Source organism: Stenotrophomonas sp. YJH_SMC_80 (genome assembly GCF_059372495.1).
Genome location: NZ_JCAFVP010000017.1, coordinates 1 through 56709, shown reverse-complemented (window position 1 = coordinate 56709; position 56709 = coordinate 1). Strand labels below are relative to the sequence as shown.

Sequence of the window (56709 nt, the reverse complement as noted above, 5' to 3'; positions counted from 1 at the left end):
GGTCTCGATGCGCGTGCACGCACGGGTTGCTGCCGTGCTGGAAGATGCGGAACGATGGACACGGGACATGCGCGCCGGTGCATCGGACGCGGTACTGGCGACGGACCGCTCGAAAGTGGCCGCCGACCTGCTTGAGCTGCATGTGCTGTCGATCCACCTGCCCTTCGACAGCGCCCACGGCGTGGCCCAGGTGCAGATCCTGCGTGCCCTGCATGACCGGATGCTGGACGTACTGATGCTGTCCAGCGCGGTGGAAGATTCCATCGCACGGCTGCGCTCACCACAGGCCAGCGCGATGGATTCGCCTGGCTGGCGCGAGCTGATACAGACCGGCCTCGCCGCGCAACAGGCCGAGCTCGACCTCGCCCACGCCGACTGCCGCGTGCTGCAGGCGCAACTGCACACTGCCCGGCCCGACTGGCGCCGGCATGTACCTGCCCGCCTTGCGCGACGTGCGCACGGTGCGGTACTTCACCGGGACCATCGACTTGCCCTGCGTAGCGCGCTGGGCGCGTTCGTCGGTATCCTGCTGAGCTGCGTTCTGTGGATCGTTACCGGCTGGTCGGAGGGCGCCACGGCGGTGTCCATCATCGGCACGGCGTGCGTGCTGTTCGGCACGATCGAAGCGCCTGCGCCGCATGTCATGCGCTATCTGGTGGGGTCGTCGATCGGCGTTGCCGTCGGCCTGCTCTACGGCCTGCTGATCTTCCCCGCGTTGTCCGATATCACCGGCCTGATTGCCGCGCTCGCGCCGGTGCTGCTGCTGTGCGGATCGCTCCTGGCCCGGCCATCCTTCATCATGGCCGCCCTGGGCGTGGTGCTGACGTTTCCGCTCATCGCCGGCCTGGGCGCGACCAATACGGTCAACATCGTCGGCGCACTCAACAACAGCGTTGCGTTGTTCGTGGGTACGACGGTGGCACTGTGCAGCATGCAGCTGTTCCAGACCGCCGATGCGGGCCGCAACCGCGCTCGGCTGGAGCGTTCGATCCGTCGGGACATCGCACGACACGCCGCCGGTCAAGGTGATGTGACCCGGGCCTGGCTCAGCCGCATGCTGGATCGAATCGGGCTGCTCGCTCCCAGGTTGCAAGGCCGTTCCAGCGCCGCACACGACCTGCGGGCATTGTTTGCGGACGTGCGTGCGGCTCATGCATCCAACCAGCTCCGCGCACTGGACACGCGTCTGCTCGATCCGCGCACGCAAGCGCTTCAGGCGATGCTGATCGAACGCGTCGCGGCACATTTCAGGATCCGCGCCCACGCACCACGCAGTGTCGACGCCCATCTTCTGGAACTGCTCGACCGCATGCGAGAAGCAGCGGTGGCCAGCAGCGGGGCGGATCGGGAGCACCTGTCGCATCTGCTATGCAGGTTGCGCCGCGACCTGCTGGCACCCCCGCTCCCCCATCGGCACTGACCTCATGTTTTCTGATCTTTCCATTGATGGCGTGCTCATTCCCGGCCTGCTCGCCGTGGCCGCCGCCGCGCTGGTGCTGTCGATGCTGACCTCGCGCCTGCTCGCCAGTCTCGGCCTGTACCGGCTGTTCGCCGCGCGGCCCTTGGTGGGCCTGTCCCTGTTCGTGATCCTGGCGGAGCTGATGATCCGGCTCTCGCCCCTGCTCGAGAAATGAAATGAAACACCTGCTTGCCGTCATCGGGCGCTGGAGCGCAACACTGGCCGTGTGTGCGCTTGCCGCCATTGCCGCGCTCTCCCTCTGGAATCGTTACGAAATGCGCCCGTGGACGCGGGATGGGCGGGTGCGCGCCGATGTGGTGCGCGTTGCATCGGACATGGGGGGGCTGGTCACCCAGGTGCTGGTGCACGACAACCAGCGGGTCAGCGCCGGAGAGTTGCTGCTGGTGCTGGATCAACCGCGCTTCGCTGCCGCGCTTGAGAAGGCCGACGCAGCGGTCAGCAGCGCTCGCGCCACGCTGGCGCTGGCCCGCCGCGAATCGACACGGGACAACGCACTTGGCAACCTGGTCGCCTCGGAAACGCGCGAACGCAATGCCGCCAAGGTCGATACCGAGCTGGCTGCCCTGGCGCAGGCACGGGCCGAACAGCGCGTTGCCCAGCTCAATGTCCAACGCACCGAAGTGCGCGCAACCACCGATGGCATCGTCACCAACCTGGACCTGCATGCGGGCGACTACCTGCAACCCGGTGCGCAGGCGCTGGCGCTGATCGACACCCGCAGCCTGCGTATCGAGGGCTACTTCGAGGAAACCAAACTGGCCTGCATCACCGAGGGCGATGCCGCGGTGGCGCGGCTGATGGGCGACACCCACGATGTCCGCGGACACGTTGACAGCATCGCCGCCGGCATTGCCGACGATCAGCGCTCAAGCACGCACAACCTGCTGCCCGCCGTGGCGCCGACCTATACCTGGGTGAGGCTGGCACAGCGCATCCCGGTACGCATCCGTATCGATGATGCGCCGCCGGATACCCGGCTGATCGTAGGTCGCACTGCGAGTGTGACCATCACCCCCTCGGCGCAGGGAGCCTGCAAGTGAGCGTGCGGACAGTACGTGGCGGGCTGCTTGCCCTGCTGCTGCCGATGACGGCCTGCGTGCCCGGCCCCGACTATCACCTGCCGGCGAGCGCTGTCGCAGCCTCCCCACGGGCGGCGCGGGCGTTCGTCTCGGGCCAGGAGGCATCGTTCAGCCACGACGCGCCACCGGATCGATGGTGGCAACTGTATGGCGACCCCCAGCTTGACGCCTACGTACGCGATGCTCTGGCGGCCAATACCGACCTGCGCGCCGCCGATGCCAACCTCCGGCGCGCCAGCGCGACCGTGCTGGAGTACCGCGCGCGCGGTGCCGTGCAAGGGGACGTGGATGCATCGGGCACGCTCGTCCATGCCGGTGGCTACACCCAGGCGTCGGCCGCGCCGCAGTCGTACGCGCTGGGCCTCCACCTCTCCTATCCGCTGGATCTCGCAGGTGGCATCCGCCGCGGCATCGAAGCCGCCAACGCGGACACGGAGGCGATTGCTGCGGCACGCGACCAGGTTCGCGTGGTCGTCGCTGCGGCCGTCACCCGTGCCTATCTCCAGGTGTGCACAAGCAATCACACGCTCGCTGCAACCCGGCAGGTGCTGGCGATACAGCGCGCCACGCTGGAGGCAACCCGACGCCTTGCTGCCGGCGGGCGCGGAACGGACTTCGATGTCAGCCGTGCCGGTGCCGCCGTCAATCGCAGCGCGGCGGCGATACCGCACCTGCTGGCGGAACGGCAGGCCTCACTGTTCGAACTGGCCGCACTGATGGGCAAAGTCCCGGCAGACTATCCCAGGGAAGCAGAAGGGTGCCCACAGCCCCCTGAGCTGCAGCAAGCATTGCCGATCGGTGACGGCTGGCAGCTGCTCCAGCGGCGCCCTGACGTACGCGCAGCCGAACGCAGCCTGGCCGCCGCGACTGCAATGATCGGTCTCGAGACGGCGGCTCTCTATCCGCAGATCACCCTGGGCGCCTCTTCGGGCGTGGCCGGCACACCGGCGCATCTGCTGTCTGCCGACGGCTTCGGTGCGAGCATCGGCCCCATACTGTCATGGCACTGGCCCAACCGCCGCGTAGCCAAGGCCCGCATCGCGGCGGCCGGTGCCAATGCGGAGACCGCTCTCGCTTCCTTTGACGGCATCGTGCTGCAGGCACTGCGCCAGACCGAGACCGCGCTTTCTGCCTGCACGCAGGAGCTTGAACGCGAGCGCAGCCTGGCGCACGCGCGTCGGGACGCAGCCCGGGCCACCGAACAGGCACAGCAACTCTACCGCTTCGGCAGGATCGATTTTCTCGACGTGCTTTCGGCCCAGGCCGAGCTGGCAGATGCGGAGTCCGCGTTGGCCGCCTCGCGCGCGGAGCGCATTGACGGGCAGATGGATCTTTTCCTGTCGTTGGGCGGAGGCTGGGCCGCAACGGATTCGGCCCCGGGCGCGGTCCAATGACCCGCTGCCTGGCGACGACTTCAGGCCCCGCCGTCTGTTCAGAAAATTACCGCCTACACCCGCATTCATTCACATGGATTGCCCTATATTCCCGCCACAGCGCCGCATGCTGCGGCCATGTCGGAGGCATCCCCATGAAGACCACACGTTTGCTTGCCATCGCATTGAGCGCAGCCACCGCGTTGGCCGCGGCCCCCGCCTTCGCCGATCCGCCGCATCACGCCCGAGGCAACGGCCCGCCGCCGCACGCAGGCGGCCCGCACCACCGCGAAGCGCCGCCGCCGGGCTGGCAGAAGAAGGCCTGGCGTCGTGGCGATCGCCTACCTTGGGCTGAAGTGGACCGCCGCTACTGGGTGAACGATTACGCGCGCTATGACCTGCGCGAGCCGGGCCGCGACCGACGCTGGGTGCGCCAGTCCGATAACGAGTACCTGCTGGTGGAGATCGCCACCGGCTTGATTGTTGACGCGCTGCATCGTTGAATGCGGAGCGCGCCGGGGCCCTGTAGCCGTGGCCCTGGCGCGCTCCCACCACACTGCGGCCGACATGAATGATGCGAACCACCGGATTCCAGAGCGCGTTTCTCATTGTTGGCCTCATCGCAGGCCAGCCGGCCCACGCTAGCCAGCAACCATCAGCGGCGGATGTAAAAGCGATCGAACAGGTGGTCGAAGCGTTCCGCACCTCGCTGATCAACAAGGACAAGCCGACCTACATGGGCCTGTTCTTCTCGGACAAACCAGAAGACATCGGCTGGCAGTTCGTTTCCGAGGACGTGCGCCTGCAGGACATCCGCAAGGCCAAGCCCGATGCAATCAAGGCACGGCAGATTCCTGCAAACAACTTCATCGCGCTGATCGACGGGGCGGTGGCCTCGCCGAAGCCGAAGGAAGAGAAGTTCTCCAACACGAAGATCGAGACGGATGGTGATGTGGCTTCGGTCTCGTTTGACTACAGCTTCCACGACGATGGGGTGAAGACCAACTGGGGCAAGGAAATGTGGCAGCTGATCCGCACCGAACAGGGCTGGAAGATCTTCTCGGTGATCTACTCGGTCCGCGATTCACGCAGCCCGGCCGATTGAACGTCGCTTGACGGGGCCGAACCCAGGCCGCGATCCATTCAGCAAGGGCATTGGCATTCGGCCAGCGATCGGGCAGAGTTCGGCCACGCGCAAGGACGCATGCCATGACCCGCCTGCTGATCATCGAAGACAACCCCGAGCTGGTTGCCAACCTGTATGCCTTCTTTGAACCGCTGGGCTACGTCCTGGACGACGCCCGCGACGGCGCCAGCGGACTGCGCCGGGCCACGCAGCACGACTACGACGCCATCCTGCTGGACCTGATGCTGCCGCGGCTGGACGGCATGACGCTGTGCCAGAAGCTGCGCCAGGAGTTCCAGAACCCGGTGCCGATCCTGATGCTGACCGCGCGCGATCCAGTCGAAGACCGCGTGCAGGGCCTGGCCCTGGGCGCGGATGACTACCTGGTCAAACCGTTCTCGCTGACGGAACTGGATGCGCGGATCAAGGCCCTGGTACGACGGGCGCAGGGTCGCCAGGTCCAGAGCGTGCTGGCGTGGAAGGACCTGCAGGTGGACACGCGCTCGCCACAAGCCTGGCGGCAAGGCCGCTGCATTGCGCTGACGCCCACGTCGCACAAGTTGCTGATGTGCCTGGTGCGTGCGGCGCCGGCCGTGGTGCGCAAGCAGGAAATGGAGTACCTGGTCTGGGGCGACGAGCCACCGGACAGCGGCGCGCTGCGAACCCACATCCATGAGCTGCGCCTGCAGGTGGACCGCAGCTTCGACACCGCGCTGATCACCACGGTGCACAGCGTCGGCTGGCGCATGCAGGCGTGACTCGTGCCTCCCTCTACCGCCGCCTGAGCCTGCGCACCCGCATCACGATCTCGTTCGTGCTGTTGATGGCCGGTGCCATGGGCTTCATCGTACTGGCGGAACAGGTGGACTACGACCAGGTCCGGGCCGCTGTCGTCGCGCGGACCCAGGACAATGAAGTACGCCGCCTGCAGGACGAACTCGCCCGTGGTCGGCGTCCCGACCTGCCCTCCGGCAGCGCACTGTTCGATGCCCAGGACGTGCCTGTCGTGCTGCGCCAATATGGCCCGGGATATCACGGCGAAGCAGCACCCAACGAGTGGCACCTGCGCGTGTTCGACAGTGCCGGCCAACGTTACTACCTGCTGCAGGACGCAGCCCCCTATGGCTATCTGGAATACCTGATCAATGCCTTTGCGGCACTGGTCATTTCGATCTGCGTGCTTGGCGCCTTCCTGATCGGTCGCAAGGTCGCGACCCACGTCATCGCGCCCATCACACGATTGGCCGATGCGGTGCAGGACGGCCACAAGCCCTTTCCCTACCAGGACGCACGCGATGAGATCGGCGTGCTCGCGCGCGCCTTTGCCCGCCATAGTGACGAGCTCGAACGGTTCCTGCATCGCGAACAGTGCTTCAGCGGCGATGCCAGCCACGAGCTGCGCACGCCCTTGGCCATCATCGGTGGTGCTGCCGAGACGCTGGCCTGCCAGCTTCCGGCCGACAGCCACCTGGTTCCCAGTGCCGAGCGCATCCTGCGCACCACCCAGGAGATGCAGCGCCAGCTGACCTGCCTGCTGCTGCTCTCTCGCGCCCCCAGCACCGTGCCACGCAACGAGGTGGCCCTGCGTGCGCTGGTTGAATGCTGCATGGATCGCTGCCAGCCGTGGCTTTCCGGCAAGCCGGTGATCGTTGCGTTTGATGCCCGGCATGACACCGTGCTGCACACCAACGCGGATCTTGCGCACAGCGTGATCTGGAACCTTCTGCGCAACGCCTGCCAGTACACCGAAAGCGGCGAAGTCCGGATCACCCTCCACGACGCCGCACTCATCGTCGCCGACACGGGGCCCGGCCTGCCCTCCAGTATCGATCCACAGCTGTTCCAGCGCTTCGTGCCCGGTAGCGTGCACAGCGGCGAGGGGCTGGGGTTGTCGATCGTGCAGCGCATCGTCGAGCACCTGGGTTGGAGGATGACGGTGCATTCATCGCAGCAGGGATGCCGGTTCAGCCTGGAGTGGCCCCTCTGACGATTTCCTGACGCACGCGTGCACATGCTGGGGATTGCTCACTTCACGGCGGAAACCGCATGCAGCACCCCAAGGACAGCGGCAAGTACCCGCACGGGAAGACCGGCCTGAACCGCATCTTCCACACCCTCATCCATTCGCGCGATGGATTCGTCGCCACCTTCCGCGGCGAGGCAGCCTTTCGCCAGCTGCTGCTTCTGCACGCGCTGTTGATCATTGCAGCGTTCGTACTGGACATCAGCGCGGTCGAGCGCGCGATAGTGCTTGCGGTCTGCTTCATCAGCCTGCTGGTGGAACTGCTCAACTCGGCGATCGAAGCGGTGGTTGATCGCATCTCCCTGGAACAGCATCCACTGTCAAAGAACGCCAAGGATATGGGCAGCGCCGCGCAGACCACCGCACTGTTGATGGTGGGCGCGGTGTGGGGCGTCATCCTGCTGGGCTAGTCCGCCCAACCTGACAACTTCCTGATAAAGCGGTTTCGATACTGCGCGCACTCCCGCTCCACGGAACCTGCTCGTGCGTCAATGCCGCCGTTTTCCACGGCCCCATCCGATCGTTCTGGTCTGGGCCGTCGCACTGTTCTTCACCACGATTGGAAACATCGCCCTCTGGAAGACGCTGTGGGGGCTGGTCGACCTCAACAGCGTGCGCAGCGTGCTGTTCCTGGCCAGCCTGCCGGTGGTGCTGTTCTGCCTGTTCAACCTGTTGCTGACGCCACTGCTGGCACTGCCGTTCCTGCGCAGGCCGCTGCTGGTGCTGCTCGTTGTCGTCAGCGCCGCCTGCAGCTACTTCATGCTGCACTACAACGTGCTGATCGATCGCAGCATGGTGCAGAACGTGTTCGAGACCAACCAGGCCGAACTGAACGCCTATCTGTCGCTGCCACTACTGTTGACCCTGCTGGCGCTGGGCGTGCTGCCTGCTGCCGGGCTCGCCCTGGTGCGCACCACCAGCGGGGCCGGCTCGATACGTTCGCTGCTGGTGTGGCCGGCCAGCGCTCTGGCGTCATTGCTGGTACTGCTGGCAATCGGCTTCGCGTTCTACAAGGACTACTCCTCGCTGCTGCGCAACAACCGCTATCTCCGTGACCAGGTGCTGCCGTTGAATGTCGTGCGCCATACCCACGGTTATCTGAAAGGCCTCTACAGCGCCCGCCAGCAACCCTTGCGCCCGATCGGCATGGACGCACGGCGCGTACCGGGCCCGCGTCCGAAGCTGGTGGTCATGGTCGTCGGCGAGACCGCGCGATCACAGAACTTCCAGCTCAACGGCTACCCACGCGCGACCAATCCCCGGCTATCGCGCAAGGAAGGCGTCATCAGCTTCAGTGATGTTTCCTCATGCGGAACCGCAACGGCGATCTCGGTGCCGTGCATGTTCTCGCAGATGACCCGCCGCCAGTATGACGATGTACGCGCAGCGACCGAGGAGAACGTGCTCGACATCCTGCAGCGCACCGGCATCAGCGTGCTCTGGCGCAACAACAACAACGGGGGCTGCAAAGGCGTGTGCGAACGCGTGCCGACCGAGGACATGCCCGCGCTGAAGGTGGCCGGCCAATGTGTCAATGCCGACGGCACCTGCTATGACGAGGTGCTGCTGCATCAGCTCGGTACACGCATTGACGCCATGAACGGTGACGCCCTGGTCGTGCTGCACCAGCTTGGCAGCCACGGCCCGACCTACTTCGAACGCTACCCGGCACAGTCGCGGGCATTCAGTCCGACCTGCGACAGCAACCAGATCCAGCAGTGCAGCAACGAGGCGCTGGTCAACACCTATGACAACACCCTGGTCCACACCGACCGCATGCTTGGCAGGACCATCGACCTGCTGCAGGGCTATTCGGACCAGCGTGATGTCGCGCTGATCTATGTGTCCGACCATGGCGAGTCGCTCGGCGAACGTGGCATGTACCTTCACGGCACGCCTTACTTCATCGCGCCGCGCGAGCAGACCCAGGTGCCGATGGTGATGTGGTTCTCACCGGAGTTCAGCCGCAACGCGGGCGTGGACCTGGCCTGCCTGCGCGGGAATGCCCTGCACCGGGCGCACAGCCACGACAATGTCTTCCACTCACTGCTGGGCCTGTTCGGGGTCAACAGCACGGTGTACCGGCGCGATCTGGATGTCTTCGCCGGCTGCCGCGCGTCGGCTTCGCCGGCTGTGGCCACCTCGCCAGCCAAAGAACGGCGCCGGTTGATGCCGGTCGCTGCCCGCAACGTGGCGCGTTACTGCGCCGCCAGGGCGAAATCCAGGCCCGCACACACCGCCGCGACCTGGGCGTCGTTGCACTCCTGCGGGTTGGTGCGCGGGCTGTCCGGGTAGACCTCGGTGGTGGTGGCAAAGCGCGCGTCGGTGAAGCCGGCGCAGGCGCCGATCGAACGCGACTCACCCCACACCACGCCCGGCGACTGCAGCGGCAGGCCGACCAGGTTGCCCTCGGCGTCGGCCGGGGCGATATGGGTGACTGGCGCGACCGCGGCGATCAGGGCCTTCTGGAACTCGGCCTGCGGGTCTTCGCTGTTGCCGATCACGTAGAAGCCATCCGGAATGGTGTCGCGCTCGAACGGCTTGCCGTCGCGGGCGCAGCGCGCCGGATCGAACTCGTGCAGGTCGCTGTCGGTGGTCTCGTGCAGGTCCAGGTGCACCAGCAGGTTCGGTTTGCGCTCTGCCACCCAGGCCATCAGCGCGGCCGCTTCCTCGATCTGGCCGCCGTCACGGAAGCTGCGGTTGGGGTCGATGGCATCCGGGTTCCAGCGCTGGATGCGCTCGTAGCCCCACGGGCTGACGCACGGTGCCACGATCAGGTTCAGCCGGCCCAGGTAACGCTCAGCCTGCTGTTCCAGGAACTGCAGGGCGCCATGCACGCCGCTGGTCTCGTAGCCATGCACGCCACCCGTGATCAGTGCGGTCGGCAGCGCCGGGTTCCAGTCGTGGTTGACCACGGCGAACAGCGGGTAATGGTCCGGCGCATAGTCCAGCTGGCCGTACTGGATCACATCGAAGCTGTCGTCCAGGCGCTCGAGCGCTGCCACAACGTCATCGTGGTAGCTGCGCTGGCGCTGCTGGCGGGCCCGCCACTGTGCGCGTTCCGCGTCGCCCCAGGGCTGTCCGGGGGTGCCGATCGGGTAGAACTGCGCAACGGTCATTGGGGAACTCCAGGGGTCGAACGGATGGGTGCAGCCGGACATTCTAAGCCTTGTCGCGCCTGCGGGCGCCCCCGCCCGGCCCCGCCTTCATCCAGGCCGGGTCATCTGGTTGTAAAATCAACGGTTTTTGGCCCCTCACCCCTTGATGGCGAAAGCAGCGCAGCCGGTCCTGGGTGGACCGGAATTCCTCCGCCTGCTCGCCCGTCTCAGCGACGGCGCGATGCCGGCCAGCAGTCCCGCCCTGACCGATCGCCTCGGCCAGTGGGTGGACTGGAGCCGTGCCGTGGCCCTGTCCGGGGCGCTCGGCGGACGCCTGCCCGAGCCCGGTGAAGCCGCCGAGGCGGTCGAGGATGTGCTGGCCGACTGCGCGCAGGCGCACGCCAGCCTGCTGGCCTCGATCAGTGAGGACGCCGAGGCCGAGCGCCTGCTGGATCTGGCCGAAGCTGCCGCTGCACCCAACTTCGCCTCCCTGCGCCAGCGCTATCGGGTACTGCAGCAGGCCATCCAGACCGCCACCGGGCGCCTGCGCGGCCGCCTGCGCGACCAGCTGGTGCAGGTTTCGCCCGAGCTGGCGCGGCTGGCCGAGGTCGATGCGGTGATGGAACAGACCCTCACCCCGCGCGAGCACAGCCTGCTGGCCACTGCGCCGGCCGTGCTCGGTGCCCGTTTTGAACGCGTGCACGGCCAGCCCGGCTGGCGCGCGGCCTTCCGCCATGACATGCGCACCCTGCTGCTCGCCGAGCTGCAGCTGCGCTTCCACCCGATCGAAGGGCTGCAAGACGCCCTGCGCTCCCACTGACCGGAACACCATGTCCAGAACTGCTTTCCATGTCGTTGTTTTCCTTGTCGGCCTGCTGGCCGTGTGCTGGATCGGCATTGGCTATGTTTCGGTGCATCCGCTGGGTGCAGCGGTGGCGGCGATCATCGCGGCCTGCTACATCGCCGGTGGCGTGGAGCTGTACCGCTACCGCCAGGCCAGCAACGGCCTGCGCAGCGCACTGAACGACCTGTCCAGCGCGAAGGAGAGCCTCGCTCCCTGGCTGGAGCGCGTACCGGTAGGCCTGCGCAACGCCGTGCGCCTGCGCGTGGAAGGCGAGCGTACCGCCCTGCCCGCTCCGGTGCTGACCCCTTACCTGGTCGGCCTGCTGGTGCTGCTGGGCATGCTCGGCACCCTGCTGGGCATGATGGACACGCTGCGTGGCACCGGACTGGCCCTGCAGAGCGCGACCGACATGGCCGCGATCCGCGGCTCGCTGGCCTCGCCGGTGCAGGGTCTGGCGGTGGCATTCGGCACCTCGATCGCCGGTGTGGCCAGCTCGGCCATGCTCGGCCTGCTGGCGGCGCTGCTGCGTCGTGACCGCCTGCAGGCCGTGCAGCAGCTGGATCGCGCCATTTCCGGCGACCTGCATCCGTACTCGCAGGCCTGGCAGCGCGCCGAGTCGCTGCGCCTGCTGCAGGCACAGTCCGCGGCGCTGCCGGCGCTGGTCGACCGCCTGCAGGCGATGACCAGCACCTTTGAACAGCACAGTGCGGCCGCCAATGAGCGCCTGCTGGCCGGCCAGGCCGAGTTCCTGACCCAGAGCCAGGCACTGCAGGAACGCCTGGCGGTCTCGCTGCAGCAGTCGCTGCGCGAAGGAGCTGAAGCCAGCGCCGCCGCCATCGGTGGCGCGCTGCAGCCGATGGCCGAGACCACCCTGGCTGGCCTGGCCCATCACGGCGAAGCACTGCATGCCCGCGTCGAGCAGGCCGTGCAGCAGCAGCTGGCCGGCCTGAGCGACGGTTTCGAGCGCAGCCGCGTCGCAACCGAGGCCAGCTGGGCCAAGGTGGTGAGTGAACAGACCCAGGCACAGCAGGCACTGGTGAGCGACCTGCGCCAGCACCTGCAGGCCTTCAGCGATGGCCAGGCCACGCATGCCGAAGCGCTGGTCACACGTATCGGCGAGCGCCTGCAGGCCGATGCACAGGACAATGCGGAGGCCTTGCGTGCTGCCGCCGAACAGCAGCAGGCCCTGAATACTGCGCTGGTCGAACGTCAGCAGCAGGCGTTGATCGCCGCCAGCGAGCATCTGGACGCGCGTGCGCAGGCGCTGCTGCAGGCACTGGAGCAGCAGCACAGCGCCAGCCAGTCGCTGCTGCAGGATCATGAAGCGCAGCGCTCGCAGCAGTGGCAGGCCGCGCAGGCCAGCGCCGCGACCGCGCACGCCGAACTGCAGGCCAGCCTGGACAGCCGCGAGCAGCAACGCCAGGCGCGCTGGGACGCGGTCAGCGCCGAGTTGCAGCAGGCCCACGCCGCCCTGCAGGCGCAGCTGCAGGCCGGCGACGAACAGCGCCTGCAGCGCTGGAGCGATGCTCTGCAGCACGTTTCCACCGAGCTGGCCGAGCGCCTGCAGGCCAATGGCGAACGCCTGGCCGCGCAGCAGCAGCGCGTCTGCGACACGCTGGCGGAGACCGCACAGCAGATCGGCGAGAATGGTCGCGCACAGGCCAGCGCCACGCTGGCCGAAGTGTCCACCCTGCTGCAGACCGCCGCCGCCGCGCCCAAGGCCGCAGCCGACGTCATCAACGAGCTGCGCAGCACGCTGTCCGAGAGCCTGGTGCGTGACAACGCGATGCTGGAGGAGCGCGGACGCCTGCTGGCCACCGTGCAGACCCTGCTGGATGCGATCAACCATGCCTCGCACGAACAGCGCACCGCTGTGGACGCACTGGTCGGTGGCTCGGCCGAGCTGCTGGAACGCGTCGGCAACCGCTTCACCGACCATATCGCCGCCGAGACCGGCAAGCTGGATGGCATTGCCGCAGCGCTCCACGGCAGCGCGGGCGACGTCGGACAGCTGGCCAGCAGCTTCGGCGAAGCGGTCGCGCAGTTCGGCAGCGCCTCCACCGAGCTGTCCGGCCGCCTGGAACAGATCGGCGGCGCACTGGATGCCTCGCTGGCCCGCAGCGATGAGCAGCTGGCCTACTACGTGGCGCAGGCGCGCGAGGTGGTCGACCTCAGCCTGCTGTCGCAGAAGCAGGTGATGGAGGAACTGCAGCAGCTGGCCGCGCGCCGCGGCAAGGCCGGCAGCGCATGAGCGACGAGCTGGAGGTCGATGGCGGCTCGCATGCCCCGATCTGGGCCGCCTTCGGCGACCTGATGTCGGTGCTGCTGGGCGCGTTCGTGCTGATACTGGTCGGTGTGGTCGCGGTGCAGCTGGAGCTGTCGCAGCGGCTGGACCAGGAAGTGAAGCAGCGCCAGGCCGAAGCCAAGCGCCTGCAGACACTGGAGCAGGCACTGGCTGGCCCGCTGGCCGCCGGTCGCGTGACCCTGGTCGATGGACGCATCGGCATCAGCGGCAGCGTGCTGTTCGCGCTGAACTCCGACCAGCTGCAGCCGGAAGGCCAGGAGCTGCTGCGCAGCCTGGCCGCGCCGCTGGCCGCCTACCTGGGCAGCCGCGAAGAAATCCTGATGGTCAGCGGCTTCACCGATGACGCGCCGGTACGCGAAGGCAACCGGCGTTTCGCCGACAACTGGGAGCTGTCCGCGCAGCGCTCGCTGACCGTGACCCGCACCCTGATCGCCGATGGCGTACCGGCTGACGCCGTGTTCGCCGCCGCGTTCGGCAGCGAGCAGCCGGTCAGTTCCAATGCCAATGAGGAAGGCCGCGCACGCAACCGCCGCGTGGAAATCGCGCCGATTCCCAAGCCCAAGGCTCCGGATGCCAAGTAAGCCGCCAGCGCTCGAAGGCCTGCGCGCACTGGTGCGCGACCTCGATGCGGGGTCGCGCTCGCTGCCGCATTACCCGCAGGTGCCGATGCTGCAGCAGGTGCAGCGCGAGTGGTCGGAGCTGCGCAGTGAACTGCAGGTGCGCCGCTCACTGCGCACCGAGGCCCCGGCCGACGGCGGCCCGCTGAACTCGGCGGTGCTGGTGCAGCGCATGCTGGACACGATGCAGGCCACCAGCCCCGGCTACCTGCGGCACTTCATCGACTATGTGGATACGTTGTCGTGGCTGCAGGCGCTGCAGGACGGCGCCGCCAGCGGTGCAGATACCGCGAAGCCGAAGCGGACACGCAAGCCGCGCTGAACATTCACTGGTAGTGCCGGCCGCTGGCCGGCAGCTATGCATCTCCGCGCGGGTCATGGGGTTGCCGGCCAGCGGCCGGCACTACCACCGAGGGTGCTCTGTGCGCCGGAACGCAATCTGCGCTGCGCTTCGCCTTTGCTGTGGTAGTGCCGGCCGCTGGCCGGCATCAAACCGGACCGACCACGGCCGAAGCGCGCGCAAGCGGCGCTGAACAGCGAATGGCCGTGCTGAACATTCACTGGTAGTGCCGGCCGCTGGCCGGCAGCCATGCATCTCCGCGCAGGTCATGAGGTTGCCGGCCATCGGCCGGCACTACCACCGAGGGTGCTCAGTGCGCCGGAACGCAATCTGCGCTGCGCTTCGCCTTTGCTGTGGTAGTGCCGGCCGCTGGCCGGCATCACAACCAGGCCGACCATCGCCGACGCGCGCGCAAGCGGCGCTGAACAGCGAATGGCTGCGCTGAACATTCACTGGTAGTGCCGGCCGCTGGCCGGCATCACAACCAGACCGACCATGCATACGGATACTCGCCAATCTGCCCAGCAAGACCGGCGCGCACCGGATTCCCCAAGATGTACAGCGCTTGCTGCGCCAGCGACTCCTCGGCCCTCACGGCATGATCAAAGTAGCCAGACTGCCAGACCGTACATCGACGCCCCACCAGGCGATTCAGGGCGAGCGCGCTCGACGATTTCATCCGGCGCGCGATGTCGGGAAGGTGAGCTGCGCGCAGCTCGAACATCCAGTGGACGTGATCCGGCATGACGACCCATGCGTATGACTGTACGAGCCCGCGCTGTTCGATGTAGTGGAACTGGTCGATTACACATGCTGCTGCAGCTTCGCTTTCAAAGAGCCGGCGGCGCTGGTGTGTCGTGGTTGTCAGAACGTAGGACTGGCCGATGATCGAGTGACGGCCCAGGCGGAGGCGATGGCTGCTCATGCGCCATGGTGGGTCGATCATTGGGCGTTGGCTGTCGGGCCATGCCTCGATGGAGGTTGGGAGATGTCTGAAGTTGAATGAGGTTGCCGACCAGCGGCCGGCACTACCGGGGCTATGGATTGCCGGCCAGCGGCCGGCACTACCGGAGCTGTGGGTTGCCGGCCAGCGGCCGGCACTACCACTGCCGGCAGGCGGGCGTCGGGGTTCAGCCGCGCAGGGTGGCGCCGCCGTCGACGTACAGATCACTCATCGCCACGTGCCCGGCCTGGTCGGAGAGCAGGAACATCACCGAGTGCGCAATGTCCTCGGGGGTGGCCAGCTTGCGCAGTGGAATGCCGGCCTTGTAGGTCTCCAGGTTACCGGCGATTACCCGCTGGGCACCGCGCTCGTCCTGCCACATGCCGGTCTGCATCGGGGTCAACGTGGACCCCGGGGCGACGATGTTGCAGCGGATGCCCAGCGGCGCCAGCTCCAGCCCGAGGCAGCGGGTGAACATGGTGGCCGCGGCCTTGGACGCGGCGTAGGCGGCCATGCCGTGCCGCGGCACGCCGGCCGCATTCGAGCTGACGGTAACGATTGCGCCCAGCCGGCGCGGCGACATCACCCGCGCCAGAGCACGACCGACATGGAACACGCCATCGGCATTGACCGCGAACACCCGGCGCCAGTCATCGTCGCCGGTTTCGGTGACACTGCCCACATGCAGTACGCCGGCCACGCTGGCGGCCAGCATGATCGGCCCGATACTGGACTCGACCTGATCCACCAAGCCGTCCACCGCGGCGCTGTCGGTCACATCGAGTGCGAACGACCTGACCCGGGTATCGGCCATGCGCGGCGCCTCGCGATCGGTCGCCACCACCGTGCAGCCGGCCTCGGCCAACAGCCGTGCCAGCGCCTCTCCGATGCCACCGGAGGCACCGGTCACCAACGCTACGCGGCCTTCAAAACCGGTCAACTGCATGTTGCGATCTCCTGTTGCTCGTCCCATTGGCGCAACCGCGCCGACAACCACGGTGCCAGCTGCGCCACCGCATCGCGGCCAGTCAGTTCGGCGTGCAGGAACGGCAGTTCCAGTGCCTGCACCTTGCGCGCATGCGTCCGCCACAGCGCCGACTGCAGCTGTGGTCGCGCCTGGTGATCACGGCCCGCGCGGACGTGCACCAGCGTGCCATCGAACGGTTGGTGGATGTGTTCGCGGATCAATCGATTGGTGCCGGTCACCGCGCGCACCACGCCGTCGAGCACCACATCCGGCAGGCTGCCGAGTGCACTGCCACCACGCCGCAGGAACGCCAGAATGCGTTCACGGCTGTCCAGTTCCGGATGCGCATCCGGGTCATGACCGGCAATCGCCAGCAGTGCCCGCAATGCAGCGATGGCATCGGGTTCCGGCTCGGCCCGCCAGCACTCGCTGGGATAGGCGTCCAGAAGCACCAGCTCGCCAACCTCGCGCCCGATCTCGTGGAGGCGCACCGCCATCGCCTGGGCGAGGATGCCACCCACCGACCAGCCCAGCAGATGCACCGGCCCCTTCGGCTGCAATGCGACCACGCGCTGTACGTAGTCGTTGGCCATCGCCTCGATGCTGCTTGGCAGCGGCAGCCGCGCGTCCAGGGCCGGCGACTGCAGGCCATACACCGGGCGTGCCGGCTGCAGTGCCCGGGCCAGGGTGCGGTAGTTCCAGGCGATCCCCCCGGCCGGGTGCAGCACGAACAGCGGCGTGGGCCCGGCAGCGTCGGTCGCGGCCAGCGCGATCACTGGCCCCAGTGCGTGATCGGCCAGCGCGGGTGGTTCGGCAATGCGTACCGCCAGTGCGGCCACGGTGGGCTGCGCAAACAAGGCACCCAGACCCAGATCACAGCGCCAGCGCTGTTCGATCGCCAGCAGCAGGTGCACCGCCGACAGCGAGTCACCGCCGAGACTGAAGAAATCCGCATCCACCGCCACCGGCACCTCACGCCCAAGCGCCTGTGCGAACAGGAACGCCAGCTCCTGTTCCAACGGCGTGCGCGGTGCCAAGCCGGCAACTTCAAGTTGCGGTGGCTTCGGCAACGCGTTGCGATCGAGCTTGCCGTTGGCGGTCACCGGCCAGTGGTCCACACCAACGAAGGCCGAGGGCACCATGTAGTCCGGCACACGCGTGGCGAGGTGGCTGCGCAGCGTCACGGCGTCGGCATGCGCCGCTGGAACATAGGCCACCAGACGCGCATCGCCGGGAGCATCCTGGCGCAGCAGCACTTCCACCCGCTCCATGCCAGGCAGCTCGCGCAGTGCCGCCTCGATCTCGCCCAGCTCGATGCGCAGGCCGCGCAGTTTCACCTGGTGGTCGCTGCGGCCCAGGTACTCCACCGCACCATCGCGCCGCCAGCGTGCCACGTCTCCGGTGCGGTAGATACGCTCGCCCGGCAGGAAAGGATCGGCAAGGAAGCGCTCGGTAGTCAGGTCATCGCGACCGAGATAGCCACGTGCCAGTTGCACGCCACCCAGGTACAGGTCACCGGCCACGCCTATCGGCACCGGCTGCATCCGCGCGTCCAGCACGTACAGGCGGGTATTCCAGACCGGGAACCCGATCGGCACCGGCCGCGAGCGATCCTGCGCCGACGCCGGCCAGTAGCTGACATCCACTGCGGCCTCGGTCGGGCCATACAGGTTATGCAGCTCGGCCTGCACGCGCCCATGGAAACGATCGCGCAGCGATGCGTCCAGCGCCTCACCGCTGGTGAACACCCGGCGCAGCTGCAGCCCTGCCGAAGCCGGCGCAGCGAGGAAGGCATCGAGCATCGACGGCACGAAATGCGCCGTGGTGATCCCATGCCCACGGATCAAGCGCGCCAGTTCGGTGGGATCGCGATGCGCGTCAGGCCCGGCGACCATCAGGGTGGCCCCACACAGCAGCGGCAGGAAGAATTCCCAGACCGAGACATCGAAGGTGGCCGGGGTCTTCTGCAGCACGCGGTCGTCGGCACGGATGCTGTAGTGCTCGCGCATCCACAGCAGGCGGTTGACGATGGCACGATGTTCGATGACCACGCCCTTCGGCTCGCCGGTCGAACCGGAGGTATAGATCACATACGCCGCATCGCTGGGCGCCGGATCGGCCCATGGCGCGGCGAAGCTCAGCGCGGTCCACTGCTCCGGCGCGAGCACCGGTACGCCGGCCATGCGCGCCGAATCCTCGGCCGCAGCCAGTACGCACACAGGCTGTGCCGAGGCGAGAATACGCGCCAGTCGCTCATCGGGATGCGCAAGGTCCAGCGGAAGATAGGCCGCGCCTGCGCGCAGCACCGCGACCAGCGCGATCACCAGCTCCAGCGAGCGCGGCAATGCCACCGCCACCACGCTGCCCGGGCCGACATCCATCGCCCGCAGCTGCGCCGCCAGCGCGAAACTGCGCGCTTCCAGCGTTGCGTAATCCAAAGCAGCGTCGCCAAACACCAGCGCAGGCGCGTGTGGGTCCCGATCCATGCCCTGCTGCAGCAGCTCGACCAGGGTCGTCTCCGGCAGCGCGTGCGCGGTGGCATTGAATTCCTGCAGCACCTGCTGCGCCTCCTCGGGCGTCGCAAGGGGCACGGCTGCGATATCGTCAGCCTGCAGCGCCGCCGATACGAAATGCAGCAGCCGCGCCGCGTGCGCCTCGACATCCTCGCGACTGTACAGCGCGGGATTGGCCTCGATCTCCAGATCCAGCAGCGCCTGGCCATCGCCACGGAAGCCCAGCGTCAGGTCATCCACCGGCCCGGTGCACAGCACCTCCAGCGTCGCCTGCACGTCGGCCAGCGTCAGTGCCTTGTAGAACGGCTGCACATTCACCAGTGGACCGTGCAGGCGCTGCTGCGCGCCGACCAGGCCCAGGTCCCGGCGCAGCTGCTCACCGCGGTAACGGCCGTGCTTGCGACCCTGGCTGAGCTGCCGGCCCAGGCCGCGGGTGAAGGCCTCCACGCTGCCCTCGCCGGCCGCCACGCGCAGCGGCAACACATTCATCACCATCGCCGGCACCCGCGCCGACGCGTTGCCGAGCCGCCCCATGTAGGGCACGCCCAGCACCACTTCATCGGCCGCGCTCATCCGCCGCAGGTACTCGGCCGACAACGCGGCCAGCACATCCGGCCAGGGCTGCAGCCAACGCACCGAGGCCTGCAGCAGCTGCTCACGGAAGGCCGCATCGAGCGGCTGCACCCAGCGCAGCGCGTCGTCACTGGCCGCGAGCGTGCCGGCCAGGCCCACGCCTGCCGGTGCGCCCTGCATGTGCTCACGCCACCACTGCCCGGCCAGCGCGCGGCGCGGATCGGCACGATAAGCGGCATCATCGGCCAGCACGCCCGCCAGCCCCGGCAGTGGCTCACCCATGCGGCCGGCGTACAACGCGCACACGCGATCGGTGAACAGCGCCATGCCATAGCCATCGGCCGCCAGATGATGCACCCGCAGGTACCAGACCCAGCGCTGCCCGCCCAGCTCAATCAGCACCTGCTGGCTGATCCGGTCGCGGGCGGGGTCGACCGGGCTCAGCCGGTCGGCGTGCATCAGGCTGCGTGCCGCAGCGGCTGGATCAGCCTCGGCGGACACATCACGCACCGAAAGCAGCGGCACGTGTGCCGGGTCGTACCACTGCAGCGGCTGGCCATCGGCCCCTTCGGCAAAGCGCAGCGCAAAGGCCTGGGCTTCGAACGCAGCCTGGTCTGCCGCTGCAACGAACGCGGTCACGTCCAGCGGGCCATCGATCCACACCGCGTGCGCGGTATTGAATGACGGATTGTCCGGCGCCAGCCGCTGTGCAAACCACAGTCCGGCCTGGGCCTCGGTCAATGCCACCGGCGTGGCCAGCGCAGCGGCGTTCATGCGTTCTGCGCGGTCTGCGCGGTCTGCAGCGTCTGCACAGCGTTCCACCACTGGCGCAGCGTGGTGTGTTCGGCCAACTGCGAGAACTCCAGCGGCAGGCCGGTGTTGCCCCAGGCCAGGACCAGGCCGAGCATGCGCATCGAGTCCAGGTCCAGGTCGATCAGGTTGTCGTCGTCACCGATCTCTGCTGGCTCGCACTCCAGAACGCGCGCCACGTCGGCACGCATGCGCTCCAGATCCAGCACCTCACCCGTGGCAGCCATCACAGCACCTCCAGCAGCTGGTCGGTGGTCATCGGCACCCCGCTGGTGCGCGCGATCCAGTGCAGCGCCTGATCGTGATCGGCGCGCGAGAAGTCCGCCACGGCATCGGCGGCGATGAAGGCCTCGATATCACGCTGGAACGCTTCGACCACGGTCGCGGTGCAGCCGATATGCGCGTACACGCCGGTCACCAGCAGCTGGTCGCGGCCACGCACCCGCATCAGCGTCTCCAGGTTGCTGCGCTGGAACGCGCTGTAACGGTGCTTGACCAGCACGTGCTCGCCCGACTGCGGTGCCAGCGCGTCGATGATCGGTTCATGGTCGGCGCTGCGGCGCATGCCCGGTCCCCACAGGTCGGCCTGCAGGCCACGGTCACGGCGATCCTGGTCGCCATGCTGGGCGGTGTAGAACACCGGAATACCGTGCGCGCGGCAATGCGCCAGCAGGCGTGCGATGTTGTCCACGGCCGGCCGCAGCGGTGCATTGCCGGCATCGAATGCGGCCAGGAAGTAGCGCTGCATGTCGTGCACCAGCAAGGCGACACGATCGCGCTGCGGGCGCCACGGGCCGCGTGCCTGCGGCAGTTCGGCGGCGGTCGGCAAGGGGTAATGGGTGATACGGGGCAGCGCCATCAGCGCGTTCCTCCTGTCTGTTGCAGATGATGCGCACGCAACTGCGCGCGCAGTTCGCGGCGGCTGATCTTGCCGACCGCGGTGGTATCGAAACTGTCGACGAACACGACCTGGTCGGGCACCTTGAACGCCGCCAGGCCGCGCCCGCGCATCCAGGACTTCAGCGCCGGCGCCTTGAACGGCTCGCCCTGCGGAATCACGAAGGCGCAGCTGCGCTCGCCCAGGTACTCGTCGGGAATGGAGACCACGGCCGCATCGAACACACCAGGGTGGGCCAGCAGGTGATCTTCGATCTCTTCGGCGGAGATCTTCTCGCCGGCACGGTTGATGTGGTCACCGGCGCGGCCCTGCACCACCAGGTAGCCTCCGGGCAGCTGCTGCACACGGTCGCCGGTACGATAGAAGCCGTCGTCGGTGAACGAGCGCGCATTGGCCACCGCGTCGTTGTGGTAGCCGCGGATGGTGTACGGGCCACGGGTGAGCAGATGCCCTACCTCGCCTTCGGCCACCGGCTGGTCATGGTCATCGACCACGCGCACTTCATCATCCGGACTGATCGGCCGGCCCTGGCAGGCCACGATCAGCTCCTCCGGGTCATCCAGCCGCGTGTAGTTGACCAGGCCTTCGGCCATGCCGAACACCTGCTGCAGCGTGCAGCCAAGGCCATCGATCACCCGCCGTGCGGCTTCCGGCACCAGTTTGGCGCCGCCTACCTGCAGTACCTGCAGGCTGGACAGGTCATGCTTGCTGGTGGCGGCGGCCTGTGCCCACAGCAACGCCAGCGGCGGCACCAGCCCGCAGCAGGTCACCTGCTCGCGGGCGATCAGCGGGAAGGCCGCATCCGGACCGGGACCGGGACTGAGCACCACGCGGGCGCCGGCATACAGTGCGCCGAAGAAGCCCGGCGAACTCATCGGGAAATTGTGCGCGGCCGGCAGCGCGACCAGATAGACGCTGTCGCGGTCGATGCCGCAGAGGTCATTGCTGGCGCGGAACGAGTAGATGTAGTCGTCGTGGGTGCGCGGAATCAGCTTGGACAGCCCGGTGCTGCCTCCGGATATCTGCAGGAACGCCACCGACTGCGGGTCCGGATCGGACGGCAGCTGGCTGCGATCGCCCTGCAGTGCCTCCAGCGCGATGAACTCCGCGGCATCGCCGTCGATCACCACATGGCGAACCGCCGGCACTTCGGCCTGCAGCGCCCTTGCCAACCCGCGATGATCGAAGCCATCGTGCAGTGTGGTGGTGATGTAGGCACTGGCTTCCGCCTTGTTGGCGAAGTGGACCAGCTCGGTGATGCGGTGCGCCGGCAACGCATACACCGGCACCAGGCCGGCGCGGAACAGGCCGCAGACCGTGGTGATGAACCCGGCGGTATTGCCCAGCTGCACCAGCACCCGTTCGCCAGGCTGCAGGCCGAGCGCCAGCAGGCCCGCACCGATGCGGCCTGCCTCATGCCACAGCTGCGCATAGCTCAGGCGTACGTCGCCGGCGACTACCGCGATGTCATCGGCGTAGCGCTCTGCACGCTCGCGCAGGAAACCCGGGAAGGTCTCGCCACGCCAGTGACCGGCTTCGCGATAGCGCGCCACCAGCGTGTCGGGCCACACCTGCTGCAGCGGCAGGCGGGAAGAGTCAGTGGAGGTACTCATGCGGCAGGCTCGATGGCGGGCGCGGATTCATGGACACCCAGCGCGTTCAACAGGGCAGCGAACTTCGCTGCGGTTTCGGCCACCTCGGCCTCGGGGTGTGACTCGGCGACGATGCCGGCACCGGCATACAGGCGCAGCTGCGTGCCCTGCAGGCGCGCGCAGCGGATCGCCACGTACCAGTCGCCGTCACCCTGCGCGTCCAACCAGCCCACGGCACCGGCGTAGAAGCCGCGCGGCACCGGTTCCAGCTCGCGGATGCGCTGCAGCGCCGCCAACCGTGGCGTACCGCAGACTGCCGGCGTGGGGTGCAGCTGCGCCAGCAGTTCGGCGGCAGACGCCTGCGGATCCTTCAGGGTGGCGTGGATGCGGGTGCCCAGGTGCCACATGCTGGCGGTGGCATGCAGCACCGGGCGCGGCTGCGCATCGATGTGGCTGCAGTACGGTGCCAGGCCCTCGACGATGGCTTCGACCACGTGGCGGTGCTCGTCGTGGTCCTTGGCCGAGGCCAGCAGCGCCTGCGCCGCACGCTCGTCCTCGGCGGCATCGGCGCTGCGCCGCGCGGAACCGGCCAGCGGATGCGACAACAGCTCGGCGCCGCGCTTGCGCAGCAGCAGTTCCGGCGTCGCCCCCACCAGCCAGGCCGGTGCCTGGCCCAGCTCCACCGGCAACGGCACCGCGTAGGTCGCCACCGACGGATCCGCGCCCAGGCGTGCCAGCAGCACGTCCGGAGACAGCGCCTGGCGGGTGCGTGCCAGCAGGCTGCGCGCCAGCACCACCTTCTGCAGGCTCAGTTCGGGCGCGCGCAGTACCTGCACCGCCGCGGCAACCGCTGACGCATAGTCCTGCGGCGCAGGCTCGGCGCGCAGGGCACCGTCCAGCGGCGGTGCGGCCTGCGGCTGCAGTGCCAGCGCCGGCAGCAGGCGCTCGGGCTGGAACAGCGCATCGTCCGCACGCGGTTCGAACGGCACTGCGCCAACCAGCAGGCCCGGGCCGCCACGCTGCCGGGCAAAGAACGCCGAGACGCGTTCTGCCAATGTCGCCAGTGCACCGGCCGGCAGCGTGGCGCGGCAGCCGCGTGCATGCACGTGCTGGCCGGCATGCTGCAGCAGGAACAGCGACGCGTCGTCGGTGCTGTCCAGCGGCGCTGGCGCAGCCTCCGGCCACGCGCCCTGCATCAGGGAATCGTTCATGGGGTCTCCTTCATCCGATGCGCTGCAGCCAGCGCGCACAGCAACAGCAGCAGCGCACCGACCAGCAGGTAAGGCAGGCTTGGCCCGCCGCGATACAACAGCGTGCCGAGCATCGGCCCGGCCACCATGCCCAGCCCCTGCGCGGCAGCGACGGTGCCGGCGGCGGCGCCCTGCTCGTGCGCCTCCACCGCATCGGCGGCCAGCGCCTGGAACGAGGGGAATACGAAGCCCATGCCAAACGCGGCCAACGCGTACGCCGCCGGCAACTGCCAGCCCTGCTGCACGCCCGCCACCGAAGCAAAGCCAATGCCGGAAATCAGGGCGCCAAGGACGATCCAACGGCGTGGATGTACCTCCAGCTTCATCACCAGCGCCTGCGCCAGGATCAGGCCGACACCAACGGCGGTAAGTGCGATGCCGGCCATGCGTGCACCGGCCGCCGCATCCAGGCCCAGGCGATCAATCGCGAAGAAGCCGACCGTGACCTGCGCGATGGTCACCGAGACCATCGCGATGAACGCTGCCAGCTGCGGCAGGCGCAGGCGCGCGTCGAGACGGCTCATCGGCGTGCGGCGCTGTGCGGACGCGCCCACCACCGGTGGTGTAGCCGGCAGCCGCCAGGCCAGCAATGCCAGTGCCAGCAACGGCAGCAACGCGGCCACGTACAGCGCCAGCGAAAGATTGGTATAGGCCAGCCAGCCCGCGGCGGCCGGGCCGAGCACCATGCCCAGCGCGTTGGCGCTACCCAGGCGGGCGAGGAACTTCGCACGTTGGCCGGTCGGTGCCTTGTCGGCGATGAGCGCGGCTGCGGTAGGAGGCACCGCCGCGTAGAACAGGCCGATCAGGCCACGCGCGCCGACCAGCACCAGCACCGACACCAGTACCGGCGGCACCGCCTGCAGGGCGACGTCGATGAACACCGCCAGTGCGATGTAGACCGCCGTATAGGCACTCATCGCCAGGATCAGCACGCGCTTGCGCCCAATGCGGTCGCTGAGCTGGCCCCAGGGGCGCGCGGCCAGCATCCACAACACGCCTGCGGCGGTGACCGACAGGCCGGCATGCCACTCGGACAAGCCGAGCATGCGGACCACCGGGCCGATCACGGCGACGAAGGACATCATCGCCATGGTGCCGATCAGGGCAGCCAACACCAGCGCCGGCAAGCCGGGAACGACGGGACGTGCATGCATGGAACACCAGCCGTAACAGGAAAGGATGGCCAGGCGCACCTGCGCACCCCGCCCGGCACCGGCCCTGCTCAGGACCAGGCACCACCCTTAAATGATAACGGCTCGTATTTGCATTTGATACCCATTCTCTTGAATGGGCGTGCAACAGCGGGTTCAGCGCATTGCACGCAGGCCGAGCAGGCCACGGCGCTTGAACCACCACTCCAGCGGCAGCGTCACCAGCGGCGGGATCGCCGCCAACAGGGCCAGGGCACTGGCCCACCACGGCCAGCGCAGGCGCACCGCCGCAAACAGGGTGACTGCCACATAGACCAGGAAGGCCACGCCGTGCAGCGGCCCGAACACCTTCACCAGCGCCACGTTGGCCATCGGGCCGTACTTCATCCACATGCCGATGAGCAGGCCGGCCCAGGTCACGGCCTCGATGAAAGCGACCGCCGCGAACAGACGGCCGGTCGGGTGCATGGGGGAACGTTGGGTCACGCGAAGCTCCGGCATCGGGGTATCAAATGCGAATGATACGCAGATGCGAACCTCATGTAGAGTGGGGCCGTGCTCGACCGCTGGAGCCCACCGAGGTGGACACCTACCGGAGCATGTACGGCAGAACCTGCTCCCCGATCTCGCGCAGCACCGCGTCCATCGGTCGCCCGTTGTCGACCAGGTTGAACATCACGTGCGCCACGCCCTGCGCATGCACGCGCAGCAGATAGTCACGCAGGCCATCGCGGCCGACCTTCAGGCCCAGCGGCAGCGGCTCGGCTGGCGCCTGCGGATCGGCCTGCAGATCCAGCAGCATCGACTGCACGAACGGCTTGCCTGGTCCGCCGCGCTGCGCCAGCGCCTGCTGCCACAGGCCGATGCGTCCTTCCTGCGCGGCCTCCTCGCGGTGATAGGTGGCCCAGCCTTCGGCCTCGCGCGCGATCCACTGCAGGCTCTGCCGCGCGGTACCCACCACCAGCATCGGAATGCGCGCTGCCGGCGCCGGCAGCACGTCGAAGCCACCCGTGGCCTGCAGTACGACGCTCCGCTCATCGGCCTCCGGTGACAGCGCCGCGCGCAGCAACGTCCAGCGCTCGCGGAAGGTCGCCGCCCTGCCCTCCAGATCCTCGCCGAATGCGGCGAATTCTTCCGGGCGGTCCCCCGAACCCAGGCCCAGCACGAACCGTCCGCCGCTGATCCGGTCCAGACTCAAGGCCGACTTCGCCACCTGCAGCGGCTGCCGCAATGGCAGCACGATGGCCGCGCTGCCGACCACGATGCGTCCGGTCGCGGCAGCCAGCATGCCCAGCCACAGGAACGGGTCATCCAGCGCGCTTGCTGTCGCGTCCGGACCCTGCGGCACCATCAGTGGTACATCACGCGTCCACAATGCGGCAAAGCCCAGATCATCGGCCAGTCGCGCAATGCGCCGCGCCTCATGCGGATCGGCCAGTCCATGCGCGGCGACAGGCGTCATCAGGCCCAGGCTCAGGCCCTGTTGCGGAAACAAGGCAGCGTAAGCAGGATTGAAATCACTCATGCCGCCAGCTTAGCGTGCAGGCCTGCGGCAACGATGACGCGCCGCCCACTACCGGAAGAACACTGCATGCCGACGATCCGCCCTGCCCACGTCGATGACCTGCCCGCGATCAGTGCGGTGTGCCTGGCTGCGTTCACTGCGGCGGTCGCGCCTTCGCTCAGCGCGGCCGGCATCGCCACCTTCGGCAGTGTCGCCGCTGCCGAAGCGTTCGGCGCGCGCCTGCACGGTGACAACCACATCCTGGTGGCCGAGCAGGACGGCCGTGTCATCGGCGTGATCGAACTGAAGGAGGGTCGGCACCTTGCGATGCTGTTCGTCGATCCCGCCTGCCAGGGCCAGGGCATCGGCCATGCTTTGTTCGAGGCGGTGCTTCCACAGGTGCGCGAGCCGGTCCTGACCGTGCGCGCCTCGCTCAATGCAGTACCGACCTACCTGCGCTATGGCTTTGCGCTGGACGGTGACGTCGGCGAGTTCAATGGGTTGGTGTATCAGCAGATGGTGCGGGCAGCGGCCTGAAGGCATCCGCCCGGCGTTGCCCGGCAATGCCCGGTGGGCGTCATGCCCTGCAGCACGCCCGTCATGAGCAAACTGAATCAGCGGGCTCCCCGGCGGTTCCTACAATGGCCTGTCACCCTGCCTTACGAGATGCTGCCGATGCGCGTCGCGCTTTCCGTGTTGCTGCTGGCTTCGGCGCTGAGCGCCTGCACCCCGGCCCCGGTTTCCACCGCCAACTCCGCCGAGGCACCCGCGCCGGCGTCCGCCATCGCCTGGCGCCAGGGCGATGTGGACGATGCCTTCGCCGAAGCCGCCGACAGCGGCAAGCCGGTGCTGCTGTACTGGGGCGCGGTCTGGTGCCCACCGTGCAACCAGCTCAAGGCGGGCCTGTTCAAGGACCCGGCCTTCATCGCGCTGACCAGCAAATTCGTGCCCGTCTATCTGGATGGCGACGAAGAAGGTGCGCAGGCCTGGGGCGAACGCTTCGGCGTACGCGGCTATCCGACCCTGATCGTGCTGGACCCACAGCGCAACGAAATCACCCGCGTGGCCGGCGGCAACGACGCCGCCGAACTGACCCGGGCACTGACCGTTGCCGCAGGCCGCCGCAGTGCCGTCGCCGCCACCTTGGCCACCGCGCTGGCGACGCCGGACCGCCTGGCCGCCGAAGACTGGCAGGTACTGGGCGACTACGGCTGGGAAGTGGACGCCAACCGCCTGGCCGGCGAGCGCAAGAGCCAGGACGTGCTGCGCCAGTTGTCCAAGGCGGCACCGGATGCCGCCCTGCAGCGTCGCTTCGCTCTGCTTGCCTTGGCAACAGCCGAAAAGCCCGATGCCTCGCCCACCGAAGTACGCGAGCTGCTGCAGGCGGTGCTGGCGCAACCGGCGGAAGTGCGCCGCAACCGTGAGTTGCTGGGCTATGCAGGCGTGCAGCTGGTCAAGCAGGCCAGCGCCGGCCCGGCCACCAGCAACACGCTGGGACAGCAGCTGCTGGTCGCACTGGAGCGCGCAGATGCCGAGCGCGGTGATCGCGCCGACGACGCGTTGTCGCGTGCGCTGACCGAAGTATCGCTGGCCCGCCAGCAGCAGCCGAAGGGTGCACTGCCCGCGGCCCTGCTTGAGCGGGTCAAGCAGCGCGTGGCTGCTGCCGATGCCGCCGCCACCGATGCGCATGCGCGCCAGGCCACGATCAGCAGCGCGGTCCATGCGCTGCGCGAGGTTGGCGACGACGCCGGTGCCGAGGCGCTGTTGCTGGCCGAGCTGAAGCGCAGCGAGCAGCCGTACTACTACATGCCCGAACTGGCCGAGCTGGCCGAACAGCGCGGCGATACCGCCGGTGCACTGGAGTGGTTGAAGCGCGCCTACGACGGTGCACAGGGCCCGGCCACCCGCGTGCAGTGGGGCGTGCTGTACGTGGAGGGCCTGCTGAAGCTGGCGCCGGACGACGCGCCGCGCATCGAGCAGGCCACCGCGTCGCTGATCGCCGAACTGGAAGCACAGCCGTCGGGCTACCACCAGCGCACCCGCCAGCGCTTCGAGCGCCTGGCCGGGCAGTTGAAGACGTGGAGCGGCAAGCACCAGGGTGCGGAGACGCTGGCGCGGCTGCAGCAGCGGATGCAGCAGGCATGCGGTGACCAGGTGGATGGTGCGTGCAAGGACTGGTTGAGTTGATGATAACGCTGGCAGCGGGCACGTCAGCGCGCCGGTGAGGTTCGAAAAGCGGGTTCTGGTAGTGCCGGCCGCTGGCCGGCAACCCGACCTTCGCTGATTGCCGGCCAGCGGCCGGCACTACCATGCCGCTCTTGCTCCCTTTCACGCGTTCCCCCTCCCGCCCCTTGACCTCAACCAATGTTGAGGTGCGATAACAGTCTCCCCACGGCCAGCCCTCTGGCCTTCCCCACGGAGATTGCTTCGATGTCGTACTCGCTTCCCCCGCTCCCCTACGCCTACGACGCCCTTGAGCCGCATTTCGATGCGCGCACGATGGAGATCCACCACAGCAAGCACCACCAGACCTACGTCAACAACCTCAACGCCGCCATCGAGCAGGCTGGCATCGCCGAGCAGCCGGTCGAGGCGCTGATCGCCAACCTGGATGCCGTGCCCGAGGCCCAGCGTGGCGCGGTCCGCAACAACGGCGGTGGCCACGCCAACCACAGCCTGTTCTGGACCGTACTCAGCACCCACGGTGGTGCACCCGATGATGAGCTGGCCGCCGCCATCGACCGCGATCTTGGCGGCTTCGATGCCTTCAAGGACGCCTTCACCAAGGCGGCGCAGACCCGCTTCGGCAGCGGCTGGGCCTGGCTGACCAGCGATCGCGATGGCCGCCTGCAGGTGGAAAGCAGCGCCAACCAGGACAGCCCGTTGATGGGTGCAGCCGTGGGCCTGTCGGGCAACACCCCGATCCTCGCACTGGATGTCTGGGAACACGCCTACTACCTGCACTACCAGAACCGTCGCCCGGACTACATCGGTGCGTTCTTCAACATCATCAACTGGGCCGAGGTCGGCCGCCGCTACCGCCAGGCCAGGGCCTCATGAGCGGCGAGACACTGCCGTACGCCGGGCCGTGGGCGGGGGTATTCCCCGCCCCGGCCCCGGTGCCGTCGGTCGAGATGCCGCCGCGCGCACTGCGGCGGCTGCTCGGCCACTTTCCTACCGGCGTGGCCATCGTCTGCGCACGCGATGCGCAGGGCAAGCCCATCGGCCTGACCATCAATTCGTTCGTGCCGGTGTCATTGCAGCCGCCCCTGGTGCTGTGGAACCTGGCATTGCACGCGCAGAGCCTGTCCACCTTCCAGCGCGCCACCCGCTTTGCGATCAGCGTGCTGGCGGCCGACCAGGAAGCGCTGGCCCGGCGCTTTGCCGATCCGCAGGTGCGCAACCGCTTCGATGGCCTGGCATTGCTGGATGACGACGAGGACGCCCCACCGCGCATCGCCGGTGCGGTCGCCCATCTCACCTGTACCCGCCACGCACAGTGGCCGGTGGGCGATCACCTGCTGCTGGCCGGCCGCATCATCGACGTGCACGAGAACGGCGGCGCGCCGCTGCTGTTCCATCGCGGCCGCTTCCAGCCCGGCCCGGCCGAGCTGCTGGTGGAGGTGCGCTGATGAACATCGAAGCTCTGGAATGCATGCTCGCCGCCGGCAAGGACGGCGCGCTGCTGCGCTTCGGCCTGGGCAAGGGCTGGCTGGACGCCGGCAATCCGGTGCGCGCGGCCACCCATCTGGGCCGTTGCGTGGTGCTTGATCCGCAGTACTCGGCGGCGTGGAAGCTGCTGGGCAAGGCCTGGCTGGCCAGTGGCCAGCCGCAGGCGGCGCGCGAAGCATGGCAACGCGGCCTGAGCGTGGCCGGCAGCAAGGGCGACCAGCAGGCACGCAAGGAAATGCAGGTGTTCCTGCGACGCCTGGACCGCGAGCAGGCGGACCTGGCGAAAGCGGGCTGAGTCGATCAGCCCGCGTTGGCCGATGCCGGTGCGGACATGATGTCCGACATCGGCAGGCGGCGCGGCTTGCTCGGGAACGCGTGACGCAGGATGCGCCAGACCACCTGGCCGAACTGGCGCGGCAGCGAGCCGTTGTTGTAGTGCTGGCCGTAACGGCGGCAGATGTCCTTCACTTCCTTGGCAATGGCCGCATAGCGGTTGGCCGGCAGGTCCGGGTAGAAGTGGTGCTCGATCTGGTGGCTGAGGTTGCCCGACAGCACGTTGATCAGGAAGCCGCCGCTGATGTTGGACGAACCCCGCAGCTGGCGCAGGTACCAGTGACCGCGCGATTCATTGCGCAGGCATTCCTTCGGGAAGGTTTCCGATTCGGCGGTGAAGTGGCCGCAGAAGATGATCACGTAGGTCCAGATGTTGCGCAGGCCGTTGGCCACCATGTTGCCCAGCATCACGGTGAGGAAGAACGGGCCGGCCAGCAGCGGGAAGAACACGTAGTCCTTCAGCACCTGGCGGGCCATTTTCCGCGCCACCGGGCGGGTCTGCATCCACATCGCACGGCCGCTGATGCGGCCCTTCAGCCAACGGCCCAGGCGCAGGTCCTGCGCGGCCACGCCCCACTGGAACAGCAGCGCGAAGATCGGTGCGATGATCGGCTGCAGCAGGTAGAACGGCTTCCAGCGCTGTTCCGGGAAGATGCGCAGCAGGCCATAGCCGATGTCATCGTCCATGCCACGCACGTTGGTGTAGGTGTGGTGGCGGAAATTGTGGGTCTTGCGCCAGTTGTCGGCGGTGGCAACGATGTCCCACTCGTAGGTGTTGCCGTTGAGCTTGGGGTCGCCGGTCCAGTCGAACTGGCCATGCATGACGTTGTGGCCCAGCTCCATGTTCTCCAGGATCTTCGACAGTGCCAGCAGCAGCGTGCCGGTGATCGCAGCCGGCCACAGCAGCGGCATCCAGAACAGCGGCGAGAATGCCGCCAGGAACAGCAGGCCACGGCCGCCCACGCCGAACCAGCGCACGGCGGCAGCCACCCGGCGGATGTAGCGGGTATCGGAAGCGCCGAGGCTGCCGATCACACGGTCGCGGATCGCGTCGAGTTCCTCACCGAAGGCATGCATCTCGGCAGTACTCAGGGCACGGTCGGTAGCGCGGGTCATGGCAGGCGTCCTCAGAGATCCAAAGTCAGGTCGGTGGTCGGTGCGCTCACGCAGATCCGCACCGGCTGTGCCGATTCGGACTGCAGGTCGCCGGTGCGCAGATGGCGGGTGGCGCCACTGACGCGATCACAGGTGCAGGTATTGCAGATGCCCATGCGGCAACCATGCTTGGGCTTGATGCCATGGGCTTCGAGGCTTTCCAGCAGCGAGCGGCCACGCGGCACGCTCAGCTGGCGCCCACTGCGCGCAAGCGTCAGCGACACTTCGCCTTCGCTGCTGGCATCGCGCAGCGGCGCCGGCGGGGTGAAGGCTTCGGCCTGGAAACCAGCCACCTGGTGCGCCAGGCGCTCACGCGCGGCAGCAACGAAGCCGTCCGGGCCGCAGGCCAGCACATGGCGCTGCGCCAGCGGCGTGTCATCGCCGGCCACCTGCAGATCATGGGTATCGATTCGCGCGGCCGGCGCCTCACCCTCGCGGGTGGTCAGCAGGTGCACGCGCAGGTTCGCATGGGCCGCGGCCAGCGCCTGCAGTTCATCACGGAACTGCAGATGGGCGGCGGTGCGCTCCCAGTAGAACAGGTCCACCGGCGCTGCCAGCGGGCGCTGGCAGGCGTCGCGCAACAGGCTGCGCATCGGCGTGATGCCGCTGCCGGCCGCCAGCAGCAGCACCGGCGCCGCGGCCGGCATATGGAACTCGCCGAAGGCGGCATCGAGGCGGAACAGTTCGCCCGGCTGCGCGTGGTTGACCAGGTGCTGGCTGACCCGGCCGCCATCGACCGCCTTGACGGTGATCGCCAGCTCGCGCCGACCCAGTGCGGTGGGGCTGTAGCTGCGCTGCCACAGGCGTCCTTCAATCTCGACGCCGAGGGTGACGTGCTGGCCAGCGCGCATGCCGGCCCAGTGCCGGTTGGTGCGCAGGACCAGGGTCGCCGCGCCCTCGCCGGCCGGCTCACGCCGGACCAGGCGGGCCACCGGCTCGCGCAGGGTCCACAGGGGATTGAGCTGGCCCGCCCAGAAATCGAACAGCGACGGCGAGACCCAGCGGTACGGAGAGAACAGGGACGGACGGACGACAGCGCTCATGAGCGAACTATACGGGCGCACATACACCTGTGTATACACGTGTATATTGAACCGGATTGGGTATGATTCAGCCTCGCCCCACCGGAACCCCCATGGCCGCCGCCACCGCCTTGTCGACGCCCGAAGATGCCAACAGCCCGGCCCGCCGTACGGTGAGCCGCGAGGATCTGCTGGCCGCCGCCCTGAAACTGATCGGGCCGCACCGCAGCCTGTCCACGCTCAGCCTGCGCGAAGTGGCACGTGAGGCCGGCATCGCGCCGAACAGCTTCTACCGTCAGTTCCGCGACATGGATGAACTGGCCGTGGCGCTGATCGACGCCGCCGGCCGCTCGCTGCGCACCATCATCGGCGAGGCCCGCCAGCGCGCCACCTCTACCGCCACCAGCGTGGTGCGCGTTTCCGTGGAGACCTTCATGGAGCAGCTGCGCGCCGACGACAAGCTGCTGCACGTGCTGCTGCGCGAAGGCGCGGTCGGCTCGGACGACTTCAAGCACGCGGTCGAACGCGAGCTGCACTACTTCGAAGAAGAGCTGCAGCACGACCTGGTGCGCCTGGCCGCACTGGATGGCGCCGTACTGCATGCCCCGGAACTGGTGGCCAAGGCCATCACCCGGCTGGTGTTCGCGATGGGCGCCACCGCCATGGACCTGCCGCCGGAGAAAGATCCGGAACTGGTCGAGCAGATCTCCACGATGATCCGCATGATCATCGTCGGCGCCCGCACCCCCGCCGCGTTCCGCCGCGGCTGACGATCGGCCCCGGGGCCGGGTCGCTTTCCTCAGGAAAGGGCACTGCCCCCGTCTCCCTGCCCCAAACGGCAACTCCAACTTCCGGACATGACGACCGGCAGGGTTGCCGGTCTTTTATGTAATGTTATAACACCGGCATGATCTGACTCGACCAGCGCTCCACTCGGAATTGCTGTGGCTTCTTTGTATAGCACTTGCTATATTGATGAGCCGCTGCTTTCATATGCGTCAGCCAGGTCGCCCTCGCCGCCTTTCTTCCCCAAGGACGACGCCCTCATGCCCGTTGCCACCCCCTTCTTCCATCGGCTGCCCCTGGCCGCCGCCATCGCCCTGACCCTGCCGCTGCCCGCACTGGCCGCCACACCGAAGCCAACCGAGCTGGACCGCGTGCAGGTCAAGGTCAGCACCGCCACCCGCAGCGAACGCCTGCTGTCCGATGTCCCGATCCGCACCGAAGTGCTGCGCAAGGAAGACATCGCGCTGCGCGCGGCCACCGACTTCTCGCGTGCCGCCGAGCTGATCAACGGCCTGCGCGTGGAGAGCAACTGCCAGAACTGCAACACCAGCGAAGTACAGCTGCTGGGCCTGCCCGGCGCCTACAACCAGCTGTTGTTCGATGGCATCCCGCTGCTGTCCACGCTGGGCAGCGTGTACGGCCTGGAACAGATTCCTGCCGGATTCGTCGACCGCATCGAAGTGGTCAAGGGCGGTGGTTCGGCGCTGTATGGGCCGGGTGCGGTTGCCGGTGTGATCAACCTGATTCCGCCGCTGCCGCCGCGCAGCGGTGGGCATGCCCAGGCCGGCGTGGATGTACTGAAAGGCACGCCGCAGAAGAACGCCGATGTGCGGCTGGACCTGGTGGCCAAGGAAGCAGACGCCGGCCTGTCGGTGATTGCCCAGCGCAACTGGAACAGCGGCATCGACTACAACGGTGACGGCTACACCGAGATCACCCGCAAGAACCTCAAGGTCGGCGGGCTGCAGGCCTGGTATGCGCCCACGCCGGGCACGCGGCTGCGCCTGGACCTGCAGGTGACCGATGAAACCCGCCGCGGCGGCAACCGCCTGGACCAGCCAGAGTATCTGGCCAACATCGCCGAATCGCTGGATACGAAATATCGCCGAGGCAGCGTGTCGTGGGATCAGGAAGTCAACGCCGACGTCGATTTCCGCCTGGCCTACGCCTTCGCAGACATCGATCGCGACAGTTTCTATGGCGGTCTTGGCGACGTCGTTACCGATCCGTCCGCGCCCGGCTATGACCCGTCGCAGCTGGACCCGAACGTGGCTGGCAGCGCGGCCTCGCGTTCATGGCGCCAGTACGGTCGCACCCACAACCCGCTGCACTACATCGACAGCCAGCTGAACTGGCGGCTGGGCGCGCACGCGCTGGCCTTCGGCGTGCAGTACAAGCACGAGGCGCTGCGCGACGACAATCGCACCGGTGACGGCCAGCGTCTTGCGGTGCTGGAGGATGCGACCTTCCACAACCTGGGCGCCTTCATCCAGGACGAATGGAGCCTGCGTGACAACGTCGACCTGGTGGTGGGCGCCCGCGTGGACAAGAGCTCGGAGCTGGACAACGCGGTGTTCTCGCCGCGCATCGCGCTGGCCTGGCAGGCTACCCCGAACCTGAAATGGCGCGCCGGCATCGCTACCGGCTTCCGTGCTCCGGAGATCTTCGTCGAGGACGTGCACGTCGATACGCTCGGCGGCGAACAGGTACGCGTGCGCAATACCGATGGCCTGAAGGAAGAGCGCGCATTGACCACCCTGTTCGGCTTCGACTGGCGTTCGGACCCGGCCAATCCGGTGTGGAGCTGGGATGCTACGGCCTCCTATGCACGCATCCGCGATACCTTCGCGCTGGGCGAGATCCAGCGCGGCGATGACGGCCAGCTGAGCCAGCTGCGCTACAACGCTTCCGGCTCGAATGTGCTGGGCGCGGAAACCAACCTGGGCTGGCAACCCTCACCGCAATGGCGCCTGACCGCCGGTGCCTCGTGGTATCGCTCGCGCTTCCGCGAACCGCAGCGCATCTTCGACGACACCGGCGACGGTGGCGACACCGTGATCGAAAGCCGCGACTACCTGAAGACCCCGCGCTGGACCGGCCTGGCACAGCTCAGCTGGATGCCGGCCGAACCGTGGGAGACCTTCGTCGCGCTGCGCCATACCGGGCCGATGTCGGTGCTGAACAACCGGCTGGGCGAGCTGCACCGCACGCGGTCATTCCTGGTCACCGACCTCGGGGCGCGCTGGCACCGCCATCTGGGCGCGCAGGCGCAGCAGGAAGTGTCGGTAGCTGCGGGCGTCAAGAACGTATTCGACCAGCGCCAGAAGGATCTGGAAGTGGGCGCGCTGCGAGACAGCGACTATGTCTACGGGCCGCGTTTCGCACGTTCGTGGTACGTCAACCTGCGCTATGCGTTCTGAGCTGCAGCGAGCGTTGTTGCTGGCCTGTGCCGTGTTGCTGGCCGCACCGGCGATGGCTGCGGACCTGCACGCGCAGGTTTCGGCCTCGCTGATGCGGCCGGAACAGCGCTCGCTGCGACCGATGCAGTGGACGCCGCCGCCGAAACTGGTGGCGCTGTACTTCGGCGCCGACTGGTGTGCACCGTGCCACGCCTTCGTACCCACGTTGCGCAGCGTGCGCGACGCGTTGCGCGAGGCCGGCGCCGATACCGAAGTGGTGTACGTCAGCCTGGATGAGAGTGAGAGCGCGCTGCGCCGCTACATGCACGCGCAGAATATGCCGTGGCCGGTACTGGACCCACGCCGCGCCGCGCGCATGCCCGCACTGCAGGCCTTGGCCGGGCTGGCCCCGCCGAATCTGGTATTGATCGATGCCGACGGCACGGTGCTGGCCAATGGCTGGCAAGGCCGGCGCTATGAAGGCCTGCAAGCGGTGTTGAAGGAATGGACCAAACGGGCCTGCGCGCAGGAACAGGCGCGCTGCCCCAGCGGCGCCATCCAACCACGGTAGCGCCGGGCCATGCCCGGCGAAAGGCATGAACACGGCGACGCGCCCGCCGGGCATGGCCCGGCGCTACCGTTAAGGCGCCCCGCCCTCGGCCTTGCGCACGAACGCCTCGAACAACGCCAGCGTCTGTTCGCTCACGTGGTGCTCGATGCCCTCGGCATCGCGCCGTGCGGTATCCGGGTCCACGCCCAGCGCCAGCAGGAATCGCTCCACGGTCTGGTGGCGCTGGCGGCTGGCATGGGCCAGCGCCTCGCCTTCCGGAGTCAGGAACACGCCGCGGTACGGCCGCTGCACCACCCAGCCATCGCGGGCCAGGCGCCGCAGCATCTTCGCCACGGTGGGCTGGGCCACGCCCAGGCGGGTGGCGATGTCGACCTGGCGGGCCTCGCCGCCGTCGGCCAGCAGGTCCGAGATCAGCTCGACATAGTCCTCCACCAGCTCCATCCGGTGCGCCTCGCGCACTTGCCGGAAGCTCTCGACCTGGCGCTCGGCCTCGATCAAGGGGGTGCTTTTCAGCGATGTCGAATCGTCGGTCTTGCCCACGCCTGCGCCTGTCCTTCCGGGGGATCCGGTGTTGAACCTGAATTCTGGACCAGTGACGCGATAAAGACGATTGTTTCACATTGCTAATGACTATAGCAGGAGCTATATTCGAATCCATGAACACCCTGGCGCCCCGCGACCCTTCGGCCTCCACTCCGGCCAGCCTGGGTGCGCTCAACGCCTCGGTCGCGGTGCCCGACAAGGGCCATTGGTGGTTCCGCCTGCTGGCCTTCCTCGGCCCCGGCTACATGATCTCGGTCGGCTACATGGACCCGGGCAACTGGGCCACCGACCTCGCCGGCGGTTCACGCTTCGGCTACCTGCTGCTGTCGGTCATCCTCGTCTCCAACCTGATGGCGGTGATCCTGCAGGCGCTGTCGGCTCGGCTCGGCATCGCCACCGGCATGGACCTGGCGCAGGCCTGCCGCGCGCGTTACCCCAAGCCGGTGAACCTGGCGCTGTGGGCGCTGTGCGAGGCGGCGATCATCGCCTGCGACCTGGCCGAGGTGATCGGCACCGCGATCGCACTGAAACTGCTGTTCGATCTGCCACTGCTGTGGGGCGCGGTGATCACCGCCCTGGACACGCTGCTGGTACTGCTGTTGATGAACCGCGGCTTCCGGGCGCTGGAAGCCTTCGTGATCGCGCTGCTGATGGTGATCTTCGGCTGCTTCATGGTGCAGATCGCGCTGGCCGCACCGCCGGTGATGGACGTGCTGGGCGGATTCATTCCGCGCGCGCAGGTAGTGACCGATCCGCACGCGCTGTATATCGCGATCGGCATCATTGGTGCCACGGTGATGCCACACAACCTGTACCTGCATTCGTCCATCGTGCAGACCCGCGCCTACCCGCGCACCGATGAGGGCCGTCGCAGCGCGCTGCGCTGGGCGGTGACCGACAGCACCCTTGCGCTGACCCTGGCACTGTTCATCAACGCCAGCATCCTGATCCTGGCGGCGGCGGTGTTCCATGCCAATGGCCGATTTGATGTGGAAGACATCGAACAGGCCCACCAGCTGCTGGCGCCGATGCTGGGGGTGGGCGCGGCGGCAACGTTGTTCGCAGTGGCCCTGCTGGCGTCGGGCCTGAATTCGACAGTGACCGCCACGCTGGCCGGCCAGATCGTGATGGAAGGTTTCCTGCACCTGCGCCTGCCGCCGTGGCTGCGGCGGCTGATCACGCGCGCACTGGCAATCATTCCGGTGGTGGTGGTGATCATGCTGTTCGGCGACCAGGGCGCGGTAAAGCTGCTGGTGCTGAGCCAGGTGGTGCTGTCGATGCAGCTGCCGTTCGCGATCATCCCACTGGTGCGGATCGTGACCGACAAGGTGACCATGGGCGCGTTGGTAGCCCCGCGCTGGCTGGGCGCGATTGCCTGGGTGATCGCGCTGGTGATCGTGGGGTTGAACGTGAAGCTGCTGGTCGACATCTTCAGCGGCGGGTAATGCCAGATCCAGGGGTTGGACCCAGTAGATCCACGCCATGCGTGGATGCCTTTACACGATGCGGGGTCAGAGCCCTTGCCTCTGGCAAGGGATCCGACCCCACCATCTCCACGCTACAGATGCAACGCGATCGCGGCCTCGATCTGTTGCGGCGACTGGAATCCGGCCAGGCGCGTACGTTCGTCACCGTCACGGAACAGCGACAGCGTCGGCGTCTGCCGCAGCCCCAGCTCCCTGAAGAACGCCTCACCCAGCACTTCCAGCTGCACGCGCAGCAGGGTCGTGCCCTGCCCCGCCACGCTGTTGGCCACCCGGTGCAACGACATCTCCAGCATCCGGCACCCCGGGCACCGGTCCTTGTGGAAATCCACCAGCACCCGCGGGTGCTCGGCCAGCAGCTGATGGAACTGCTCAGGCGTGGTGGCGTCGATGATCTGCATCGGTGTTGCTCCAATAGTGGGCCAGGACCGCGTCTGTCCAGGCCTCGATGGCCCCCGCATGGCGTTGACCATGCGGCATCTGTTCGATTTCCAGCGGCGGATAGTCGCTGCGGAAGTAGCGGATCAGGCGGTGCACGGCGCCGCAGTAATACTCCTGCCCCCACTGCGTTTCGCCGGTGCCGAACACCGCCAGCTGCCGCGGCCGCTCGCCGCGCTCGGCGATGCCGGCCACCCATGCCTTCATCTCCGACGGCGTGCGGCCGGCGTTGTCGGTCCAGCAACCCAGCAGCACCAGGTCGGCCTCGTCGGCCGCCAGCGGCGGCGCCTGGCGCAGGTCGTCAGCCTCCTGCCAGTGAACCGCATGGCCGGCAGCGCGGCAGCGCTCGGCGATCTGCCGGCCGAGCTCGCGGGTATTGCCGCTCAACGAGGCGACCACCACCAGGATGCTCAGCGCGGCGCCGGACTCACAGGTCGTCGAAGCCGTTGTCGACGTTGGTCTTCTTGTAACTTGCATTGCGCATCTCGAAGAAGTCGGTCTTGGTTTCGGTGAAGTTGTCGGCGTAGGCCTTGATCCACGGCATCACGTTGTCGGTGGTATCGCTGTACAGGCGCTCGATGCCGAGCATGCCGGCCATCTTGTTGGCGCGGTACTTCACGTAGCGCACCATCTCGTCCACGTCGATGCCGTCGATGCCATCCAGCACCTCCGACGACCACTGCGTCTCCAGCTCGATGGCATGCTCGAACGATTGGTGTACGTAGGCGGTCAGCTCATTGGTCTGCAGCTCCGGGTTCTCGCCGATGATGGCGCGGATCAGCTCGCTGATGAACTTGGTATGCGCCAGCTCGTCGCGGTTGATGAAGCTGATGATCTTGCCGGTGCCGTTCATGCGGTTCTGCCGCACCATGTTGTAGAAGTAGGCGAACCCGGAATAGAAATTGATGCCCTCCAGGATCGAGGACTGGATCAACGACTTGAGCAGGGTCTCGGCGGTCTTCTCGCGCATGAAATCGTCATACGCCCCCATGATCGGCGCATTGCGCTTGATGATGGTTGGATGGGTGCGGGCGATCTCGAAGATGCGGTTCTGGTTCGGCAGGTCGGTGATCGAGGCCAGCACGTAGCTGTAGCTCTCGTTGTGGATCACTTCCTGCTGCCCGATGATCGCCGCATTGGCGTGCGCGGCCGGGTCGGTGATGTACTCCGCCACGTTGTAGATGAAGCGGGTCTGCGGTGAATCCAGCGTGGCGAGCAGGCCGATGATCGAGTCGTAGGCGTTCTTCTCGCGCGCGTTCAGCTCGCCGTACTGGCGGGCGTCCAGCTTCATGTCGACCTCGTCGGGAATCCAGAAATTGGTCGACAGCTCCTTGTAGGCCCGATAGAACGACGGGTACGGGATGTCGTTCCAGTTGAGGATGCCGCTGGTCTGGCCGTTGATGATGCCGGTGCTGCGGTTGGGATGGCGAGGTTCGAGGATCTTGATGCGGTCGAGGGGAGTTGCCATGGTTTTCTGCCTTCGTTCTCTTTCTATCGTGTTGCCGGCCAGCGGCCGGCACTACCGAAGATCACGGGGTTGCCGGCCAGCGGCCGGCACTACCGAAGATCGCGGGGTTGCCGGCCAGCGGACGGCACTACCATTGATCAGCTGGAGCACCACTCGCATTCGCTGATGTCGATGTCGTTGGAGCGCACGTAGTAGGTGGTCTTCAGGCCCTCGCGCCAGGCGCTCAGGTGCAGCTCCAGCAACGTGCTGGCGCGGATGGTGCTGGGCACGTACAGGTTGAAGCTGATCGACTGGTCGACATGGCGCTGGCGGCGCGCGTTCTGGCGCACGCTGGCGAACTGGTCGACCTTGTAGGCCCCCTTCTCGTAGTACGGCCAGGTTTCCAGCGACAGGCCCGGCGCCGCCACCGGCCGCCGGAAGTCCTTCTTTTCCTCGTAGTAGAACGCGCTGTAGATCGGGTCGATCGAGGCCGTGGAGCCTGCAATCTGCGCGGTGCTCATGTTCGGCGCCACGGCCAGCAGCCAGCCGTTGCGCAGGCCGTGCGTGGCCACCTCGTGGGCCAGGCTGTCCCACGCGGCGCCACTGTAGTCGCGGTCACGGAAGTAACGCCCGTTGTGCCAGTCACTACCCGCGAACATCGGGTAGCTGCCCTTCTCCTTCGCCAGCTGCGCGCTGGCCTGGATGGTCAGGAAATTGATGCGTTCGTAGAGCCGGTCGGCCAACGCCTCGGCATCCGGTGATTCCCATTGGATTGCCTGCTGCGCCAGCAGGTGGTGCCAACCGAACGTGCCCAGGCCGATGGCGCGATACTTGCGATTGGTGATCGTGGCCTGCGGCACCGGCAACGCATTGAGGTCGATCACGTTGTCGAGCATGCGCACCTGGATCGGGATCAGGCGCTCCAGTACATCGGTGGCCAACAGGTCATCCGGTGCGCTGATCGCCCGGCCGAGGTTGATCGAGGACAGGTTGCAGACCACGAAATCACCGGCACGGCGTGTGGTGACGATCTGGTCGCCGCTGACGATCTCCTGGATCATCCGCGTCGGGCTCATGTTCTGCAGGATCTCGGTGCACAGGTTGCTGGAATAGATCATGCCCGCGTGCTTGTTCGGATTCCTGCGATTGACCTCGTCGCGGTAGAACAGGAACGGGTTGCCGGTTTCCAGCTGGCTGAGCATGATCCGCTTGAACAGATCGATGGCCTTCACCGTACGTCGGCTGATGCGCTCATCGGCCACCAGTTCGGCGTAGCGGTCGCGGAAGCTGCCCGAACCGCGCTTCTCGTCATAGACGTCCTGCAGGTACCAACCCTTGGCCTGCTTCACTTCGTGCGGGTCGAACAGGTACCAGTCGGCACGGCGCTCGACCGCCTCCATGAACAGGTCGGGCACGCACACCGAGGTGAACACATCGTGCGCGCGCAGGCGCTGGTCACCGTTGTTCAGTCGCAGGTCCAGGAACGCTTCGATGTCGCGGTGCCAGATGTCCAGGTACACCGCCACCGCGCCCTTGCGCTGGCCGAGCTGATCAACCGACACCGCGGTGTTGTTGAGCTGCTTGATCCACGGCACCACGCCGCCGGAAGAATTGGGCACGCCGCGGATCGGTGCGCCGCTGCTGCGCACATAGCCCAGGTAGGCACCTACGCCGCCGCCGTGCTTGGACACGCGGGCGATATCGGTGTTGGAGTCATAGATGCCCTGCAGGCTGTCGTCCACCGTATCGATGAAGCAGCTGGACAGCTGGCCGCCCACCTTGCCGGCGTTGGCCAGGGTCGGCGTGGCCACCGTCATGTACAGGTTGGACAATGCCCAGTACGCCTCGCCGACCAGCTGCATGCGCCGCTCGCGCGGCTTCTCTTCCTGCATGAGATACAGCGCGATGGTCAGCCAGCGCTCCTGCGGCAGTTCGTAGACTTCGCGGCTGCGGTCGCTGGCCAGGTAGCGCGTGGCCAACAGGTACAGGCCGTTGTAGGCGAACAGGCGGTCGCGCTCCGGGTCGATCATCTCGCCGGCCTGCTGCAGCTCTTCCTTCGAATAGCAGCGCAGGATGTCGTTGCTGTAGATGCCGCGGTCAGCCAGGCTTTCCTGCAGGCCCACGTAGGAGCCGTACTTCAGGCTGACATCGTAGAAGCGATTGCGGCTGGCACGCTTGTACAGGCGGCGCAGGTAGATGCGCGCGGCGAACTGCTCCCACTCCGGCGCGACCAGGTCCACCCGCGATTCAGCCTCACGGATCAGCAGATCGACCAGATCATCGGCAGTGATGCTCGGCTTGCGCTCGACCATCGCCTGCACCACGCGGCGGTAGTCGCTCACATCCAGCTGCGGGAACTCGGCATGCACGGCATCGATGCTGCGCTGCAGGCGCGCGGCGTCGAACGGCAGGCGGCGATTGCCGGCCTCCTTGGTGATCCAGGTCGGCACGCGCTCGCCACCGGCGCGCAAGGCGTCGCCAGCGCCGGCCAGTTCGGCCACGCGGAAGGTACTGTCGGTCATGGTGGTGAAACTCCAGGCTCGCACGCGCGTTGGCGGTCGATGCCATGGCGGCCCTGAACGCGATACCGGCGCACGGGGCGAACGGGTGGATTGCCAGGGCACGGGAACGTAGGTCGTCGGCATCTGCCTGCGCCTGCGGCCGGTATCCGGGCCGTGGGGGCGACCTGCGTCCGCACGATGGCGGCCGCGTCGACACGGCAAGCCTCAGGGGCGGGCCGCGGGACGTTTGCTGCATGTCCGGCGGCGGCGGCTGACCGGGAGTGACGGCCACAACATAGTGGGGATATCCGAACTCGTCAACACAAGATGCGGTAATCAACACATGTCGCGACGATCAGTCGCAGGATGCCGTGTTGCACCTGCGGCGCCTTGTCGACAGCGCCTGCGTCCCCAGTTCGGTACAACATCAACTTTCCCCGGAACACCGCCCATGCGCGCTGCCCAGTACCCCTCCTTCGGCGACCCAACCGACGTCCTTGCCATTGCCGATGCGCCGCTGCCCGAACCCGGCCCCGGCGAGGTGCGCATCCGCACCGTGCTGGCCTCGATCCACAACCACGACCTGCTGACCGTGCGCGGCCTGTACGGCTACAAGCCGACCCTGCCGGCGATCGGTGGCAGTGAAGCACTGGGCGTGATCGATGCACTCGGCGATGGCGTCGACGGCCTGCAGGTCGGCCAGCGGGTAGCCGCTGCCTCCGTGCACGGCACCTGGGCCGAAGCGTTCATTGCGCCGGCACGCATGGTGATTCCGATGCCGGAGGCGATCCCGGACGAAATGGCCGCGCAGCTGATTGCCATGCCGCTGAGCGCGCTGATGCTGCTGGAGTTCCTGCACGTCGAGCCGGGCCAGTGGATCGTGCAGAACACCGCCAACGGCGCGGTGGGCAAGTCGCTGGCGATGCTGGCGCGGGCGCGTGGCGTGCATGTGGCCAACCTGGTGCGCAATGCCGATGCAGTCGCGCAGCTGCAGGCGCTGGGCATCGATCATGTATTCGACACCTCGCTGGACGGTTGGAAGGATCGCGTCCGTGAGGCGACCGGCGAAGCACAGGCCGCGGCCGCGGTGGATTCCATCGGCGGCGACGCCAGCGGTGACCTGGTCGACCTGCTCGGCCACCACGGCACGCTGGTGTCGTTCGGAGTGATGAGCGGCGAACCGATGCGCATTCCCGCCGGCGGCCTGATCTACAAGGAAGCCACGGTGAAGGGTTTCTGGGGCAGCAAGGTCAGCCAGGCGATGGCGGTGGAGGACAAGCGCCGGCTGGTCGGCGAACTGCTGAAGCGTGCGGGGAGCGGCGAACTGACCCTGCCGGTGGAGCAGATCTTCGCACTGGACGACATCGCCCAGGCAGCGAAGGCTGGCGCCGGTTCGGGCCGTAGCGGCAAGGTGCTGCTGCGGCCTTGATGCCTCAGCGGATGGCGCTGTCCCGGTAATGGCGCTGTCCCGGTAATGGCGCTGTCCCGGTAATGGCGCTGTCCCGGTATGGCGCTGTCCCGGTATGGCGCTGTCCCGGTATGGCGCTGTCCCGGTAGAGTCGACTGTCAGTCGACTCTCGCGCGTAGCGCGGGGGGATGAGGCTTCTTTCCACAGGGAAAGGGCTGTGACCCTGCAGGGTGTGCGGACCAACGGTCCGCACCCACCAAAGATCGGTCCCGCACCCACCGAGTGAGTCTGCTCCAACGGAGGCACCGACTTTCGTTAAGAACCTGTGATGTATAACTGAATGCGCTTTCGTCATTGGAAGGCGCATGTGCCCGCGTGCGGTACTGACGGCTCCTCCCCCCGTTCGGCGTTGTCGCTTCCATGTACCGCACCACCCTGAACCTGCTTGCCGGCGCGATCGCGCTGGGCCTCACCGCCGGCGCTGCCGGCGCCGCTGAAACCGCCGACACCGGCAAGGACAGCACCACCCTCGGCGCCGTGCTGGTGACCGGCTCCAACATCAAGCGCAGCGATACCGCCGGGCCGAACCCGGTGCAGATCGTCAGCCGCGAACAGATCGAGCAGACCGGCCGCTCCACCCTCACCGACGTGCTGCGCAACCTGTCGGCCAATGCCGGCAACAGCTTCGACGAACAGTACACCGGCAGCTTCGCCGCCGGCTCGGCCTCGATCGGCCTGCGTGGCCTGTCTCCGAAGAACACGCTGGTGCTGGTCAACGGCTACCGCGTCTCCAACTTCGGTTTCGCGCTCAACACCCAGGACACCTTCGTCGACCTCAACGCGCTGCCGATCAGCGCAGTGGAACGCATCGAAGTGCTGAAGGATGGCGCCTCGGCGGTGTACGGTTCCGATGCCATCGCCGGCGTCATCAACATCATCCTGCGAAAGAACTTCCAGGGCGTGGAAGTCGGCGGCGGCTTCGGTACCGCCACTCAGGGCGGCCTGAACGAGCGCAAGGCCAGCCTGCTGGCTGGCTTCGGTGACCTTGAACAGCAGGGCTGGAACGTGCTGTTCGGGCTGGACCTGCTCAAGCGTGATCGCCTCGACGCCGACCAGCGTGCCTACACCCGCAGCGGCGATTTCCGCGACAAGCCCGGCGGTCGCCTGGCCGGTTGGTCCACCGCCGGTGGCAACTGGCTGTCCAACCCGCGCGCACCGCAACCGTTCGCCAACTGCCCGGATGGCAGCCAGCTGCGCCCGTACAGCGATTTCGGCAGCACCCTGCCCGGCCAGGCCTGCGCCTTCAACGCGCAGCCGTTCAAGACCCTGCAGCCCGGCGCCGAGCGCCTGCAGGCGTCGTTGAGTGCGACCTACCGCTTCAACGACAGCGTCGAGGCGTTCGCCGATGTGCTGTACAGCCACAACAAGGCCGACCAGATCTTCAGCGCGCCGCTGACCGTCGGCCCGGGCCTGCGCGCGTACAACCCGGCCACCGGCACCCTGATCGACGTGCCGGCGGTGCTGCCGGTCGGCCATCCGAACAACCCGGGCAGCGTGCCGCTGCCGTTCGAGTACACCTTCTTCGACCTCGGCCCGCGCCTGAAGGACAACACCCAGGTGTTCTACCGCGCCTTGGCCGGCGTGCGTGGCAGCGGCGAGCGATGGGACTGGGAGGTGGCGGCGCTGACCTCGCAGAGCGCGCAGCGCGAATACGTCGACAACTTCGTCAACCGCTACGCGTTCGAGCAGATCCTGCGCGATGGCAGCTACAACTTCCCCAACCCGTCCAGCACGCCGGGCGCGCTGGATGCACTGCGCCTGCAGACCAAGCGTCCGGGCTGGTACAAGCTGCATTCGTTGAACGTGAAGGCCTCGACCTCGCTGTGGGAGCTGCCGGCCGGTGCGGTCGGCTTCGCCTGGGGTGCCGAGTTCCGCAAGGAATCACTGGACGCGCGCACCAGTGCGCAGGTGCTGTCGGGCACCGAACTGCGCCCGGCCATCAACGTGGTCAACGGCGAGCGCCAGGTCAGCGCCGCCTACGCCGAACTGAGCGTGCCGCTGCACCGCACGCTGGAGCTGCAGGTGGCCGGTCGTGGCGACCACTATGACGACTTCGGCAACGCGTTCTCGCCGAAGGTGGCGCTGCGCTGGCAGCCGCTGGACAGCCTGCTGCTGCGTGGTTCGTTCTCGCGTGGCTTCCGTGCACCGTCGCTGCCGGAGATCGCGCCGGGCCAGACCGTCAGCTACGGCTCGGTGATCGATCCGCTGGACCCGCTGCAGCCCGGCGGCAGCCGTGGCGTGACCAACATCCGCACCGGCAATCCGGACCTGAAGGCCGAACGCTCGCGCAACTTCAACGTCGGTGCAGTGTGGTCGCCGGATGGCGACACCAGCATCGGCCTGGACTGGTACCGCATCGAGCAGGACAACCTGGTCAAGCCGGACAGCGCGCAGTTCATCGTCGACAACCCGACGCTGTTCCCCGGACGCGTGCAGCGTGATGCACAGGGACGCATCCAGTTCATCACCAACCAGTATGCCAACCAGGGCGAACTGACCACCTCGGGGCTGGATCTGGAAGCCAACCGCACCTTCCGCACCGAAGGCTGGGGCAACTTCACCGTAGCCGGCAGCTGGACCCACCTGCTCAGCTTCAAGCAGCCGCTGGTGGCCGGCCAGGCACCGTATGAAGGGGCCGGCAACAACCGCCACGGCGCACTGCCGCGCACCCGCGGCACCACGTCGCTGAACTGGGCAGTGGGCGACTGGAGCAGCACGCTGAGCCTGCAGTACGTGAGCGGCTACGACCAGCGTGTGGCGACGGCCACCAGCAACCCGGGCCTGCGCGACCGCATCAAGCCGTATCACCAGCTGGACCTGTACGTGGCGTACGAAGGGATTCCCAACACCACGCTGTCGCTGTCGGTGCTGAACCTGACCGATAAGGACCCGCCGTTCGACCCGGCCGGTGGCTCCAATGGTTTCGACATCAGCCAGTACAACCTGCGCGGGCAGTTCATTTCGCTGGGGGCGCGCTACCGGTTCTGATGCGCCAACGGGGCGGCGGTGATGGGCCGCCCCGTTCGCGTTGCCGGCCAGCGGCCGGCACTACCATCGAATCCACCGACCGCCGGGGGAATGCCCGGCGGTCGTGTATTACCGGCTCAGGTGCAGGAACTGCAGGTGCCGTTCGTACTGGCTGATGATGTCGTTGATGATCTGCTTGCGGCTGTAGCCCACCAGGTCGTAGTCCTGGCTGCCTTCGAACAGATGCACTTCAGCGCGGTAGTAGCGCTGGTTGCGCAGCTGCTGGGCGGCGAACGACGGGGTCAGGTAGCCGCTCAGGATCACCCGGTACAGGAAGTCCTGCTGCTCGCCGTGGTTCACCGTCAGCTCCATGTCGCCGGCCTCGAACCGGGTGGATACATCCCAACCCTGCCCGCGCAGCTGTTCGGCCACCGCTTCCATCGCCGGCTTCACCGTATCGTCCATGAAGCGGTAGACCTGGTCGCGCACCGGGAAGTGCATGGCCTGGCTCAGGCGCTGGCGCCAGCCCTGATGATGGCGATCGTCGCCGATCAGCGGTGAAGGGCGGTACTGCAGCGCGCGCTTGCGGTGCGACTCGTCACTGAAGGCGCGGGTCAGCCCCCACGTCATCAGCAGCAGGATCGCCGAGAACGGCAGCGAGGCCAGCACCACCGCCGATTTCAGCGCATCGATGCTCCCAGCCAGCAGCAGCCCGGCGGTCAGCACTGCGATCACCGTGCCCCAGAACACGCGAAGCCAACGCGGACCATCATCCTCCGGCGCACCGCCGTGCGAGGACAGCGTGGACAACACCACCGCGCCCGAATCAGCTGATGTCACGAAGAAGATGAAGCTGACCAGCACCGTCACCGCGATCACCGTGCGGCTCCACGGGTAGCCATCCAACAACGCGTAGAGCACCGTCGGAGGATCATCCACCGCCAGCTGTGCCAACTGCTGCTGGCCGTGGTGCAGCACCTGGTCCAGCGCGCTGTTGCCGAAGATCGACAGCCAGGCCAGGGTGAAGCCCAGCGGGATCAGCAGCACGCCGAACACGAATTCGCGGATGGTGCGGCCCCGTGAGATGCGTGCGATGAACAAGCCCACGAACGGTGCCCAGCCGATCCACCATGCCCAGTAGAACACCGTCCAGCCGCCCAGCCATTCCGGTCGGCCGCCATAGGCGTACACATCAAAACTCTTGCCGACCAAGCTGCCCAGGTAGTCGCCCAGGTTCTGCATCAGCGTGCTGAGCAGGTACTGGGTGGGGCCCGCGCACAGCATGAACAGCACCAGCGCGATCGCCAGCAGCATGTTGATGTTGGCCATCCAGCGCACGCCCTTCTCCACGCCGGAGACGGCCACGGCCACCGCCGCGCCCATCATGCTGACCACCAGGATGATCTGCACCAGGTTGGAATGCGGGATGTTGAACAGCTGCGCCAGGCCGGCATTCAGGTGCAGCACCCCGAAACCCATGTCGGCACCGATGCCGAACACGGTGGCGACGATGCCCAGCGCGTCCACGGTGTAGCCGATCGGGCCATTGATGCGCTTGCCGATCAGCGGGTACAGCGCCGAGCGCAGCGCCAGTGGCAGGTTGTGGCGGTAGGCGAAGTAGGCCATCGCCATCGCCGCCAGCGCGAACACACCCCAGCCGTGCAGGCCCCAGTGCAGGAACAGCAGCTGCATGGCCTGGCGCGCGCCGGCCTCGCCCGCGGCCGGATCGCCCTGCGGCGGCTGCAGGTAGTGGGTCAGCGGTTCGGAAACGCAGAAGAAGAACAGGGTGATGCTGATGCCGGCAGCGAACAGCATGCCGGCCCAGGAAAGGTAGCTGAACTCCGGCTCGTCATGGTCGGCGCCGAGCTTGATGCCACCGTACTTGGACAGCGCCACGCCGACCACGAACACCAGGTAGAGGGTCATCGCCAGCAGGTAATACCAGCCGACATTGAGTGCGGCCCAGTCCTGTGCCTTCAGCAGAAGGCGGCCCGCACCAAGCGGGAACAGGCTGACGAACAGCGCGAACGCCACGACAACGATCGCCGCGAAGGCGAACACAGGCCGAAGGGTGCGCACCGGGGATTGTTGCGGCTCCAGTACATCCATGGGGCGGCGTTCTCCGGTAGATCAAAGGGTTAGCCGACCAATTCTGGCTGAACCGCAGTGGACAGAGCATGAAGTTGCGGCCTGTGGTCACAGGCCCGGCCCGCCATTCCGTGTTATCACGCGCGCGCCGAAGCATATCTGCGAGCGCAGCCGCGCGCGGACCGCGTGCATCGCGGCCACGCGCGTACTGTCCAATCACGACATCACATGCACCGCGCACAGCTTGTTGCCGTCCGGGTCGCGCAGGTAGGCCAGGAACAGCTGGCGCCCGGCCATGCTGCGGATGCCAGCCGGGTCTTCGATGGCCGTACCGCCATGGGCCACGCCAGCATCCTGCCAACCGCGCACGGCCTCGGCACTGTCGAGGGTGAAACCAATGGTGCCGCCGTTGGCATGGCATGCAGGCTGCCCATCGATGGGCGCGGTGACGCCGAACATCCGCCCATCCTTGAAGTACAGCAGCCGACCCTTTTCGTCGAACACACCCGGACGTGCCCCCATCGCGGCGAACAGGGCATCGTAGAAGCGGCGCGCGGCATCCATGTCGTTCGTTCCTACGGTGATGTGGCTGAACATGCGGGGACTCCTTGTGGAAAGCCGCAGTGTCGGCGAGCACGCCGGGCATCGCAAATCCGGCGATCTCTCCTGCTGCGGCATGCGCAGGATTTGTCGTGCGCCGCCCGATCACCCTATAATGGGAATCATTCTCATTAATGACCCGTGCCGATGGCCGTGCCCGCCGCCTCCAGCACCGCGCTGGCGGGGTTCTACCGCGAACACCATGGCTGGCTGCTGGGCTGGCTGCGCCGCCGCACCCACAACGCCGACTGCGCCGCCGACCTGACCCAGGACACCTTCCTGCGCCTGCTCAGCCGGCGCGTCGATCCGTCCGAACTGCGCCTGCCGCGCGCCTATCTCAGCACCATCGCGCACGCGCTGCTGGTCAACCACTGGCAGCGCGCGGACCTGGAGCGCGCCTATCTGACCGCGCTGGCCGCACAACCGGAGCCGGTGCATCCCTCTGCGGAGGAACGTACGCAGGCGCTGCAGCTGCTGCATGCCATCGCTGACATGCTATGCGGGCTGGCCGAGCGGCCACGGCGTGCCTTCCTGCTGGCCCGGCTGTCCGGACTGGGCTATGCGGAGATCGGCCAACAGCTGGGCGTGTCCGAGCGCATGGTCAAGAAGTACATGGCGCAGGCGATGCTGCATTGCCTGCGCCTGTCCGGCGACGCGGCGGCATGAGCGCGGCAGTGGCCGGCCCGGCGCTGGAGCAGGCGGCAGAGTGGTTCGCGCTGCGCCAACAGGGCTGGAGCGACGACGACCAGCAACACTGGCGTGCGTGGCTGCAGGCCGACGCCGGTCACGCCGACGCCTGGCGCCGGGTCGAGGCGGTCTGGCAGTCGTTCGCCCCGCTGTCGGCACCGGCCGCAGCAACGGCGCTCGATGCCGCCGGCCATCGCCGCCGGCGCGCGCTTCGCAGTCTCGGTGGCGCCCTCGGCATCGGTGCGGTCTCGCTTCTCGGCCTGCACGGGCTGCAGGCGCAGCGCCACCTGCAGACGCAACGCACTGCTGCCGGGCGCACCGGTCATTGGACGCTGGCCGATGGCAGCCAGCTGTGGCTCAACCCCGGCAGCGAAGTGACCGTCGACATCGGCAACGGCAACCGCGCCCTGCATCTGCTGCGCGGCGAACTGCTGCTGCAGACCGGCCACCACCCCGCATTCGTCGGGTTGCCCCTGAGCGTGCATGTACCCGGCGCGCGCCTGCAGCCGATCGGCACCCGCTTCGCGGTCGGCCGCGAAGCGCAGGACAGCCGGTTGGACGTGTTCGAAGGCGTGGTGCGGTGCCTGCCGATGTTCGGCGCGGCGCTGGATGTGCCTGCGGGAAGTGCGCTGCAGATCGGACCGATGGGGGGACTCACAACGGTCGCTGCCGATCCTCTGCGCGGCGACTGGCAGGACGGACGCCTGCAGGTGCAGGACACGCAACTGATCCTGGTGATCGACGAACTGGCCCGTCACCATCGGGGCTATCTGGGCTGTGATCCGGCACTGTCCGCATTGAATGTCACCGCGGTATTGCCGCGCCTGGACAGCCTGCAGGCCCTGAAATTGCTGGCGCGCGCCCTGCCGATCCGCATCGAGCAGCGCTGGCCATGGTGGACCGTTGTGCGTCCGCGTTGAAATCGCGGTTCCCTTTCTGCGCGCTCGGCGGGCACTACAAGGGAACCCATTGCGGATGTCGCCGCCCCCATGAAACTACCCTGCCCTTCACCTCGCCCGCTTGCCATCGCGCTGTGCCTGGCCCTGGCCACGCCGTGCCTGTTGCCGGCCGCCGCCCACGCACAGGATGCTGCCGCCGCCGTTCGCTGGCAGATCCCGGCCGGTCCGCTCGACCAGGCCTTGACCGCGTTCGGTCAGCAGTCCGGCCTGTCCATCGCTGCCGATGCGCGCCTGACCCGCGGCCGGCACAGCGGTGGCGTGCAGGCCTCGCTCAACACCGAGGCCGCGCTGGCACAGCTGCTCACCGGCACCGGCCTTTCGTTCCAGCGTGATGCCAGCGGCGTGGTGCTGCAGGCCGCCCCGGCCACCGACGCCGGCGTGCGTCAGATCGGCACGCTGCGCGTGGCCGGCCAGGCCAGCGAAGGCGCTTCGCCGTGTGGGCTGGCCGATGCCGACGCCGTCTACCGCGACAGCGGCTCCCGCGTGCACCTGGACCACCAGCAGCTGGAACGCTTCCGCGGCCAGTCGATCGGCGATGTGCTGGCTGGCGCAGTCGGCGTGCACACCGGAGACGTACGCAATGGTGGTGCGCTGGACGTCAACATCCGCGGCCTGCAGGGCCAGAACCGGGTGCCGGTGATCATCGACGGCGGCCAGCAGGCCATCGACGTGTACCGCGGCTATGCCGGCGTGCAGCAGCGCAGCTACCTGGACCCGGACCTGATCAGCGCGATCAGCATCGAGAAGGGTCCGAGCCTGGCCGCCAATGCCGCCAGCGCGATCGGTGGCGTGGTCTACATGGAAACGCTGAAGGCCGAGGACATCCTCGACGACGGCCAGGGCTGGGGGCTGCGCGTGCGTGGCGGCGTGGCCGACAACAGCATCGACCGCACCCGCACCTTCAAGCAGATCGCGCGTGGCAGCGACAACCGCAACAGCCTGCGCGACCCGCGCGACTGGAACGGCAGCGTCGCCTTCGCCCAGCGCGGCGAAGACTGGCAGCTTGTCGCAGCCTACGCACGGCGCCGCCAGGGCAACTACTTCGCCGGCAGCAACGGCGCCCACCGCTACGACGACCAGCACCTGTCCAGCGGCGGTACCGGCATGTCCAGCCAGGCCGTTTCCAAGCTGTACCACCCGGGCGATGAAGTCCTGAACACGCACACCGACAACGAATCGGCGCTGCTGAAATTCACCTGGGCACCCAACCCCGACCAGCGCCTGGAGCTGAGCCACCGCTACTTCAATTCCAGCTTCGGCGAAATCATGCCGTCGGCGATCGGCCGCGTGGGCGAGTCCAACGAATGGGTGACCTACGTGGACAAGGCCAACACCATGTTCCAGTTCGAGCCCGGCAAGATGCGGGTCAACGCTACCTCGCTGCGCCATCGCTACCGCCCCGAGGCGCACCCGTGGCTGGACCTGAGCAGCACCCTGTGGTTCACCACCGCCACCAGCCGCATGTTCAACAGCAACATCGCCAACACGCCGCTGTTCAAGGAAATGGCCTCCGACCAGATGCCCGACACGCTGGGCGAGACCTATGGCCCTGGGCTGCAGTCGGACGTGAAGACCCGGCGCTGGGGCCTGGACAGCAGCAACACCACGCGTTTCAGCAATGATCTGGGCGACTGGACGCTGCGCTATGGCGCGTCCTTCCAGCATGAAGACACCGCACCCAACTCGCCGGTGCTGCCGGTGGACTACAACAACAACCGTTACCTGCGATCGGGCACGCGCCGCGAGGCCAGCGTGGTGGCGTCGTTGCAATGGCAGCCGTGGGACTGGCTGTCGCTGACCGCAGGCGGCCGCTTCATCGACTACCGCACCCGCGACCGCAACCGCGTGGCCTTCGTCAGTGAATCGCGCGACCTGCGCTATACCTTCGCGCGCCTGAGCAAGGGCGGCCAGCTGCTGCCAGGCTGGTACAAGGAGTGGTACCCGGATGCACAGGGCAACTACACCTACGACTCGCTGCGGGCCACGCCGTACGGCGACAGCACGCTGGGCCAGAGCTACGATTTCGACGGATTCATCCGCGATCCGCGTGGTGCCAATGGCTTCTACACCAAGCAGATTCCCACCGCCTGGGGCTACAAGCCGGCGATCCGGCGCTCGGGCCACGGCTTCGCACCCTATGCCGAGGCGCGCTTCAACCTCGACGCAGACACGTTCTTTTACGTGAAGTACGCGCAGGGCTGGAAGATGCCCAGCCTGTTCGAATCGACGCTGGGCAACAGCACCTCGGCGCCGGTGGCCGACCTGAAGCCGGAGAAGAACCGTTCCTGGGACATCGGCTTCAGCCTGCTCAAGCAGGACCTGTGGCGTGACGGTGACCGGCTGGCGTTCAAGGTGGCCTGGTTCAAGAACGATATCGACAACGCCATCACCCGCCGCTTCGATTCCAGCAACTGGGCCTTCCATGTCGACAACGTCGACAACTACACGGTGTCCGGTTACGAGCTGCAGTCCGGCTATGACGCCGGCATTGTGTACCTGGACCTGTCGGCCAGCTACTACCAGCGCGCGCGCACCTGCGATGCGGCCACTGCCAAGCGCCTGCGCGAAGACCCGTATGCGAAGTGGAGCAAGCTGGACACCACACCGGACTGCGTGGACGGCGGCTTCGGCACCTCGTTCGTCAACGCGCAGAACCCGCCGAAGTACTCGATCCACAGCACGCTGGGCGTCCGCCTGTTCGACAAGCGATTGGATACCGGCATCCGCCGCACCTACAACAGCGGCCCCACCCATGAACTGGACAAGCCCTGGAACACCACCGGCTCCACCGGCCTGCAGAACATCTACCTGCCGACCGCGATCTATGACTTCTATGCGCGCTGGCAGTTCACCCCGAAGGCCGAAGTGGAACTGGTGGTCAGCAACCTTCGCAACACCTATTACATGGACACGCTGGCGATGAGCCTGATGCCGGGCCCGGGCCGCACCACGCGGCTGAACTTCACCGCACGGTTCTAACTGCTGCAGAAACAGCAACGCCCCGGAGGGGTCCTCCGGGGCGCTTGCCTGCGGCGGCTCACGCTCTGGCAGGTGCCAACCTGGGTTGGCACAGCGACTCAGCACTGGTAGATGCCAACCTTGGTTGGCACGGCGACGCGCTACTTCGCGGTACTCAGCAGCAGTACCGCGACGGTCACCAATGCGATGCCGACCCAACCGATCGGACGCAGGCGATTGCCGAACAGCAGGCGGCCGCAGGTGGCGGTACCGATCACGCCGATCGCCCCCCACATCGCATAGGCGGTGGCCAGGTCCATGTAGCGCACAGCCTGGCCCAGCAGGGCAAAGGCAATCCAGACCATGACGATCGCTCCAACGCCCCAGCGCCAGCGGCGGAAGCCCTCCGACTTGGCCACCATCATGTTGGCGGCGACGTCGATCAGCGCCGAACAGATCACGAAAAACAGGGCCAGGGTGTTCATCAGTGTGCCTCCCCGAGAGTGACGCAGACGATGCCGACCACCGCCAGCACCAGGCCGGCCAACTGCTGCAGCGACAGGCTTTCACCGAAGACGGTGAGGCCGACCACGGTCAGCAGGGTCAGGCCCAGGCCTTCCCATACCGCGTAGGCCACGCCCACCGCGATGCGGCGCACCGACTGCGCCAGGAAGAAGTAGGACAGCGCCAGCGCGCCGGCCATGACCAGATAGCCGGTCCAGCCGCCATCGCGGGCGGCGTGGGCCATGAACGAGGTGCCGACCACTTCGGCGACGATCGCCACGGTCAGGCAGGCCCAGGCGACCAGCGCGCCACGGGCGGGAACAGTACGGGACATGTGAAGCTCCTTGCAGGGCGGGGACCACGCCGCCTCATCAATGGATCCACGCCGAGCGTGGAGGGCCGGAACGCCCCGCAGACAGGAGCGACGGCGGCCAGTATCATCGCCTTTTACGGTGGAATCAAAATGGATTCCATCGACAGGAGCGATGGATATATGCCCTACTCCCCTGAATCCCTGCAGGCCTTCGTGGAAGCCGCGGCGCTGGGCTCGTTCTCGGCCGCCGCGCGACGGCTGCGCAAGACCCAGTCGACGGTCAGTACCGCCATTGCCCACCTGGAAACCGACCTGGGCGTGAGCCTGTTCGATCGCAGCGGGCGCTACCCGCAGCTGACCGAGGCCGGGCGCCAGGTGCTGGGGCACGCGCAGGAGATCCTGGCTGCGGATGCGCGCCTGCAACAGTTGAGCGTGCGCCTGGCCGCACCGGTCGAAGCGCGACTGACCGTGGTGTTCTCCGATGTCTATCAGCTCGATCCCGAACAGCGGATCCTGCAGCGCTTCTCCGAGGCGTTCCCGGAGATCGAACTGGAATGGCTGGATGCGGACGGTGAGGACGTGCTGGAGCTGGTCGGAAGCGGCCGCGCCGCACTGGGCCTGCTGCCGCGACAGGAACACTATCCAGATGGCCTGATGGCCCGGCCGCTGGCCCACCACAGCGAACTGTCGGTGTACGTGGCGCGCGACCATCCGCTGGCCAGCGCCGGGCGTCGCGCCGCCGCACAACTGGCGCGGCATCGGCAGGTGCGCCTGAGCGCGGAGGTCGATCAGTCCCGCGTGGTCACCGGCCTGGCCTGGACCGCCACCGACTACCTGATGGTGATGGAGATGGCCGAGGACGGCATCGGCTGGGCCGAGCTGCCCCGCGCGCTGGTGCAACGCTACGACCGCGGGCAACTGGTGGAACTGACCCTGCCCGGGTGGCCGCGGCGCATCCACAGCGACCTGCTGTGGCGCCGCGACACGCCTCCCGGACCGGCCGCACTGTGGTGGGCCGACGCGCTTGGATGAGGTAGTGCCGGCCGCTGGCCGGCAATTCCAGCGTCCCGTGGTTGCCGGCCAGCGGCCGGCACTACCGATCAACGATGGGCGAGCGCGTAATCCAGCGCCGAGCACACCGCCGCCACCTGTGCGTCGTTGCACTGCTGTGGCGCCGCGACACGCTGCCCGGACCGGCCGCACTGTGGTGGGCCGACGCACTGGGATGAGGTAGTGCCGGGCGCTGGCCGGCAATCCCAGTGTCCCGTGGTTGCCGGCCAGCGGCCGGCACTACCGATCAATGATGGGCGAGCGCGTAATCCAGCGCC

52 protein-coding genes (1 of these 52 only partly in view) are annotated in these 56709 nt (G+C 67.4%); 30 read left to right on the top strand and 22 right to left on the bottom strand.

Going from position 1 to position 56709, the window contains the following annotated elements; all coding sequences use genetic code 11:
* The 10 genes from AC5P99_RS19340 to eptA form a co-directional block, all read left to right on the top strand.
* A protein-coding gene (locus AC5P99_RS19340) for an FUSC family protein (protein WP_495213453.1) crosses the window boundary here: on the top strand, positions 1-1420 show its 3' portion. The gene continues 542 nt to the left of window position 1, outside the view; 1420 of the gene's 1962 nt are visible here — the last part of the coding sequence; its start codon lies beyond the left edge, outside the window; it ends in the stop codon at positions 1418-1420.
* A gap of 4 nt (positions 1421-1424) precedes the next feature.
* Positions 1425-1634, top strand: a complete 210-nt coding sequence (locus AC5P99_RS19335) for a DUF1656 domain-containing protein (protein ID WP_032962478.1) — start codon at positions 1425-1427, stop codon at positions 1632-1634.
* Position 1635: 1 nt separating this feature from the next.
* A complete protein-coding gene (locus tag AC5P99_RS19330) occupies positions 1636-2520 on the top strand; it encodes an HlyD family secretion protein (protein WP_005409928.1) in 885 nt (294 codons plus the stop codon).
* Positions 2517-3953 (top strand): efflux transporter outer membrane subunit, encoded by a 1437-nt coding sequence (locus AC5P99_RS19325; protein WP_123958658.1) that lies wholly within the window; start codon positions 2517-2519, stop codon positions 3951-3953. The genes AC5P99_RS19330 and AC5P99_RS19325 overlap by 4 nt, the downstream gene beginning before the upstream one ends.
* A gap of 134 nt (positions 3954-4087) precedes the next feature.
* Positions 4088-4435 carry an RcnB family protein gene (locus AC5P99_RS19320; protein ID WP_049471372.1) on the top strand — a complete coding sequence of 116 codons (348 nt, stop codon included), beginning with the start codon at positions 4088-4090 and terminating at the stop codon, positions 4433-4435.
* 68 nt (positions 4436-4503) lie between these two features.
* A complete protein-coding gene (locus AC5P99_RS19315) occupies positions 4504-5037 on the top strand; it encodes a Cif family virulence factor (RefSeq protein ID WP_005409931.1) in 534 nt (177 codons plus the stop codon).
* A gap of 104 nt (positions 5038-5141) precedes the next feature.
* A complete protein-coding gene (locus AC5P99_RS19310) occupies positions 5142-5816 on the top strand; it encodes a response regulator transcription factor (RefSeq protein ID WP_032962486.1) in 675 nt (224 codons plus the stop codon).
* Positions 5813-7045 carry a sensor histidine kinase gene (locus tag AC5P99_RS19305; RefSeq protein ID WP_024958596.1) on the top strand — a complete coding sequence of 411 codons (1233 nt, stop codon included), beginning with the start codon at positions 5813-5815 and terminating at the stop codon, positions 7043-7045. The genes AC5P99_RS19310 and AC5P99_RS19305 overlap by 4 nt, the downstream gene beginning before the upstream one ends.
* A gap of 59 nt (positions 7046-7104) precedes the next feature.
* A complete protein-coding gene (locus tag AC5P99_RS19300) occupies positions 7105-7491 on the top strand; it encodes a diacylglycerol kinase (RefSeq protein ID WP_123958660.1) in 387 nt (128 codons plus the stop codon).
* Positions 7492-7564: 73 nt separating this feature from the next.
* Positions 7565-9376, top strand: a complete 1812-nt coding sequence (gene eptA / locus AC5P99_RS19295; RefSeq protein ID WP_123958661.1) for a phosphoethanolamine transferase EptA — start codon at positions 7565-7567, stop codon at positions 9374-9376.
* Here the strand turns inward: eptA and AC5P99_RS19290 are convergent.
* Positions 9280-10200 carry a M14 family metallopeptidase gene (locus tag AC5P99_RS19290; protein WP_005409936.1) on the bottom strand — a complete coding sequence of 307 codons (921 nt, stop codon included), beginning with the start codon at positions 10198-10200 and terminating at the stop codon, positions 9280-9282. The two genes, eptA and AC5P99_RS19290, sit on opposite strands and share 97 nt — an antisense overlap.
* Before the next feature lie 145 nt (positions 10201-10345).
* Between AC5P99_RS19290 and AC5P99_RS19285 the strand changes: the two genes are divergently transcribed.
* From AC5P99_RS19285 to AC5P99_RS19270, 4 genes are read left to right on the top strand one after another with little or no spacing between them, the layout of a single operon-like run.
* A complete protein-coding gene (locus tag AC5P99_RS19285; RefSeq protein WP_033835609.1) occupies positions 10346-10999 on the top strand; it encodes a DUF3348 family protein in 654 nt (217 codons plus the stop codon).
* Between the two features lie 10 nt (positions 11000-11009).
* Positions 11010-13274 carry a DUF802 domain-containing protein gene (locus AC5P99_RS19280; protein WP_043035246.1) on the top strand — a complete coding sequence of 755 codons (2265 nt, stop codon included), beginning with the start codon at positions 11010-11012 and terminating at the stop codon, positions 13272-13274.
* Positions 13271-13909: an OmpA family protein gene (locus tag AC5P99_RS19275; protein WP_005409939.1), complete on the top strand. Its 639-nt coding sequence runs from the start codon at positions 13271-13273 to the stop codon at positions 13907-13909. The genes AC5P99_RS19280 and AC5P99_RS19275 overlap by 4 nt, the downstream gene beginning before the upstream one ends.
* Positions 13899-14267: a DUF2894 domain-containing protein gene (locus tag AC5P99_RS19270; protein WP_005413695.1), complete on the top strand. Its 369-nt coding sequence runs from the start codon at positions 13899-13901 to the stop codon at positions 14265-14267. Before AC5P99_RS19275 ends, AC5P99_RS19270 begins: the two co-directional genes overlap by 11 nt.
* A 496-nt stretch (positions 14268-14763) precedes the next feature.
* On the opposite strand, the gene AC5P99_RS19265 is transcribed toward AC5P99_RS19270, so the two are convergent.
* The 10 genes from AC5P99_RS19265 to AC5P99_RS19220 all read right to left on the bottom strand — a co-directional run bounded on the left by AC5P99_RS19265 (position 14764) and on the right by AC5P99_RS19220 (position 26507).
* Positions 14764-15210, bottom strand: coding sequence for an REP-associated tyrosine transposase (locus AC5P99_RS19265; protein ID WP_329753930.1), 447 nt, complete (start codon positions 15208-15210; stop codon positions 14764-14766).
* 205 nt (positions 15211-15415) lie between these two features.
* Positions 15416-16174 (bottom strand): 2,3-dihydro-2,3-dihydroxybenzoate dehydrogenase, encoded by a 759-nt coding sequence (locus tag AC5P99_RS19260; protein WP_495213451.1) that lies wholly within the window; start codon positions 16172-16174, stop codon positions 15416-15418.
* Positions 16165-20055 (bottom strand): enterobactin synthase subunit F, encoded by a 3891-nt coding sequence (locus AC5P99_RS19255; RefSeq protein ID WP_495213450.1) that lies wholly within the window; start codon positions 20053-20055, stop codon positions 16165-16167. Before AC5P99_RS19255 ends, AC5P99_RS19260 begins: the two co-directional genes overlap by 10 nt.
* A complete protein-coding gene (locus AC5P99_RS19250) occupies positions 20052-20318 on the bottom strand; it encodes a phosphopantetheine-binding protein (protein WP_495213449.1) in 267 nt (88 codons plus the stop codon). The genes AC5P99_RS19255 and AC5P99_RS19250 overlap by 4 nt, the downstream gene beginning before the upstream one ends.
* Complete coding sequence (locus AC5P99_RS19245; protein WP_495213448.1) at positions 20318-20950, bottom strand: isochorismatase family protein; 633 nt, start codon at positions 20948-20950, stop codon at positions 20318-20320. The genes AC5P99_RS19250 and AC5P99_RS19245 overlap by 1 nt, the downstream gene beginning before the upstream one ends.
* Complete coding sequence (locus tag AC5P99_RS19240; RefSeq protein ID WP_495213447.1) at positions 20950-22602, bottom strand: (2,3-dihydroxybenzoyl)adenylate synthase; 1653 nt, start codon at positions 22600-22602, stop codon at positions 20950-20952. The genes AC5P99_RS19245 and AC5P99_RS19240 overlap by 1 nt, the downstream gene beginning before the upstream one ends.
* Positions 22599-23792: an isochorismate synthase gene (locus AC5P99_RS19235; protein WP_049403971.1), complete on the bottom strand. Its 1194-nt coding sequence runs from the start codon at positions 23790-23792 to the stop codon at positions 22599-22601. Before AC5P99_RS19235 ends, AC5P99_RS19240 begins: the two co-directional genes overlap by 4 nt.
* Positions 23789-24985, bottom strand: a complete 1197-nt coding sequence (locus AC5P99_RS19230; RefSeq protein ID WP_495213446.1) for an MFS transporter — start codon at positions 24983-24985, stop codon at positions 23789-23791. Before AC5P99_RS19230 ends, AC5P99_RS19235 begins: the two co-directional genes overlap by 4 nt.
* Positions 24986-25138: 153 nt before the next feature.
* Complete coding sequence (locus tag AC5P99_RS19225) at positions 25139-25450, bottom strand: DUF3817 domain-containing protein (RefSeq protein WP_049403974.1); 312 nt, start codon at positions 25448-25450, stop codon at positions 25139-25141.
* A gap of 121 nt (positions 25451-25571) precedes the next feature.
* Positions 25572-26507, bottom strand: a complete 936-nt coding sequence (locus tag AC5P99_RS19220; protein ID WP_495213445.1) for a TIGR03571 family LLM class oxidoreductase — start codon at positions 26505-26507, stop codon at positions 25572-25574.
* 66 nt (positions 26508-26573) lie between these two features.
* On the opposite strand from AC5P99_RS19220, the gene AC5P99_RS19215 reads away from it, so the two are divergent.
* From AC5P99_RS19215 to AC5P99_RS19195, 5 genes are all read left to right on the top strand, one after another.
* A complete protein-coding gene (locus tag AC5P99_RS19215) occupies positions 26574-27023 on the top strand; it encodes a GNAT family N-acetyltransferase (RefSeq protein WP_012480514.1) in 450 nt (149 codons plus the stop codon).
* Between the two features lie 129 nt (positions 27024-27152).
* Complete coding sequence (locus AC5P99_RS19210; RefSeq protein ID WP_495213452.1) at positions 27153-28673, top strand: thioredoxin family protein; 1521 nt, start codon at positions 27153-27155, stop codon at positions 28671-28673.
* A gap of 243 nt (positions 28674-28916) precedes the next feature.
* Entirely contained in the window at positions 28917-29546 is a 630-nt protein-coding gene (locus tag AC5P99_RS19205; RefSeq protein WP_049451607.1) for a superoxide dismutase, read from the top strand.
* Complete coding sequence (locus AC5P99_RS19200; RefSeq protein ID WP_012480517.1) at positions 29543-30118, top strand: flavin reductase family protein; 576 nt, start codon at positions 29543-29545, stop codon at positions 30116-30118. Before AC5P99_RS19205 ends, AC5P99_RS19200 begins: the two co-directional genes overlap by 4 nt.
* Positions 30118-30453, top strand: a complete 336-nt coding sequence (locus AC5P99_RS19195; RefSeq protein ID WP_005409958.1) for a tetratricopeptide repeat protein — start codon at positions 30118-30120, stop codon at positions 30451-30453. The genes AC5P99_RS19200 and AC5P99_RS19195 overlap by 1 nt, the downstream gene beginning before the upstream one ends.
* A gap of 5 nt (positions 30454-30458) precedes the next feature.
* Here the strand turns inward: AC5P99_RS19195 and AC5P99_RS19190 are convergent, their stop codons facing one another.
* The gene (locus AC5P99_RS19190; protein WP_005413710.1) at positions 30459-31607 is read right to left on the bottom strand and encodes a fatty acid desaturase family protein; all 1149 of its coding nucleotides are present in this window, start codon (positions 31605-31607) and stop codon (positions 30459-30461) included.
* Between the two features lie 11 nt (positions 31608-31618).
* Entirely contained in the window at positions 31619-32689 is a 1071-nt protein-coding gene (locus tag AC5P99_RS19185; RefSeq protein ID WP_171039742.1) for a ferredoxin reductase, read from the bottom strand.
* 92 nt (positions 32690-32781) lie between these two features.
* Here AC5P99_RS19185 and fabR point away from each other — a divergent pair, with 92 nt between their 5' ends.
* From fabR to AC5P99_RS19170, 3 genes are all read left to right on the top strand, one after another.
* Positions 32782-33438 carry an HTH-type transcriptional repressor FabR gene (gene fabR / locus AC5P99_RS19180; RefSeq protein WP_005409961.1) on the top strand — a complete coding sequence of 219 codons (657 nt, stop codon included), beginning with the start codon at positions 32782-32784 and terminating at the stop codon, positions 33436-33438.
* Positions 33439-33714: 276 nt separating this feature from the next.
* Positions 33715-35874: a TonB-dependent receptor plug domain-containing protein gene (locus AC5P99_RS19175; protein WP_149501165.1), complete on the top strand. Its 2160-nt coding sequence runs from the start codon at positions 33715-33717 to the stop codon at positions 35872-35874.
* Entirely contained in the window at positions 35864-36424 is a 561-nt protein-coding gene (locus tag AC5P99_RS19170) for a thioredoxin-like domain-containing protein (protein WP_049451613.1), read from the top strand. Before AC5P99_RS19175 ends, AC5P99_RS19170 begins: the two co-directional genes overlap by 11 nt.
* A 69-nt stretch (positions 36425-36493) precedes the next feature.
* On the opposite strand, the gene mntR is transcribed toward AC5P99_RS19170, so the two are convergent.
* Complete coding sequence (gene mntR / locus AC5P99_RS19165; RefSeq protein ID WP_014037494.1) at positions 36494-36964, bottom strand: manganese-binding transcriptional regulator MntR; 471 nt, start codon at positions 36962-36964, stop codon at positions 36494-36496.
* 116 nt (positions 36965-37080) lie between these two features.
* Between mntR and AC5P99_RS19160 the strand changes: the two genes are divergently transcribed.
* Positions 37081-38412, top strand: a complete 1332-nt coding sequence (locus tag AC5P99_RS19160) for an Nramp family divalent metal transporter (RefSeq protein WP_049451614.1) — start codon at positions 37081-37083, stop codon at positions 38410-38412.
* Positions 38413-38525: 113 nt separating this feature from the next.
* Here the strand turns inward: AC5P99_RS19160 and AC5P99_RS19155 are convergent, their stop codons facing one another.
* The 4 genes from AC5P99_RS19155 to AC5P99_RS19140 all read right to left on the bottom strand — a co-directional run bounded on the left by AC5P99_RS19155 (position 38526) and on the right by AC5P99_RS19140 (position 42858).
* Positions 38526-38852, bottom strand: a complete 327-nt coding sequence (locus AC5P99_RS19155) for a thioredoxin family protein (protein ID WP_495213444.1) — start codon at positions 38850-38852, stop codon at positions 38526-38528.
* Positions 38824-39291: a flavodoxin gene (locus AC5P99_RS19150; protein WP_012480523.1), complete on the bottom strand. Its 468-nt coding sequence runs from the start codon at positions 39289-39291 to the stop codon at positions 38824-38826. Before AC5P99_RS19150 ends, AC5P99_RS19155 begins: the two co-directional genes overlap by 29 nt.
* Positions 39292-39316: 25 nt before the next feature.
* The gene (locus AC5P99_RS19145; protein WP_005413719.1) at positions 39317-40357 is read right to left on the bottom strand and encodes a ribonucleotide-diphosphate reductase subunit beta; all 1041 of its coding nucleotides are present in this window, start codon (positions 40355-40357) and stop codon (positions 39317-39319) included.
* A gap of 137 nt (positions 40358-40494) precedes the next feature.
* Positions 40495-42858 (bottom strand): ribonucleoside-diphosphate reductase subunit alpha, encoded by a 2364-nt coding sequence (locus AC5P99_RS19140; RefSeq protein ID WP_099604945.1) that lies wholly within the window; start codon positions 42856-42858, stop codon positions 40495-40497.
* Positions 42859-43288: 430 nt separating this feature from the next.
* Here AC5P99_RS19140 and AC5P99_RS19135 point away from each other — a divergent pair, with 430 nt between their 5' ends.
* Positions 43289-44266 carry a zinc-binding dehydrogenase gene (locus AC5P99_RS19135; RefSeq protein ID WP_099604944.1) on the top strand — a complete coding sequence of 326 codons (978 nt, stop codon included), beginning with the start codon at positions 43289-43291 and terminating at the stop codon, positions 44264-44266.
* 399 nt (positions 44267-44665) lie between these two features.
* Positions 44666-47293 (top strand): TonB-dependent receptor, encoded by a 2628-nt coding sequence (locus AC5P99_RS19130; protein WP_495213443.1) that lies wholly within the window; start codon positions 44666-44668, stop codon positions 47291-47293.
* Positions 47294-47401: 108 nt separating this feature from the next.
* On the opposite strand, the gene betT is transcribed toward AC5P99_RS19130, so the two are convergent.
* The gene (gene betT, locus AC5P99_RS19125; protein ID WP_495213442.1) at positions 47402-49381 is read right to left on the bottom strand and encodes a choline BCCT transporter BetT; all 1980 of its coding nucleotides are present in this window, start codon (positions 49379-49381) and stop codon (positions 47402-47404) included.
* Between the two features lie 195 nt (positions 49382-49576).
* Complete coding sequence (locus tag AC5P99_RS19120) at positions 49577-49957, bottom strand: VOC family protein (RefSeq protein ID WP_049451626.1); 381 nt, start codon at positions 49955-49957, stop codon at positions 49577-49579.
* Positions 49958-50107: 150 nt separating this feature from the next.
* Between AC5P99_RS19120 and AC5P99_RS19115 the strand changes: the two genes are divergently transcribed.
* From AC5P99_RS19115 to AC5P99_RS19105, 3 genes are all read left to right on the top strand, one after another.
* Positions 50108-50626, top strand: coding sequence for a sigma-70 family RNA polymerase sigma factor (locus AC5P99_RS19115; RefSeq protein WP_049451628.1), 519 nt, complete (start codon positions 50108-50110; stop codon positions 50624-50626).
* On the top strand, positions 50623-51567 hold the full coding sequence (locus AC5P99_RS19110) for a FecR family protein (RefSeq protein ID WP_495213441.1): 945 nt from the start codon (positions 50623-50625) through the stop codon (positions 51565-51567). The genes AC5P99_RS19115 and AC5P99_RS19110 overlap by 4 nt, the downstream gene beginning before the upstream one ends.
* A gap of 69 nt (positions 51568-51636) precedes the next feature.
* Positions 51637-54585 (top strand): TonB-dependent receptor, encoded by a 2949-nt coding sequence (locus AC5P99_RS19105; protein WP_495213440.1) that lies wholly within the window; start codon positions 51637-51639, stop codon positions 54583-54585.
* 140 nt (positions 54586-54725) lie between these two features.
* Here the strand turns inward: AC5P99_RS19105 and AC5P99_RS19100 are convergent, their stop codons facing one another.
* Both AC5P99_RS19100 and AC5P99_RS19095 read right to left on the bottom strand, forming a co-directional pair.
* Complete coding sequence (locus AC5P99_RS19100) at positions 54726-55049, bottom strand: DMT family transporter (RefSeq protein ID WP_005409978.1); 324 nt, start codon at positions 55047-55049, stop codon at positions 54726-54728.
* A complete protein-coding gene (locus AC5P99_RS19095) occupies positions 55049-55402 on the bottom strand; it encodes an SMR family transporter (RefSeq protein WP_005409979.1) in 354 nt (117 codons plus the stop codon). The genes AC5P99_RS19100 and AC5P99_RS19095 overlap by 1 nt, the downstream gene beginning before the upstream one ends.
* Positions 55403-55561: 159 nt before the next feature.
* Here AC5P99_RS19095 and AC5P99_RS19090 point away from each other — a divergent pair, with 159 nt between their 5' ends.
* Both AC5P99_RS19090 and AC5P99_RS19085 read left to right on the top strand, forming a co-directional pair.
* On the top strand, positions 55562-56413 hold the full coding sequence (locus tag AC5P99_RS19090; RefSeq protein ID WP_495213439.1) for a LysR family transcriptional regulator: 852 nt from the start codon (positions 55562-55564) through the stop codon (positions 56411-56413).
* A gap of 74 nt (positions 56414-56487) precedes the next feature.
* Positions 56488-56610, top strand: coding sequence for a hypothetical protein (locus AC5P99_RS19085; protein WP_312526963.1), 123 nt, complete (start codon positions 56488-56490; stop codon positions 56608-56610).
* Positions 56611-56709: the final 99 nt, after the last annotated feature.

Coding starts and splice junctions, on each gene's coding strand:
- AC5P99_RS19215 (WP_012480514.1), top strand. CDS start 26,574: ATGCCGACGATCCGCCCTGCCCACGTCGATGACCTGCCCGCGATCAGT.
- AC5P99_RS19185 (WP_171039742.1), bottom strand. CDS start 32,689: ATGAGCGCTGTCGTCCGTCCGTCCCTGTTCTCTCCGTACCGCTGGGTC.
- AC5P99_RS19250 (WP_495213449.1), bottom strand. CDS start 20,318: ATGGCTGCCACGGGTGAGGTGCTGGATCTGGAGCGCATGCGTGCCGAC.
- AC5P99_RS19190 (WP_005413710.1), bottom strand. CDS start 31,607: ATGACCCGCGCTACCGACCGTGCCCTGAGTACTGCCGAGATGCATGCC.
- AC5P99_RS19290 (WP_005409936.1), bottom strand. CDS start 10,200: ATGACCGTTGCGCAGTTCTACCCGATCGGCACCCCCGGACAGCCCTGG.
- AC5P99_RS19210 (WP_495213452.1), top strand. CDS start 27,153: ATGCTGCCGATGCGCGTCGCGCTTTCCGTGTTGCTGCTGGCTTCGGCG.
- AC5P99_RS19335 (WP_032962478.1), top strand. CDS start 1,425: ATGTTTTCTGATCTTTCCATTGATGGCGTGCTCATTCCCGGCCTGCTC.
- AC5P99_RS19225 (WP_049403974.1), bottom strand. CDS start 25,450: ATGCACCCGACCGGCCGTCTGTTCGCGGCGGTCGCTTTCATCGAGGCC.
- AC5P99_RS19260 (WP_495213451.1), bottom strand. CDS start 16,174: ATGCAGTTGACCGGTTTTGAAGGCCGCGTAGCGTTGGTGACCGGTGCC.
- AC5P99_RS19115 (WP_049451628.1), top strand. CDS start 50,108: ATGGCCGTGCCCGCCGCCTCCAGCACCGCGCTGGCGGGGTTCTACCGC.
- AC5P99_RS19130 (WP_495213443.1), top strand. CDS start 44,666: ATGTACCGCACCACCCTGAACCTGCTTGCCGGCGCGATCGCGCTGGGC.
- betT (WP_495213442.1), bottom strand. CDS start 49,381: ATGGATGTACTGGAGCCGCAACAATCCCCGGTGCGCACCCTTCGGCCT.
- AC5P99_RS19330 (WP_005409928.1), top strand. CDS start 1,636: ATGAAACACCTGCTTGCCGTCATCGGGCGCTGGAGCGCAACACTGGCC.
- AC5P99_RS19135 (WP_099604944.1), top strand. CDS start 43,289: ATGCGCGCTGCCCAGTACCCCTCCTTCGGCGACCCAACCGACGTCCTT.
- AC5P99_RS19160 (WP_049451614.1), top strand. CDS start 37,081: ATGAACACCCTGGCGCCCCGCGACCCTTCGGCCTCCACTCCGGCCAGC.
- AC5P99_RS19320 (WP_049471372.1), top strand. CDS start 4,088: ATGAAGACCACACGTTTGCTTGCCATCGCATTGAGCGCAGCCACCGCG.
- AC5P99_RS19285 (WP_033835609.1), top strand. CDS start 10,346: ATGGCGAAAGCAGCGCAGCCGGTCCTGGGTGGACCGGAATTCCTCCGC.
- AC5P99_RS19155 (WP_495213444.1), bottom strand. CDS start 38,852: ATGCAGATCATCGACGCCACCACGCCTGAGCAGTTCCATCAGCTGCTG.
- AC5P99_RS19200 (WP_012480517.1), top strand. CDS start 29,543: ATGAGCGGCGAGACACTGCCGTACGCCGGGCCGTGGGCGGGGGTATTC.
- AC5P99_RS19110 (WP_495213441.1), top strand. CDS start 50,623: ATGAGCGCGGCAGTGGCCGGCCCGGCGCTGGAGCAGGCGGCAGAGTGG.
- AC5P99_RS19105 (WP_495213440.1), top strand. CDS start 51,637: ATGAAACTACCCTGCCCTTCACCTCGCCCGCTTGCCATCGCGCTGTGC.
- AC5P99_RS19220 (WP_495213445.1), bottom strand. CDS start 26,507: ATGAGTGATTTCAATCCTGCTTACGCTGCCTTGTTTCCGCAACAGGGC.
- AC5P99_RS19280 (WP_043035246.1), top strand. CDS start 11,010: ATGTCCAGAACTGCTTTCCATGTCGTTGTTTTCCTTGTCGGCCTGCTG.
- AC5P99_RS19145 (WP_005413719.1), bottom strand. CDS start 40,357: ATGGCAACTCCCCTCGACCGCATCAAGATCCTCGAACCTCGCCATCCC.
- AC5P99_RS19270 (WP_005413695.1), top strand. CDS start 13,899: ATGCCAAGTAAGCCGCCAGCGCTCGAAGGCCTGCGCGCACTGGTGCGC.
- AC5P99_RS19175 (WP_149501165.1), top strand. CDS start 33,715: ATGCCCGTTGCCACCCCCTTCTTCCATCGGCTGCCCCTGGCCGCCGCC.
- AC5P99_RS19255 (WP_495213450.1), bottom strand. CDS start 20,055: ATGAACGCCGCTGCGCTGGCCACGCCGGTGGCATTGACCGAGGCCCAG.
- AC5P99_RS19235 (WP_049403971.1), bottom strand. CDS start 23,792: ATGAACGATTCCCTGATGCAGGGCGCGTGGCCGGAGGCTGCGCCAGCG.
- AC5P99_RS19085 (WP_312526963.1), top strand. CDS start 56,488: ATGGGCGAGCGCGTAATCCAGCGCCGAGCACACCGCCGCCACCTGTGC.
- AC5P99_RS19230 (WP_495213446.1), bottom strand. CDS start 24,985: ATGCATGCACGTCCCGTCGTTCCCGGCTTGCCGGCGCTGGTGTTGGCT.
- AC5P99_RS19095 (WP_005409979.1), bottom strand. CDS start 55,402: ATGTCCCGTACTGTTCCCGCCCGTGGCGCGCTGGTCGCCTGGGCCTGC.
- AC5P99_RS19120 (WP_049451626.1), bottom strand. CDS start 49,957: ATGTTCAGCCACATCACCGTAGGAACGAACGACATGGATGCCGCGCGC.
- AC5P99_RS19100 (WP_005409978.1), bottom strand. CDS start 55,049: ATGAACACCCTGGCCCTGTTTTTCGTGATCTGTTCGGCGCTGATCGAC.
- AC5P99_RS19090 (WP_495213439.1), top strand. CDS start 55,562: ATGCCCTACTCCCCTGAATCCCTGCAGGCCTTCGTGGAAGCCGCGGCG.
- AC5P99_RS19140 (WP_099604945.1), bottom strand. CDS start 42,858: ATGACCGACAGTACCTTCCGCGTGGCCGAACTGGCCGGCGCTGGCGAC.
- AC5P99_RS19170 (WP_049451613.1), top strand. CDS start 35,864: ATGCGTTCTGAGCTGCAGCGAGCGTTGTTGCTGGCCTGTGCCGTGTTG.
- AC5P99_RS19195 (WP_005409958.1), top strand. CDS start 30,118: ATGAACATCGAAGCTCTGGAATGCATGCTCGCCGCCGGCAAGGACGGC.
- AC5P99_RS19205 (WP_049451607.1), top strand. CDS start 28,917: ATGTCGTACTCGCTTCCCCCGCTCCCCTACGCCTACGACGCCCTTGAG.
- AC5P99_RS19240 (WP_495213447.1), bottom strand. CDS start 22,602: ATGAGTACCTCCACTGACTCTTCCCGCCTGCCGCTGCAGCAGGTGTGG.
- fabR (WP_005409961.1), top strand. CDS start 32,782: ATGGCCGCCGCCACCGCCTTGTCGACGCCCGAAGATGCCAACAGCCCG.
- AC5P99_RS19275 (WP_005409939.1), top strand. CDS start 13,271: ATGAGCGACGAGCTGGAGGTCGATGGCGGCTCGCATGCCCCGATCTGG.
- AC5P99_RS19300 (WP_123958660.1), top strand. CDS start 7,105: ATGCAGCACCCCAAGGACAGCGGCAAGTACCCGCACGGGAAGACCGGC.
- AC5P99_RS19315 (WP_005409931.1), top strand. CDS start 4,504: ATGATGCGAACCACCGGATTCCAGAGCGCGTTTCTCATTGTTGGCCTC.
- AC5P99_RS19310 (WP_032962486.1), top strand. CDS start 5,142: ATGACCCGCCTGCTGATCATCGAAGACAACCCCGAGCTGGTTGCCAAC.
- AC5P99_RS19245 (WP_495213448.1), bottom strand. CDS start 20,950: ATGGCGCTGCCCCGTATCACCCATTACCCCTTGCCGACCGCCGCCGAA.
- AC5P99_RS19265 (WP_329753930.1), bottom strand. CDS start 15,210: ATGAGCAGCCATCGCCTCCGCCTGGGCCGTCACTCGATCATCGGCCAG.